Annotated in this window: 53 protein-coding genes, 1 tRNA gene and 5 pseudogenes; 38 read left to right on the top strand and 21 right to left on the bottom strand. The window is 39.6% G+C overall.

Annotated elements, in window-relative coordinates; genetic code table 11:
• Positions 1-97: 97 nt before the first annotated feature.
• From PWP39_RS01115 to PWP39_RS09720, 10 genes and pseudogenes are all read left to right on the top strand, one after another.
• Positions 98-325: pseudogene (locus PWP39_RS01115) on the top strand (BMP family ABC transporter substrate-binding protein); the annotation flags it as partial.
• 44 nt (positions 326-369) lie between these two features.
• Entirely contained in the window at positions 370-1,875 is a 1,506-nt protein-coding gene (locus tag PWP39_RS01110; RefSeq protein ID WP_011012842.1) for an ABC transporter ATP-binding protein, read from the top strand.
• Positions 1,859-2,848: an ABC transporter permease gene (locus PWP39_RS01105; protein WP_011012843.1), complete on the top strand. Its 990-nt coding sequence runs from the start codon at positions 1,859-1,861 to the stop codon at positions 2,846-2,848. Before PWP39_RS01110 ends, PWP39_RS01105 begins: the two co-directional genes overlap by 17 nt.
• Entirely contained in the window at positions 2,841-3,749 is a 909-nt protein-coding gene (locus tag PWP39_RS01100) for an ABC transporter permease (protein WP_011012844.1), read from the top strand. The genes PWP39_RS01105 and PWP39_RS01100 overlap by 8 nt, the downstream gene beginning before the upstream one ends.
• A gap of 76 nt (positions 3,750-3,825) precedes the next feature.
• Positions 3,826-5,046, top strand: a complete 1,221-nt coding sequence (aroA, locus tag PWP39_RS01095; protein WP_223208981.1) for a 3-phosphoshikimate 1-carboxyvinyltransferase — start codon at positions 3,826-3,828, stop codon at positions 5,044-5,046.
• The gene (gene aroC, locus PWP39_RS01090) at positions 5,043-6,128 is read left to right on the top strand and encodes a chorismate synthase (protein ID WP_014835580.1); all 1,086 of its coding nucleotides are present in this window, start codon (positions 5,043-5,045) and stop codon (positions 6,126-6,128) included. Before aroA ends, aroC begins: the two co-directional genes overlap by 4 nt.
• Before the next feature lie 66 nt (positions 6,129-6,194).
• Entirely contained in the window at positions 6,195-6,425 is a 231-nt protein-coding gene (locus PWP39_RS01085; RefSeq protein ID WP_011012847.1) for a chorismate mutase, read from the top strand.
• Positions 6,409-7,446, top strand: coding sequence for a pyridoxal phosphate-dependent aminotransferase (locus PWP39_RS01080; protein WP_288072014.1), 1,038 nt, complete (start codon positions 6,409-6,411; stop codon positions 7,444-7,446). The genes PWP39_RS01085 and PWP39_RS01080 overlap by 17 nt, the downstream gene beginning before the upstream one ends.
• Positions 7,431-7,820 carry a prephenate dehydrogenase/arogenate dehydrogenase family protein gene (locus PWP39_RS09725; protein ID WP_353851426.1) on the top strand — a complete coding sequence of 130 codons (390 nt, stop codon included), beginning with the start codon at positions 7,431-7,433 and terminating at the stop codon, positions 7,818-7,820. The genes PWP39_RS01080 and PWP39_RS09725 overlap by 16 nt, the downstream gene beginning before the upstream one ends.
• Before the next feature lie 61 nt (positions 7,821-7,881).
• A complete protein-coding gene (locus tag PWP39_RS09720) occupies positions 7,882-8,205 on the top strand; it encodes a hypothetical protein (RefSeq protein WP_353851425.1) in 324 nt (107 codons plus the stop codon).
• On the opposite strand, the gene trpA is transcribed toward PWP39_RS09720, so the two are convergent.
• The 8 genes from trpA to PWP39_RS01035 all read right to left on the bottom strand — a co-directional run bounded on the left by trpA (position 8,194) and on the right by PWP39_RS01035 (position 18,329).
• Positions 8,194-8,940, bottom strand: coding sequence for a tryptophan synthase subunit alpha (trpA, locus tag PWP39_RS01070; RefSeq protein ID WP_288072012.1), 747 nt, complete (start codon positions 8,938-8,940; stop codon positions 8,194-8,196). The two genes, PWP39_RS09720 and trpA, sit on opposite strands and share 12 nt — an antisense overlap.
• A complete protein-coding gene (gene trpB, locus PWP39_RS01065) occupies positions 8,933-10,099 on the bottom strand; it encodes a tryptophan synthase subunit beta (protein WP_288072010.1) in 1,167 nt (388 codons plus the stop codon). Before trpB ends, trpA begins: the two co-directional genes overlap by 8 nt.
• Complete coding sequence (locus PWP39_RS01060) at positions 10,086-10,712, bottom strand: phosphoribosylanthranilate isomerase (RefSeq protein WP_288072008.1); 627 nt, start codon at positions 10,710-10,712, stop codon at positions 10,086-10,088. Before PWP39_RS01060 ends, trpB begins: the two co-directional genes overlap by 14 nt.
• Positions 10,712-11,278, bottom strand: coding sequence for an aminodeoxychorismate/anthranilate synthase component II (locus PWP39_RS01055; protein WP_288072006.1), 567 nt, complete (start codon positions 11,276-11,278; stop codon positions 10,712-10,714). The genes PWP39_RS01060 and PWP39_RS01055 overlap by 1 nt, the downstream gene beginning before the upstream one ends.
• Positions 11,262-12,578, bottom strand: a complete 1,317-nt coding sequence (locus PWP39_RS01050) for an anthranilate synthase component I (RefSeq protein ID WP_288072004.1) — start codon at positions 12,576-12,578, stop codon at positions 11,262-11,264. Before PWP39_RS01050 ends, PWP39_RS01055 begins: the two co-directional genes overlap by 17 nt.
• A complete protein-coding gene (gene trpD / locus PWP39_RS01045; protein ID WP_288072029.1) occupies positions 12,560-13,534 on the bottom strand; it encodes an anthranilate phosphoribosyltransferase in 975 nt (324 codons plus the stop codon). The genes PWP39_RS01050 and trpD overlap by 19 nt, the downstream gene beginning before the upstream one ends.
• A complete protein-coding gene (gene trpC, locus PWP39_RS01040; protein ID WP_288072002.1) occupies positions 13,534-14,220 on the bottom strand; it encodes an indole-3-glycerol phosphate synthase TrpC in 687 nt (228 codons plus the stop codon). The genes trpD and trpC overlap by 1 nt, the downstream gene beginning before the upstream one ends.
• A gap of 113 nt (positions 14,221-14,333) precedes the next feature.
• On the bottom strand, positions 14,334-18,329 hold the full coding sequence (locus PWP39_RS01035) for a S8 family peptidase (RefSeq protein WP_288072000.1): 3,996 nt from the start codon (positions 18,327-18,329) through the stop codon (positions 14,334-14,336).
• A gap of 254 nt (positions 18,330-18,583) precedes the next feature.
• Here PWP39_RS01035 and PWP39_RS01030 point away from each other — a divergent pair, with 254 nt between their 5' ends.
• From PWP39_RS01030 to carB, 3 genes are all read left to right on the top strand, one after another.
• Complete coding sequence (locus PWP39_RS01030) at positions 18,584-19,264, top strand: ACT domain-containing protein (RefSeq protein ID WP_288071999.1); 681 nt, start codon at positions 18,584-18,586, stop codon at positions 19,262-19,264.
• A gap of 94 nt (positions 19,265-19,358) precedes the next feature.
• Positions 19,359-20,474: a glutamine-hydrolyzing carbamoyl-phosphate synthase small subunit gene (gene carA, locus PWP39_RS01025; protein WP_288071998.1), complete on the top strand. Its 1,116-nt coding sequence runs from the start codon at positions 19,359-19,361 to the stop codon at positions 20,472-20,474.
• Complete coding sequence (gene carB, locus PWP39_RS01020; protein ID WP_288071996.1) at positions 20,471-23,641, top strand: carbamoyl-phosphate synthase (glutamine-hydrolyzing) large subunit; 3,171 nt, start codon at positions 20,471-20,473, stop codon at positions 23,639-23,641. Before carA ends, carB begins: the two co-directional genes overlap by 4 nt.
• On the opposite strand, the gene proC is transcribed toward carB, so the two are convergent.
• From proC to twy1, 4 genes are all read right to left on the bottom strand, one after another.
• The gene (gene proC, locus PWP39_RS01015) at positions 23,630-24,415 is read right to left on the bottom strand and encodes a pyrroline-5-carboxylate reductase (protein ID WP_288071994.1); all 786 of its coding nucleotides are present in this window, start codon (positions 24,413-24,415) and stop codon (positions 23,630-23,632) included. The genes carB and proC overlap by 12 nt on opposite strands.
• Positions 24,416-24,481: 66 nt before the next feature.
• On the bottom strand, positions 24,482-24,898 hold the full coding sequence (locus PWP39_RS01010) for a type II toxin-antitoxin system VapC family toxin (protein WP_288071992.1): 417 nt from the start codon (positions 24,896-24,898) through the stop codon (positions 24,482-24,484).
• Between the two features lie 5 nt (positions 24,899-24,903).
• Positions 24,904-26,139, bottom strand: coding sequence for a translation initiation factor IF-2 subunit gamma (locus PWP39_RS01005; protein ID WP_288071990.1), 1,236 nt, complete (start codon positions 26,137-26,139; stop codon positions 24,904-24,906).
• A 58-nt stretch (positions 26,140-26,197) separates the two neighbouring features.
• Positions 26,198-27,214 (bottom strand): 4-demethylwyosine synthase TYW1, encoded by a 1,017-nt coding sequence (gene twy1, locus PWP39_RS01000; RefSeq protein WP_014835579.1) that lies wholly within the window; start codon positions 27,212-27,214, stop codon positions 26,198-26,200.
• A gap of 172 nt (positions 27,215-27,386) precedes the next feature.
• Between twy1 and pfpI the strand changes: the two genes are divergently transcribed.
• From pfpI to dnaG, 7 genes and pseudogenes are all read left to right on the top strand, one after another.
• Positions 27,387-27,887 carry a deglycase PfpI gene (pfpI, locus tag PWP39_RS00995; RefSeq protein ID WP_011012865.1) on the top strand — a complete coding sequence of 167 codons (501 nt, stop codon included), beginning with the start codon at positions 27,387-27,389 and terminating at the stop codon, positions 27,885-27,887.
• Positions 27,888-27,956: 69 nt separating this feature from the next.
• The gene (locus PWP39_RS00990; RefSeq protein ID WP_011012866.1) at positions 27,957-28,685 is read left to right on the top strand and encodes a hypothetical protein; all 729 of its coding nucleotides are present in this window, start codon (positions 27,957-27,959) and stop codon (positions 28,683-28,685) included.
• The gene (locus PWP39_RS00985) at positions 28,669-29,580 is read left to right on the top strand and encodes a triphosphoribosyl-dephospho-CoA synthase (protein ID WP_288071983.1); all 912 of its coding nucleotides are present in this window, start codon (positions 28,669-28,671) and stop codon (positions 29,578-29,580) included. The genes PWP39_RS00990 and PWP39_RS00985 overlap by 17 nt, the downstream gene beginning before the upstream one ends.
• Before the next feature lie 233 nt (positions 29,581-29,813).
• Positions 29,814-30,017, top strand: coding sequence for an archaeal histone HpkB (hpkB, locus tag PWP39_RS00980; protein ID WP_288071981.1), 204 nt, complete (start codon positions 29,814-29,816; stop codon positions 30,015-30,017).
• Positions 30,018-30,096: 79 nt separating this feature from the next.
• A pseudogene (locus PWP39_RS00975) lies at positions 30,097-31,374 on the top strand (TIGR04013 family B12-binding domain/radical SAM domain-containing protein).
• A 65-nt stretch (positions 31,375-31,439) separates the two neighbouring features.
• A complete protein-coding gene (locus tag PWP39_RS00970; RefSeq protein ID WP_011012870.1) occupies positions 31,440-31,835 on the top strand; it encodes a toprim domain-containing protein in 396 nt (131 codons plus the stop codon).
• Positions 31,835-33,193 carry a DNA primase DnaG gene (gene dnaG, locus PWP39_RS00965; protein ID WP_288071974.1) on the top strand — a complete coding sequence of 453 codons (1,359 nt, stop codon included), beginning with the start codon at positions 31,835-31,837 and terminating at the stop codon, positions 33,191-33,193. Before PWP39_RS00970 ends, dnaG begins: the two co-directional genes overlap by 1 nt.
• Before the next feature lie 54 nt (positions 33,194-33,247).
• Here dnaG and PWP39_RS00960 read toward each other — a convergent pair whose 3' ends face one another.
• Positions 33,248-34,531 (bottom strand): sodium-dependent transporter, encoded by a 1,284-nt coding sequence (locus PWP39_RS00960; RefSeq protein ID WP_288071972.1) that lies wholly within the window; start codon positions 34,529-34,531, stop codon positions 33,248-33,250.
• Positions 34,532-34,616: 85 nt separating this feature from the next.
• Here PWP39_RS00960 and PWP39_RS00955 point away from each other — a divergent pair.
• From PWP39_RS00955 to PWP39_RS00920, 7 genes and pseudogenes are all read left to right on the top strand, one after another.
• Positions 34,617-35,703: pseudogene (locus PWP39_RS00955) on the top strand (nucleotidyltransferase family protein).
• Between the two features lie 11 nt (positions 35,704-35,714).
• A complete protein-coding gene (locus PWP39_RS00945; protein WP_288071970.1) occupies positions 35,715-36,419 on the top strand; it encodes a phosphohexomutase domain-containing protein in 705 nt (234 codons plus the stop codon).
• A gap of 15 nt (positions 36,420-36,434) precedes the next feature.
• On the top strand, positions 36,435-37,067 hold the full coding sequence (tmk, locus tag PWP39_RS00940; protein ID WP_288072025.1) for a dTMP kinase: 633 nt from the start codon (positions 36,435-36,437) through the stop codon (positions 37,065-37,067).
• Entirely contained in the window at positions 37,054-38,385 is a 1,332-nt protein-coding gene (gene srp54 / locus PWP39_RS00935) for a signal recognition particle SRP54 (RefSeq protein ID WP_288071967.1), read from the top strand. The genes tmk and srp54 overlap by 14 nt, the downstream gene beginning before the upstream one ends.
• Positions 38,385-38,614, top strand: a pseudogene (locus PWP39_RS00930) (Lrp/AsnC ligand binding domain-containing protein). The gene srp54 and the pseudogene PWP39_RS00930 overlap by 1 nt, the downstream one beginning before the upstream one ends.
• Positions 38,615-38,624: 10 nt before the next feature.
• Positions 38,625-39,176, top strand: a complete 552-nt coding sequence (locus PWP39_RS00925) for a YkgJ family cysteine cluster protein (RefSeq protein WP_288071963.1) — start codon at positions 38,625-38,627, stop codon at positions 39,174-39,176.
• Positions 39,109-39,555: an Lrp/AsnC family transcriptional regulator gene (locus tag PWP39_RS00920; protein ID WP_288071961.1), complete on the top strand. Its 447-nt coding sequence runs from the start codon at positions 39,109-39,111 to the stop codon at positions 39,553-39,555. Before PWP39_RS00925 ends, PWP39_RS00920 begins: the two co-directional genes overlap by 68 nt.
• On the opposite strand, the gene PWP39_RS00915 is transcribed toward PWP39_RS00920, so the two are convergent.
• Positions 39,552-40,265: a phosphoribosyltransferase family protein gene (locus tag PWP39_RS00915; protein ID WP_288071960.1), complete on the bottom strand. Its 714-nt coding sequence runs from the start codon at positions 40,263-40,265 to the stop codon at positions 39,552-39,554. The genes PWP39_RS00920 and PWP39_RS00915 overlap by 4 nt on opposite strands.
• A 125-nt stretch (positions 40,266-40,390) precedes the next feature.
• Between PWP39_RS00915 and PWP39_RS00910 the strand changes: the two genes are divergently transcribed.
• Both PWP39_RS00910 and PWP39_RS00905 read left to right on the top strand, forming a co-directional pair.
• Positions 40,391-40,468: transfer RNA gene (locus PWP39_RS00910), tRNA-Val, on the top strand.
• Between the two features lie 436 nt (positions 40,469-40,904).
• Complete coding sequence (locus PWP39_RS00905; protein WP_288071959.1) at positions 40,905-42,623, top strand: glutamate--tRNA ligase; 1,719 nt, start codon at positions 40,905-40,907, stop codon at positions 42,621-42,623.
• Between the two features lie 9 nt (positions 42,624-42,632).
• On the opposite strand, the gene PWP39_RS00900 is transcribed toward PWP39_RS00905, so the two are convergent.
• Genes PWP39_RS00900 through PWP39_RS00890 form a run of 3 tightly spaced genes read right to left on the bottom strand, consistent with a single transcriptional unit; the run spans position 42,633 to position 44,157 of the window.
• Complete coding sequence (locus tag PWP39_RS00900; RefSeq protein WP_288071958.1) at positions 42,633-43,133, bottom strand: FumA C-terminus/TtdB family hydratase beta subunit; 501 nt, start codon at positions 43,131-43,133, stop codon at positions 42,633-42,635.
• Complete coding sequence (locus PWP39_RS00895) at positions 43,124-43,951, bottom strand: fumarate hydratase (RefSeq protein WP_288071955.1); 828 nt, start codon at positions 43,949-43,951, stop codon at positions 43,124-43,126. Before PWP39_RS00895 ends, PWP39_RS00900 begins: the two co-directional genes overlap by 10 nt.
• Before the next feature lie 20 nt (positions 43,952-43,971).
• On the bottom strand, positions 43,972-44,157 hold the full coding sequence (locus PWP39_RS00890) for a TIGR04140 family protein (RefSeq protein WP_288071954.1): 186 nt from the start codon (positions 44,155-44,157) through the stop codon (positions 43,972-43,974).
• A gap of 58 nt (positions 44,158-44,215) precedes the next feature.
• Here PWP39_RS00890 and PWP39_RS00885 point away from each other — a divergent pair, with 58 nt between their 5' ends.
• Together PWP39_RS00885 and PWP39_RS00880 are read left to right on the top strand one after the other, a co-directional pair.
• The gene (locus PWP39_RS00885) at positions 44,216-44,548 is read left to right on the top strand and encodes a YbjQ family protein (RefSeq protein WP_288071952.1); all 333 of its coding nucleotides are present in this window, start codon (positions 44,216-44,218) and stop codon (positions 44,546-44,548) included.
• Positions 44,548-45,249, top strand: coding sequence for a YhfC family intramembrane metalloprotease (locus tag PWP39_RS00880; protein ID WP_288071950.1), 702 nt, complete (start codon positions 44,548-44,550; stop codon positions 45,247-45,249). The genes PWP39_RS00885 and PWP39_RS00880 overlap by 1 nt, the downstream gene beginning before the upstream one ends.
• Here PWP39_RS00880 and PWP39_RS00875 read toward each other — a convergent pair.
• A complete protein-coding gene (locus tag PWP39_RS00875) occupies positions 45,239-46,198 on the bottom strand; it encodes a TIGR00269 family protein (protein WP_288071948.1) in 960 nt (319 codons plus the stop codon). The genes PWP39_RS00880 and PWP39_RS00875 overlap by 11 nt on opposite strands.
• Positions 46,199-46,382: 184 nt before the next feature.
• Between PWP39_RS00875 and PWP39_RS00870 the strand changes: the two genes are divergently transcribed.
• The 4 genes from PWP39_RS00870 to PWP39_RS00855 all read left to right on the top strand — a co-directional run bounded on the left by PWP39_RS00870 (position 46,383) and on the right by PWP39_RS00855 (position 51,300).
• Positions 46,383-47,828: a potassium channel family protein gene (locus tag PWP39_RS00870; protein WP_288072023.1), complete on the top strand. Its 1,446-nt coding sequence runs from the start codon at positions 46,383-46,385 to the stop codon at positions 47,826-47,828.
• Between the two features lie 5 nt (positions 47,829-47,833).
• On the top strand, positions 47,834-48,961 hold the full coding sequence (locus tag PWP39_RS00865) for an ATP-NAD kinase family protein (protein ID WP_288071947.1): 1,128 nt from the start codon (positions 47,834-47,836) through the stop codon (positions 48,959-48,961).
• A gap of 103 nt (positions 48,962-49,064) precedes the next feature.
• Positions 49,065-50,183, top strand: coding sequence for a cell wall-binding repeat-containing protein (locus PWP39_RS00860; RefSeq protein WP_288071945.1), 1,119 nt, complete (start codon positions 49,065-49,067; stop codon positions 50,181-50,183).
• A 37-nt stretch (positions 50,184-50,220) separates the two neighbouring features.
• Positions 50,221-51,300 carry a cell wall-binding repeat-containing protein gene (locus tag PWP39_RS00855; protein WP_288071943.1) on the top strand — a complete coding sequence of 360 codons (1,080 nt, stop codon included), beginning with the start codon at positions 50,221-50,223 and terminating at the stop codon, positions 51,298-51,300.
• On the opposite strand, the gene PWP39_RS00850 is transcribed toward PWP39_RS00855, so the two are convergent.
• On the bottom strand, positions 51,301-52,464 hold the full coding sequence (locus tag PWP39_RS00850) for an OBG GTPase family GTP-binding protein (protein WP_288071940.1): 1,164 nt from the start codon (positions 52,462-52,464) through the stop codon (positions 51,301-51,303). It abuts the gene before it with no gap.
• A 108-nt stretch (positions 52,465-52,572) separates the two neighbouring features.
• On the opposite strand from PWP39_RS00850, the gene PWP39_RS00845 reads away from it, so the two are divergent.
• Positions 52,573-53,250 (top strand): metal-dependent hydrolase, encoded by a 678-nt coding sequence (locus tag PWP39_RS00845; RefSeq protein ID WP_288072021.1) that lies wholly within the window; start codon positions 52,573-52,575, stop codon positions 53,248-53,250.
• Here PWP39_RS00845 and PWP39_RS00840 read toward each other — a convergent pair.
• Positions 53,239-53,517 carry an ACR/YggU family protein gene (locus PWP39_RS00840; protein ID WP_288071938.1) on the bottom strand — a complete coding sequence of 93 codons (279 nt, stop codon included), beginning with the start codon at positions 53,515-53,517 and terminating at the stop codon, positions 53,239-53,241. The two genes, PWP39_RS00845 and PWP39_RS00840, sit on opposite strands and share 12 nt — an antisense overlap.
• Complete coding sequence (gene ftsY, locus PWP39_RS00835; RefSeq protein ID WP_288071937.1) at positions 53,510-54,478, bottom strand: signal recognition particle-docking protein FtsY; 969 nt, start codon at positions 54,476-54,478, stop codon at positions 53,510-53,512. Before ftsY ends, PWP39_RS00840 begins: the two co-directional genes overlap by 8 nt.
• A gap of 169 nt (positions 54,479-54,647) precedes the next feature.
• Here ftsY and PWP39_RS00830 point away from each other — a divergent pair, with 169 nt between their 5' ends.
• Both PWP39_RS00830 and PWP39_RS00825 read left to right on the top strand, forming a co-directional pair.
• Entirely contained in the window at positions 54,648-54,908 is a 261-nt protein-coding gene (locus PWP39_RS00830; RefSeq protein ID WP_288071935.1) for a 2-oxoglutarate ferredoxin oxidoreductase subunit delta, read from the top strand.
• A 2-nt stretch (positions 54,909-54,910) separates the two neighbouring features.
• Positions 54,911-55,282, top strand: a pseudogene (locus tag PWP39_RS00825) (2-oxoacid:acceptor oxidoreductase subunit alpha); the annotation flags it as partial.

Here is a 55,282-nt window from a genome sequence, read left to right as displayed (position 1 = left end):
AAGTAAATAATGGTTTCAGTCCTCATTTCTCTCCCCTTTTCTGAAGAGGTATCAGAAACTTAAACCTAACGTCCCACTGCTTATCCTGACAGTGTCGGAGGGTGGAAAACTAAAAGACATGACCCCAGAAGATGTTGTTAGAATAGTAAAAGAGCAGAGAGAGAAGTACATAAAGCCAGAAGTTTGGGAGATCGTGCGTGAGCTTGAGGAGAAGATAAAGAATGGAGAGATAAAGTTCAAGACACCACAGAGCCACGACGAATATGAGCAGATAATTAAGGAGTTAGAGAAAGGTAACTTAGATGCCGCCCTCGAAAAAGAGTAACTTTTTATTACCCCTTTCTCTTCTTTTTTCAGGTGTGCCAAGTTATGAATGCAATTGAGATGGAGAATATAGTAAAGGTTTATCCAGATGGAGTTGTAGCCCTCAAGGGAGTCGACTTTAAAGTAGAAGCTGGGGAAATTCATGGTCTTCTTGGCGAGAACGGAGCTGGAAAAACAACGCTAATGAGGATCCTCTATGGGGAGATAAAGCCAACAAAGGGAAAAATAAGAGTTTTTGGAAAAGAAGTAAAATTTTCTGGGCCCTGGGACGCAATAAGATCAGGTATAGGAATGGTTTACCAGCACTTTACATTGGTCCCAACTTTTACTGTTCTTGAAAACCTTTACCTTGCCTTACTTCCATTAAATCCAAAAATTACCCTAAAAGAAGTCAAAAAACTTGCAAAAGAAAAGATGAAAGAAACTGGGCTCAAAATCCCCCTTGATGAAATAGTAGAGGATCTTCCTATTGGAATTCAGCAGAGAGTTGAGATAACTAAGGCACTCATGCAAAATGCTAAGATTTTGATACTAGATGAGCCAACATCAGTATTAACTCCAATTGAAGTTAGAGAACTCTTCAAGACACTTAGAAAGCTCAAAGAAAAGGGAATTACAATAGTGTTCATTACCCACAAACTGAAGGAGGTAAAGGAGATAACTGATAGAGTCACCGTAATGCGAAGGGGAGAGGTAATTGGAACAGTGAAGACGAGTGAAGTTTCGGAAAAGGAGCTAGCAAAAATGATGGTGCAAAGGGACGTTGTAATGAAAATTGAGAAAATGCCCAAGGAGCCAGGAAAAACAGTGCTTAAGGTAGAGAATCTTTGGGTAAAGGACGATAGAGGATTAGATGCAGTAAAGGGAATATCACTAGAGATAAGGGAAGGAGAAATACTCGGAATTGCAGGAGTTCAAGGAAATGGACAGAGAGAATTGGCTGAGACACTTGCAGGAGTTAGAAAACCAGAAAAAGGTAAAATTATCTTTGATAAAAAAGATATTACAAAAACAGGAGCACTTGAAAGATATAAGATGGGAATTGCATACGTTCCCGATTCCAGAAAAGTAGGATTAGTGGAAGAGATGAACATAGTAGAAAACACCATTCTCACAAATTTATTTGAAGTAGTTAAATCCGGAAGAATTTCTTGGGACAAGGGAAGAAAAATGGCAAAAGATATTGTAGAGAGGTTTGAAGTCATTACTCCATCCTTAGCTGCCAAAGTAAAACACTTGAGTGGAGGGAACCAACAAAAAATAATGGTTGGAAGAGAGATAATCAGAGAACCAAAGGTCTTCATAGTTGCAGAGCCAACTCAAGGGTTGGATATAGGAGCAACGGAATTCATAAGAAAAACATTACTGAATCTTAGAGATCAAGGAAAGGGAATTCTCCTAATTTCAACAGATCTAGATGAGATTCTTCAATTAAGTGATAGAATTGCCGTGATATATGAGGGTCAAATTATGGCAGTTGGAAAACCTGAAGAGTTCACCCTTGAGAAGCTAGGACTGCTAATGGGTGGTGTGCATGCTGAAAGTGAATGAGAAAACACTCGAAGTTATATCTTCGCTAATATTTGCATTCTTAATAGGGGCAATTGTCTTAACATTGTTGGGATATAACCCGGCTAAAGTTTACATCATACTATTTAAATACGGGTACGGAAATCTTGAGTATCTCCTTAATAAAAGCACACCACTTATATTGACAGGACTTGCATTCTCAATACCAGCTCTTGCAGGTGTTTTTAACATAGGGGGAGAAAGCCAACTTTATGTAGGTGCACTTACAGCCCTTCTAGTTGCTTATTATACAAGAAATCCTATTTTAGCCCTAATCCTCGGAGGAATAGCAGGAGGTGCCTTAGGACTTTTCATCGGAGCACTTAGAGTTTACAGAGGCATTAATGAAGTGATAACGGCAATAATGATAAACTGGACAATGTTCTACATTCTAGCGTACCTCATATCAGCCAAATACCACGATCCAAAAAATCCTCATGAATCCGTTCCAGTCCCATCTGAAGCAAGAATAGGGGGAATTTTCATAATTGCAGTTCTTATTGCTATTCTCTACTATTACCTCCTTAATTTTACGGAACTTGGGTACAAGTTGAGGGTGTCAGGATTGTCACCTAAATCTGCAAGGTATGCAGGGTTCAATCCCTCCAAGCTAATTCTCTCTTCAATGCTATTGGGTGGTCTAGCTGCGGGCCTTGGAGGGGCCCTCTTAGTCCTGGGAATAACATATGCTATTGATGACACTCTCTCCACAGTATATGGAGTTGGATTTACGGGAATAGGAATAGGGCTCTTGGGAAGGAACAATCCAATAGGAATAATATTCTCGGGAATATTTATGAGCGGACTGATAATTGGAGGGCAATGGGTTGAGTTAAAAACAGGAGCCCCACCAGAGCTTGCAGATACGCTAGTAGGTGTAATAGTGATAACCCTTGCAGTTCCCCAGCTGTATAGAGAAATTTTCAAGAGAATTAGGAGGGAGAAGCATGCTTGAAGATGTATTTGTGCTTCTCTCAAACACATTATTTTCAATGGTCCCATTGGTTCTTGCTGGGGTTGGAGAAGTAATAACAGAGCGCTCTGGAGTGGTTAACATCGGGCTAGAGGGGATATTCATTCTCTCTGCCTTCCTCACAACTGTAGTTACGTTTTACACAGAAAATCCCTATCTGGGCCTCATAATTGGAATATTAGTTGGAGCACTCTCCGGACTTCTCCACGGGATAATCAGCGTATACTTGAAAGGTGATCAAATAATTGCAGGAGTTGGTTTTAATTCTCTAGCCTATGGAATAAGCATACTTTCACTTGTAGCCCTATGGCACAGTCACGGCTCCTCTCCTTCTGTAGAAAAGATGCCCGTAATTATTATCGGCCACCTTACAATTCCCCCAATGGCAATAGTGGCAATATTAGTTGGAGTAATTACATGGTGGTGGCTATATAAAACTCCAAGCGGTTTAAAACTGAGAGCTTGTGGAGAGGATCCAAGAGCTGCTGAGGCTATGGGGGTTAACGTTCACAGAACTAGGCTATATGCAACGATGGTGGGGGGAGCTTTAACTGGGCTCGGAGGTGCGTATTTAGTTGTGGGATGGATAGGGCAGTTTACAAAGTTTATATCGGCAGGAAGAGGATTCATAGCCCTAGCAAATGTAGCTTTCAGCAATTGGAATCCACTGATGGCAGTGGTGGGGGGAATTATATTTGGATTCTTTGACGCACTGTCAATATACGTACCAATAAAGATCCAGAAAACCACTGGAAGAATAATAACCGCAGAATCAAATCTCTTTAGGATAATCCCATATATAGGAACATTATTAGTGGTCACAATAATCATGAAAAAAGTTAAAGCTCCCAGGGCTCTTGGGAAACCTTATATCAAGGAGTAACTTTCTTTCCCTTTTTAAATTCTGGCCAGCTCCACTAATCCAAAAAACAATAAATTCATTGGAAGTAGCATTCCACATGCTTAGAATTGTTCCACCAAAAGAAATTCAAGGTGAAGTAATAGCCCCGCCCTCAAAGAGCTACACCCATAGGGGTTATTTTTTGTCCCTCCTTGCAGATGAAAAAAGTATAGTAGAGAGACCCCTAATTAGTGATGATACCCTTGCAACCATAGATGCAATTAGAGCTTTTGGTGCTGATCTCATAGAAGAGGTGGTCTATCCTCCCGAAGAATTAAGGCCAAACTATATATTTGCCCGAGATTCTGGAACAACAGCAAGGATTTCAATAATAGTTTCTTCCCTAGCTAAGGGTGTTAGTGTAATAGATGGTAGGGAACAGCTCCGTAGGAGACCAATGGAAGATGGAGTATCTTCTTTGAGAATGATTGGTGTAGAAGCAATTGGAAAGAGACTTCCAGTGAAAGTCTTTGGGAGGGGAAGAATTAGTGCCAAAGAAGTCTCCATAGTGGCCGAAAAGTCCTCTCAATTTGCAACAGGCTTTCTAATACTAGCAGCGAAGATCGGATTGAAAGTCGAAATAGTGAAACCAGTCTCAAAGCCTTATATTGAGATGACACTAAAAACCATGGAAGAGTTTGGCGTTAAATACGATAAAGCTCAAGAAAATGAGAGACTAGTAATTTTTGTTGACCCAGGAGTTAAGGGGACAAAATTTAAGGTTCCAGGGGATTATTCCTCAGCGGCAAACTTCTTAGTTGCCGGTGCACTCTACGGCAAGATAAGGGTCAGAAACTTGATGAGGGATGACGTTCAAGCAGACAAAGAAATCCTCAACATATTGAGGGAATATGGAGCAAAAGTTAAGGTAAAAGATGAGTATGTAGAAGTTGAAAGCAACGAAAGAAATCCATTAAATGTAGATTGCTCAAACTTTCCTGATTTATTTCCCCTCCTAGCTGTTCTTGCGGCATATGCCGAAGGAAAAAGTGTGATACGAGGGAGACAGTTGAGGATTAAAGAAAGTGACAGAATCCATGCAATGGCGGTAAATCTTTCAAGAGCTGGAATTAGAGTTAGGGAGCTTAGTGATGGACTTGAAATCTGGGGTGGCCAACCTAAGGGATTTAGGGGGAAAACATTCAATGATCATAGGATTACAATGGCTTTAGCAATCCTCGCCCTGGGGGCTAAGGGCGAGAGTATAATTCCTGAAACTAAAAGTATTGCAAAGTCCTATCCAAACTTTTTCGAGGATTTAATGAGGGTGATAAAATGAATGGGAAAATGTTGTCATTTCACTTATTTGGAGAGAGTCATGGGAAAGCCGTAGGAGTTCTAATAGAAGGAGTGCCTCCTGGGATAAGAGTTAACCTGGAGGAGTTAAAAGCCGAACTTGAAAGAAGAAAGGGGATTTCCAAATTTTCAACTGCCAGAAAAGAGAGCGACGAACCTATAATAATTTCCGGAGTTTTTAGAGGATACACTACTGGAGCTCCAATAACAGTAATTGTGGAAAATAAAGACGTAGATTCTTCATATTATGAGGAGATCAAAGATACTCCTCGACCTGGGCATGCAGATTATCCAGCAAAGATCAAGTATTTTGGCTTCAATGACTATCGAGGAGGAGGAAGGTTTTCTGGAAGGCTAACTATAGGCTTTGTAATCGCCGGATATTTCGCCAAGAAGATTCTCGAACCAGTGGGAGTAAAAATTAAAGCCTATATAAAGAGAGTTGGAAAAGTGGAAGCTAGAAACATGAGCATCGAGGAAATATTCAATTCTCCGAACCCTTACTGCCCAGATGAAGATGCATTTAAAGAGATGCTTAAGGAGATGGAAAGTGCAAAAAAGTCTGGAGACAGCGTTGGTGGAGTGGTAGAGGTTGTTGCAATAAACGTTCCCCCAGGATTAGGTGGACCTTATGAGGATGATATAGAAGCTGATCTTGCCTCAACATTTTTCAGAATTCCAGCTGTAAAGGGTGTTGAGTTTGGACTTGGATTTAAGGTTAGTGAAAAGAGAGGTAGTGAAGTAAACGACCCTTATGTCATAAAGAACGGAGAAATACAGACGGTAACAAACAATCATGGAGGCATTATAGGAGGAATAACAACAGGAATGCCAATAGTAGCTAGAATAGCGTTCAAACCAACTCCCTCAATATACCTTCCCCAAAAAACCGTAAATTTAAGAGAAATGAAGGAAACAACTATAAAGCTAAAGGGGAGATTTGACTCCTGCATAGTTCCTAAAGCTCTTCCCGTGGTTGAAGGTGCAATGGCCTTTGTGCTTGCAGATCACTTTCTTAGGAGGTTAGCCTGGGAAAGATATGTCCACCTATCCAAAGAATTTTAAATAAAAGGACAACCAAAAAGTGGGGATGGTGATGCCACGCCAATATCAACGAATTTAGATGAACAAATGACAACATTAAAACTCCTTAGAAAGGAGATAGATAAAATAGACAACCAAATAATATCTCTTCTAAAAAAGAGACTTGAAATAGCCCAAGCAATTGGGAAAATAAAGAAAGAGCTCAATCTCCCCATAGAAGATAGAAAAAGAGAAGAAGAAGTTCTAAGAAGAGCTGGCGAGTTTAGGGAAATTTTTGAAAAGATTTTGGAGGTTAGCAAAGATGTTCAACGTTTATGAGCTATTTAATAAGATAAATGAGGTAAAACCAGAGATTCGACTTGATGCAGGACAACCAGATATCCCCGTAGCTAACGAAATAATAGAAGAAGCCATAAATTCTCTAAAAAGGGGAGAAACTGGCTATGTAAGTACAACTGGAATTAACGAGTTGAGAGAAAAGATAGCAGAAGTAGAAGGAGTGAGCAAAGAAGAGGTAATTGTTGGGCCTGGAGCCAAAATATTGATAGCTGCAGAGATAGCAATGGCCAACAAGATTGGAGTAATTGCCCCCTACTGGAATGCCTACCTATTGATAGCCAAGAACTTTGAAAAAGAAGTTAAAATAATTGAGACAACATTAGAAAACTCCTGGGAGCCTGAAATTAACGACAACTTAGATGTTGACCTCCTAATTCTCAACTACCCCAATAACCCTACTGGAAAAATACTCCCAAGAGAAAAACTCAAAGAACTCGTAGAAGTTGCAGAAGAGAAAGGAATCAAAATTCTTTCCGATGAAATCTATGCTGAAATTTCTTTTAAGTCATTTACTCCTGTTCGAGAGCTCTATGAAAACACGGTCACCGTAAAGGGGTTCTCCAAACTGTATTCAATGACTGGCTTTAGGCTTGGATACGCTATTGCCGATAAGGAAGAGATAAGGAAAATAAAAACATTCATTGAATCAACTGTCACCTGTGTTCCTCCTTTCGTTCAAAGGGCTGGGATCAAGGCTTTGGAGCTTAGAGATGAGTTAATGAAAAAAGTGAGTAGGGAGTATAAGAGAAGAGCAGAACTTGCCTCCAAAATCTTGAGGGGATTAGAGTTCTATGAACCCGATGGAGCATTCTACATATTCCTCAAAACACCCATTGATGGGTTGGAATTTGTCTATAAACTACTCGAGAGGGGAGTTTCAGCATTCCCAGGAATAGCGTTTGGAAATTATCAAAACTTCATAAGGATCTCACTAACGAGTGATAGGCTTGAAAAGGGACTAAAAATAATCAAGGAGGTAGCAGAATGCGAATCACAATAAGTGGGTACGGCAAAATGGGAAAACTTTTTGGAAGAGTCATTTCTAAGGAATTAAACGCAGAAGTGAAATTTTATTCCAGCCACACAACATTAGACTTTTCCTCCCTCAGCGAGGCCTACGAATGGAGTGATGTCATAATACTTGCCTCCACAATAGAGAACATAAAGGCCCAGATTAAGGAGTTGAGAGAAGTATCATCAAATAATCCAAAGGATATCATGATTTTTGACATAGCAACGTTCAAAAGAGATGTGGTTACCGAGTATCAAGGATTTCCCAAGGAGGTAAAAGTAGCGAGCGTCCATCCAATGTTCGGTCCAGGAGCTAAGAGCTTTAGGGGGCATTTATTTTATCATCACTCCTGTAAGAAATAGGAAAAAAGATGCCGAAGACGTCGGAAAGTTTATCGAGAAGCTGGGTGGAAGAATTGAATTCATGAGTGCGGAGGAGCATGATAGGATTATTGGATTCGTTATTGGAGTGCCCTATCTATTGGGCATTGCCTATCTTAAACTCTCACTTGAGAACAATCTAGAAAGGTTTGGGGGAACTTCTTTTAGATTTCTTACCATCTATGGAAAGGCAGTACTAAATGATGATCCAAGGTTTATAGAAGAAGTCATTAAAAGGTCCAGGGAAGAGATAGAAGAATTCTTTAAAATTGTGAACTCCACAGATGTGCACGAACTCTCTAAAAAAATTCCAAGAGAAGAGATAAAGAAAGCATACGAAAAGTTTTACAAAGTTTTAGATCCCTAAAAGTTCCTCTACTTTTTTCTTTAAGAGTTCTGTAGCTTCTCCTCCATACTTCCCTATTATCTTTACCAAAGCACTTCCCACAACAACTCCATTAGCACCTTCTTTAAGCAAACTTATAACATGCTCCCTTTTGGATACCCCAAAGCCTACAGCAACCTTGTTTTTGCATATCCTTTTAGCCCTTCTAAGCAGATCATAGGCAGTTTTAGGTATTTCCTCTCTAGCTCCTGTTGTCCCGTAGAGAGAGACTAGATATACAAACCCAGTAGTCATCTCATCAATAATTTTGAGTCTTTCATCTGGAGTGTTTGGAGCCGCCAAAAATACCGTCTTAATGCCTTCTTCTTTGGCAACCTCTGTGAACTCCTGGGCATGAAAAACTGGAAGATCCACAACTAGAATTCCATCCACACCGCTTGCCTTCGCCTCTGATAGAAAATTCCTAATCCCCGTTCTGTATATTGGGTTGTAGTAGGTCATCAAGACTATTGGAGTGCTGGAATGCTTTCTAAATTCTTTAACAATCCAGAAAGCATCCCTCAACTTGAATCCATTTTTTAGTGCCCTATAGTGTGACTCTTGAATTGTCTTACCATCAGCTATTGGATCGCTAAATGGAATTCCTAGTTCTATCGCCCCTGCATACTCATCAAGAGATAGGAGGAAGTTGAGAGTGGATTGCCTATCTGGATCTCCTGCTGTCAAATATGGAATTAGAGAACCGTCCCTAAACATTTCTACTCACCCTCAAGACTATATCAAGATCCTTGTCTCCCCTTCCAGAAAGGTTTACAATTATTATCTCATCTCTGCTCATTTCTTTTGCAAGCTTCATTGCATAAGCCACTGCATGAGCTGATTCAAGAGCAGGAATTATCCCCTCAGTTCTTGAAAGTTCATGAAATGCTCTCAGCGCTTCCTCATCAGTTACAGTAACGTATTCAGCTCTTTGGATTTCCTTAAGGTATGCATGTTCAGGTCCCACTCCTGGGTAGTCAAGGCCAGGAGCAATGCTGTGGGTAGGCTTTATCTGACCCTCCTCATCCTGTAAGAAGTAGCTAAGCATTCCATGGAATACCCCTACCTCACCAGCACTTAGAGATGCTGAGTGTTTTCCACTCTCCAAACCTTTGCCTCCAGCTTCGACTCCAACAAGTTTAACCTTCTTGTCACTTACAAACGGGTAAAATATCCCCATTGCATTGCTTCCTCCTCCGACACAAGCCACTATTACATCAGGCAACTGTCCCTCAGCTTCAAGAATCTGAGCTTTAGCTTCCCTCCCTATCACGGACTGAAAGTCCCTAACTATTATTGGATACGGATGGGGACCAACTACAGAACCTATTAAGTAGTGAGTGTATTCGAACGTGGCGACCCAATCCCTTAAGGCTTCATTTATTGCATCCTTTAATGTCCTAGAACCAGAATTTACTGGAATCACATTTGCACCCAATAGTTTCATTCTGAAAACATTCATTTTTTGCCTTTCAACGTCTTCAGCTCCCATATATATGTCAACTTTCATGCCAAGTAAAGCCCCAGCCATTGCCGTTGCGACACCATGCTGGCCAGCTCCAGTTTCAGCTATTAATCTCGTTTTACCCATGAACTTTGCTAACAAAGCCTGCCCTATTGCATTGTTCGTCTTGTGAGCTCCTCCGTGAACTAAATCTTCCCTCTTTAGGTATATCTTTGCCCCACCGATCTTTTCGCTCAATCTTTTGGCATAATATAAAGGCGTTGGTCTACCAGCCCAAGTTTTGAGGTAGTAATTCAACTGCTCATTAAACTCTTCATCGTCTTTAAACCTTTTATAAGCCTTTTCTAACTCTTTTAACGGCTCTATTAGAGTCTCAGGCACATATTGACCTCCAAACTTACCAAACCACATTTTTAGCCCTCCTTACAAATTCTTCAACTAACTTGGGATCCTTTCTTCCATTTTTCTCAACTCCAGAAGAAACATCAACGCCATAGGGCTTCACAACTTTAATGACCTCCTCAACGTTTTCAGAATTCAATCCTCCGGCCAATATAACTGGAATTTTTCTTGCGACTAAAGAAGAAACTCTTAGGTCATGAAGCTTTCCACTACCAGCCCCCGTATCAAGGAGAACCATGTCAACATTGTACCTAGCTATTTCTGAGAGAAGCCTGCTAGCATCTTCTTCAGGATTCTTGGAGATAGTTGGAACCTTAAATGCTTTCATAACAAAAACTCCAAACTCTCTTTTTAATGCGTCAATCGTCTGAGGCAAAGCATTGGAGTGAACTTGAATGTATTGAGCTCCAGTTCTCTCAATTGCCACGGCCCATTCAGAGAATCCAACCATAGTAGAAACTAGAAAAACTGGGATAGTGGAATTTTCTATTATTTCTCTAGCTTTTTCAAGCAATACTCTCCTCTTCGAGTTTGAATTGACGACAACCCCCGTAGCATCTGCATGCTTTTCTACGATTTCAAGCTCTTCAAGATTCTTTATTCCACATATCTTTACGAACATTATCTCGTCATCTCCACGAAGTTTTGAATAATTTTCAATCCATCTTCTCTTTTTGTCAAAACGCTCTCTGGGTGAAATTGGACTCCTTCTATTGGGAGATTTTTGTGCCTAATGCCCATGATTATCCCATCATCTAGAGAAACCGACGTGACCTTGAACCCCTTTGGTGGCTCTAAAACTGCTAAAGAGTGGTATCTTCCAGCCAAAAATGGATTCTTTACTCCTCTATAAACTCCCTCACCATCATGTTTAATTAGGCTAGCCTTCCCATGTCTTGGTGTTACTCTACCGATCTTCCCTCCAAAAACAGCTCCAATTATTTGGTGGCCCAGGCAAACCCCCAAGAGAGGAACTTCTGATTCTAAAACTATTTCAGGCGAATTGCCAACTTCTCTTCTATCCAATGGGTGACCTGGACCTGGTGAGATTATTATACCATCGGGATCCAGCTTTTTGACTTCACTGAGTGTTATTCTGTTAGAAACTACCACCGCTTCATCAAAAAATGATACATATTCAGCAAGGTTCCAGACAAAAGAATCTCTATTATCAATTATCAGAATCATGTTGCTCCACCCCAAAAGCTTTTAGAACGGCCCTCATCTTATTTTCAGTTTCATTGAATTCTTTTTCTGGAATTGAATCTGCAACTATTCCAGCTCCTGCTCTAATGTGAGCATGCTTATCTATTTCTGCCATCCTTATTGCTATGGCAAAGTCTGCATAACCAGTCACTGAAAAGTATCCGACAGCCCCTCCGTAAACCCTTCTCCTGCTTTTTTCCAGCTCATCTATAATTTCCATTGCTCTAATCTTTGGAGCTCCTGTCAACGTTCCAGCTGGAAAAGTTGCCTCAATTGCATCAAACATATCTTTATCATCAGCTAACTCCCCAATGACTTCACTTTCAATGTGCTGGACATGACTGTACTTGACCACATCAAAATACCTTACCACTTTCACGCTCCTGGGTTTTGAAACCCTCCTGACATCATTTCTTGCTAAATCCACTAGCATCACATGCTCTGCCCTTTCTTTCTCATCGGAGAGTAAAGCCCTTTCAAGTGCTTTGTCTTCCTCTTCGTTCCTTCCCCTTGGGGCAGTTCCTGCAATTGGATTTATCTTGACAATTTTTCCTTCGACAGAACCCATTGTTTCGGGAGATGCCCCTACCATTACCTTCTCGAATTCAAGGAGAAAAGTGTAAGGGGAGGGGTTAATATCTAGCAACCTAAGGTAAATCGTGAAAGGATCTAAGTCCGTTTCAACTACATACTCTCTCGATAGGACAACTTGAAATACGTCTCCTGAAAATATGTACTCTTTCCCCTTTTCTACAATTTCGATAAACTCTTCTTTATTTGCGTCAGTTTTTAAAATTGAACTTCCTCCGTCATCCCTGGGAACTTCTACCCTTTTTGCCTTTTCCACCATAACCTCTGGGTCAAATGGGGGTTCTTCTAGAGAAACGAAGTAGAGTTTATTTTCCAGATGATCATAAATGTATGTCCATGGATAATAGCCAAAAACTGAAGGCTCCTCGACATTTCCCTCTATGTAGTTGTGAACTGCATCATAAGCTATGTATCCAACTAAACCGCCCATGAATCTTTCTCCACTTACTGAGTGCTTCATAAAGCCCTTCAACCCTTTGAATGGATTCTTTTCTTTTGATACTTTTTTCCCATCTAGATAAGTTCCTCTCTCATGTATACTTACAATAAATTCGGGTACCGCTGAGAGGTAAGTGAACCTAGCCTTTTTGTTATGCTTCTCTGCCGACATTAGGATAAAAGGATGTTCAAGTTCTCTAAGAACAAAGTATAAGTTAAGAGGGGACACTCGTTCTAGCTTTTTGATAAACATGCAATCTCCTCCAATTTTTTGATCATTTTTTCTCCTAGAACATTCTCAGCTAGTTCCACCCCCTCTTTCAAATCAGAGGCAATTCCCGCTACATAAAGGGCCATCGCCGAATTTAATAGGATAAAATTCCTGTCTTCTTCTCTTCCATTTCCCCGCAAAACAGCTTTAACTCTCTCAGCACTTTCTTCCGGAGAGTAGCAAGGTATAACTTTAGTCCTGGCTAACCCAAAGTCCTCAGGAGTAACAGTGTAAATGTCTATCTCATCCCTATTGACTTCAGCAACTGTAGTTTCTTTCTTTGGGCTCACTTCATCCAACCCGCTACCATGAACAACTACAGCCCTTTTAACACCGAGATAACTTAGGGCTCTTGCCATCTTCTCTACCAGATCTCTAGAGTTAACACCCACAACTTGATAAGCTGGATTTGCTGGATTTGCTAGTGGACCTAAAATGTTGAAAATAGTTTTTATTCTAAGTTCTTTCCTTACAGGCATTATTCTCTTTAGGGCTGGATGATACATAGGAGCAAATATAAATGTGAAGTTAGCTTTTTCAATCATCTCTTTAGCCTTCTCTGGGGGAATCCTGATGTTTATTCCCAGGGCCTCCAGTAGATTTGCGGAGCCACTTTTTGATGTTATGGAAACATTGCCATGCTTAGCTACCTTTGTATATTGTGATAGAAGAAGGGCCGATGCGGTGCTTACATTTATTGTAAATGATTTATCCCCTCCAGTCCCAGCGGTGTCTAGAATCTCCCCAAGATCCAACTTAATTGCATTGTCTCTCATGGCCCTTGCAAATCCCGCTATTTCCTCTGATGTGTACCCTTTAGTTTGGAGAGCCGCAAGATATGCTGCAATCCTGACTTCACTTTCTTCCTTGAGGATGTTAAATAACTCGTAAGCTTCTTCGAAGGATAAATGCTTATTTTCTACTATCTTCTCAAGCATCATATCTTAGCCTCCACGAATTTTTTAAGAAGCTCTCCCGGGTTTTCGGCTTTCATTAAGGCCGTTCCAATAAGAGCAGCATCAGCCACCCTTAAGGCTCTTCTCAAATCTTCCAATGTTGCTATTCCGCTTTCACTGACTTTAACGAATTTTTCTGGTATTTTTGGAGCTAAAATTTCAGTTAAAGAGACATTTCCATCGTCCATCTCTAGCTTGCCAATGTCCCTATTGTTAATCCCTATCATTGTAGAATTCGTTTTAATGGCAAGTTTCAGATCCTCTTCAGTATGAACTTCTACTAGAGTATCTAACCCATGTTCTTTCGCATAATCTACGAACTCTGGCAGCTCGTCCTTTAATAGCCTAGTTATCAATAGAACAGCAGAGGCTCCAACTTCTGCTGTTTTTTCAATTTCTTCTTTGCTTGTTATGAAATCCTTTCTCAGCACTGGGAGAGTAGTCTCCTTGCATAGAACTTTTAGAAAGTCAAAGCTCCCTTTAAAATACTTTTGATCTGTTATGTAAGAAATACCTACAGCTCCACCCTCTTCATATGCCCTTAGAATCTTTAGAGGATCCCTGCCCCTTAAAAGATCTCCATATTTTGGAGAATAGACTTTAATTTCCGCTATGATTGGATTTTTCTTGGTTTTTCTAATAGCCTTGGTCAGCCCAAAAACCATCACCCATTATACCCACCACTTTGTCAAAAATAGTAGAATAGATTTAAATATTTGGACAGGCGTATTTGTCCAAAGATTGAGAATTAAAAAATAGTAAGAAAAGAAAAGCCTAAATTTCATTCGCTTAGTTTTTCATGACTTTTGATGGCATCTTCAAGTATCTCAACTGCCATCTTTAAGTGTAGGTAGGCTTGTCTAAGTGGAGACAATAGTCGTATGTCACCTAAGCTCGATATGATAGAACCTTCTGCCAATTCAATGGCCTTATTATAGTAGGAGATAGCCAAATTGTAATGCTCTTCTGCTTTCTTTATTGTCTCTTCGTCAACTCCTAACTCCTTGGCTTTCTCCATGTACTCCTCATACTTCTTGAGATATAGCTTGTAGTATGTGTAACTGAGGAAGTTCCACATAGTGATTGAAGGAGCTACTGGAAGTGTGTAGCTAACCCTTACAGTAACTGAAGAGGCAAATTGTACTTCCACGAATACATATTGAGCGTTTTCACCTTTTTCTGTCCACCACTTGACAAGAGCACTTGCAGGCTCAACTTCAACTTTAGTTATCTTAGCCTTTAATGGGAGTGTTACCATTACAACAGCTTGCTCCCCTGTTTCTCCATTCACTGTAACTTCAACAGTTCTGCCAGCAGTTTCTACACTCTCAACTACCACATTCTCTCCTGCTACTGTAACTTGTGGCAGCTCTCCCGCTTTTACTTCTTCTTCTGTCACAGGTTCCACTACATTTAGCTTAAACATTCCGTGATAGTCTGCATATACTGGAGATATTACCTCAACTGAGATTTCTTCATCAAGGCTTGTTGGAATATACTTGAACTCGACCTTTCCAGAGGCAGTGTAGTATACCTTACCGTTTATCACAACTTTTACTAGTGTATCTACTGGTTGCATTGTTGCCTTGTCAAGCACCCAAAGTGTTAATGTTACTTCCTCTCCAAGCTTAATTTCTTGTGGCTGTACAAGTTGTACTTCAAGTTCAGGTTCTCCAACTTGAACAACTATTGGCACAATTCCAATGACATTGCCGAATTGATCTTCTATTCCAACTGCTCCAAAGTACGTTCCAGTTTCATTGGCCCTGACTTTTAGCTTAACTGTTCTGGTATCTCCAGGTAGGAAGTATTGAAGGTTCTTTGGATATGCCGAGAACATTGTAGTGTTATCATCTCCTCTTAGAATCTGGAATAGATAGAACAACCAGTCTCCACCTTCACCTTCTGCATAAACATACATTGGAGCCTCTGGTAACATTGCATCTACAACTCCTCCCCTTGCAACTCTGTACATTGGGTAGTTAGATTCTAGAGCAAGGCCCATCTCAATCCAAAGCTCCTCTAAAGGTTCTAATGGTAAGGCACCCGCCTCAACGTATAAGAGGTCTGAAGTATCTAAGCTCTCGGCGTATACATATTCTCCATCTCCAACAACTAGTGGCAACATTTCGATATCATCAGTTACAAAGACGTTTCCTATTACAGTAGCATACCTGTTGGTAAACTTTACTTCTACTTCTTTCTCTTCTCCTGGCTTTAAGTCTACAAATACAACACTTGGCTCTCCTTCAACTCCGTACATCTTGATTTCAAAGGTGTACGTTAGAACATCTTTTGTTGTCCATGTGGGATAGGCATAAACTACTAACTCCCAGGTTCCAGGAGTTGGATTGGTAAATGTTATTGTTCTGTTTCTGAGTCCGAATCCAGAGTAGTCTAACCATCTTAGCATCTGGGTTCCATAAGGTGGAACTAGCTGGAATATTGCCTCGTTTGCAGAATTCGTAGTTACCGTTATTTCTACTTTCTTAACGCCTTCAGGAACTTCGAAGAAGTACCTTGAAGGCCTCATTGATTTAGGCTCGTGTTCACCACTAATTACCACCGTACCATCAACTGGCTTTTCTGGGACAAGCACTGTTACTGGAACGAATCCTTCCAAGTACGTTGTTTCTGGGTTGTCAATGTAAATTATTCCCTCGTACAATCCAGGCTCACTTATCTTGTCATAGTCAATCTTTACATCAAAGACAGCTGGTTCTCCTGGAGCTACTGAAATTTCAGTTGAGTTAACCTTAACCCAGTCAACAGAGCTGTAGACCTTGAGTGTTCCGTTATAGTTAAGGCTGTACACATATACTGGAACTGATACGGGGTATTCGTTTCTAAGGTATATTCCTCCGTATAAATATGGAAGACCATACTCCACTACAAAGTATGAGTTAAGTCCGTTTGCAGGTATCCATGGAGTATCTAGCAATGTCCTAAATGTCGTGACTGGAACACCTGCATAAAGCATTACACTCTCCTCTGAGCTTAGGTTGGTAAGAACTTCTATTGCCTTATCCACTTGGATTAGACCAAATCCTTGATCAACCATGTTTAGGTCATCGTACTTATATGCTGAGAGCATTAGTGCCTGCTTTATCTTAAGTGGATCATATGTTAGGTTGTGGGCTTTTGCATAGCTTATTAGCAGAGCTGCTGCTCCCGATACATGTGGTGCAGCCATTGATGTACCACTCCAGAAGTCCCAATAGTAGGTCGGGTCATTATATGCCACTTTGTACCAGATTGGGACTGAAGAGAACACTAGTCCTCCAGGAGCCATTACATCTGGATCTAGCATTCCATCCATCCTTGGTCCTCTTGAGGAGAAGTGCATCAATCCATCCTTGACACCAGGCACTCCATAGAGGTATTCCCACCTAACTCCTTCAACGTAAGCACCTACTGTTATTGCGAAGTCTGAGGTTCCAGGGGCACCTCCGGTATTTAGTGCCGGCCCGTTATTTCCGGCTGAAATTGAGAATACAACTCCATATCTATCGCTGAGGTAGTTGACGTAGAAGTTTTCTGGATTATCTGTATTATCATTGTAGTCGAGCCATCCTCCAAGACTCATATTTATGACATCTGCTTCATCTCCACTGTCCACAATTCCATCTGGTCCAATAGCTGCAGCGTATATCATTCCATAGATGATCCAGCTTGTATATCCATATCCTGCAGAAATAAGAACTCTTACACCCATTATCTGAGCATTTGGAGCCATTCCATAGACACCACGGAAGTATGGATCGTCTGGAAGTCCAACTCCTGCTATAGTTCCAGAGACGTGGGTACCGTGGCCATGCCCATCCCAGAAGAAGTAAGCTTCTGCAGCTGTTTCGTTGATGACGTCAAATGATGCCAAAGCAATTGATAGGTTACCCTGCGATAGAATGTAATCTAAGGTATCGTGGTATATACCATTAATAGTGTATTCAGGCTCTGTGAAGTCATTATCAAGATCTAAGTCTAAAGCTGCAATCACTTGAGAATCACAGACCACTACTAAGGCTGGTATCTCTGTTAGATTTCCATCAAAGTTTATGTCAAAGTATCTTTCGGGTAGCATGCCAAAATAGTATGTCACATTTGTACAGCTATAGGACGGAGCAGTGTATGTTACATTATCAATGATGAATCCATTTAGTGCAGAGTTGTACTCGACCTTAGTTAGAGAGGTTAGACCTTCATCTGTGGCATCAAAGACATCAATGATTTTTGGTTTCCCATCTAAAGTAACCTGTAAGAACGGATGAGCCATGTCAACTCCTGTATCAAGTACTGCTACTCTAACGTTATCTCCTAAGACATCATAGTTAGTCCAGGCATCGTATGCCCTCGTTGTAAAGATACTCAGGAACATATCCGGCTTCTCTGCTGGAGGGGTTACGTGATTAATTTCAGGTTTGGGTAGTTCAATTTTTCTATCTAACCATACTCCAGATATTCCTTCAATTTTCTTCAGTTCCTCTAACTTAGATCTTGGAATAGTGGCGACTATAAACCTGAATTGTGGCTTGCTTATTGGATCGATTTCTCCAATTTCTGCTATTTTTTTGTAGACTTCGAAATCCCCTTCTTTTTCGGGAGCTATAATGACTCTAACTTCCTCGTCTGTAGTTTTCTCTAGTATCCTGTTAATTTGAGATGAAATTTCTGGACTTGGTGATGGCTTTATTGTGAGTGGTGCTGCTAGAGAGAAAGCTGGCACTAGAGATAGGGCTATCAACAAACTTAGCAATATTCCATACCCTTTTCTGTTCATTTATGTATCCCCCCAGATCTTATCATCCTAGTTAAGTCTATTTCAGTATTGTTCTCTATTTTCAGTGTTTAAAAAAGTTCCTACTTCAACATTGTCACTCTTAGTGATTACTAAAGGGAGAACACAGGAGAGAATACCCCACTGAGTATTTTTTCTCTCAACATTTTGCCTTCCTAGGCTCATCAAGGAAAATGGAGAAAAGGAGAAAACAACATAATTATCAACCACTAAAGTATTAGTTGAGGGTGTGCACAATGAGGAAAGAGGAAGAGAAACCAAGCATAGCAAAGCTTGTAAAAGAGTACATAGGAACGAGGCCCTGTATAAGGGAACTTATGATTCTTGGAATAGTAAACTACAGTGCTCTAGCAAGATTTATAGAGGAAGAATTCAAGAAAAAAGGCATAAAAGCGTCTACTGGCGCTATAAAAATGGCTCTTATAAGACTGGGGGAAGAGCTTAGCGAAGAAAGAAGTGAGTTCGAGAAAGCTATAAAGGAAGTCATCTCAAAAACGGTTATCCAACTACAGTCAGATTTGGTTGTAATTACTGCAAGAAGGGACATTGTCCTATCAAAAATAAGAGAATTAGTTGAAATAGCAAAAGATTCGAGGTTCTTCCAGCTGAGCCAGGGGATTGAAACTTTCACTATAGCCATAGCAAATGAAGAAAAGGAAAAAGTACTAGAGCTACTAAAGGGCGGAATAATTGACATCCAAGAAGGACAAACAGCTATTCTCCTAATAAGTCCACTAGCAATAATAAAAACCCCAGGAATCGTGGCATTCATTACCACAGCTCTTGCCGTAAATGGGATAAATATTACCCAGGTTATTTCATGTTACAAGGACACTATACTTTTAGTTGATAGGAAAGATGCTCCTTCAGCTTACACTGTTCTTGAAGACCTCATCATCAAGATGAGAGAGCTATAATCATTGTTCTATTTGCAACTTTTTATTATGTTTTTGCAGTTGATGTTACAAAAGAAATAAAAATCATGAAAAGCTGAGCGTGAGAGGGCATTTAATGGGTCGGTACAAAAAAGGATATTTAGTTCTGGAAGATGGCTCCGTAATAGAAGGACGGGCCTTTGGTGCAGAAACAGTCAGGTATGGGGAAGTAGTCTTCACGACAGCAATGGTAGGATACCCAGAGTCCCTGACTGATCCTTCATACAAGGGACAAATCCTAATCGCCACAAATCCCCTAATGGGGACTTACGGAGTACCATCTAAAAGCCTAAAGGAGTATGGGCTTCCCCTACATTACGAATCAGACTCAATTAAAGTAGAGGGCTTCGTAATATCCTTTCTCATGAGACCTAACCACTGGAGCAGTGAAATGAGTCTAGATGAATGGCTAAGGAGGGAGGGCGTTCCAGGACTTCACGGGGTTGACACTAGGGCTCTGGTCAAGAAAATTAGAGAGCAAGGCGTAATGAGGGGAGCAATAGTCACAACAGAGGCAGATTTAGAAGAAGTTTTGGAGAACGTGAGGAAGATAAGCTATGAAAATACTAATTTTGTTGAACTTGTATCACCAAAAACCCCAATTGTACACACACCAGAAAATGCCAAAGCTACAGTGGTGATGCTTGATTTGGGAGTGAAGTTTGGGATTCTTCGAGAGTTACTTAGGAGGGGAATTAAAGTTGTTAGGATTCCATGGAACTGGGACATAGTTGAGGCCTACTACTCTTACAACGCAAATGGTATATTCATAAGCAATGGACCCGGAAATCCCGTTCTCCTAAAAGAAGTAGCTAAGAGTATTAGGAAAGCATTCAACGAAGAAATTCCAATGATGGGAATATGCCTTGGTCAACAACTTCTAGCTTTAGCAGATGGAGCAGAAATATACAAGCTTAAGTATGGCCACAGAGGGATTAACAAGCCGGTTAAAGACTTAGAGAGCGGGAAGGCGTTCGTTACTACTCAAAATCATGGCTATGCAATTATTCCTGAAAGCCTAAATGAGTTTAAGGTATGGATGATAAACCTTGATGATAATTCTGTAGAGGGGATAAAACACGAAAGTTTACCTATTATAGCAACCCAATATCACCCCGAAGCTTCTCCTGGTCCCTGGGATTCATTGTGGGTTTTTGATGAATTTGCAAAGATGATGGAGGGAGGAAAATGAAAGTTGATGTATCAAAAGTCATTGTTATTGGTTCTGGTGCAATAAAAATCGGTGAGGCAGCTGAATTTGATTACAGTGGAAGTCAAGCACTAAAAGCATTAAGGGAAGAAGGAATAGAATCAGTCCTAATAAATCCAAATGTTGCCACAATTCAAACTAGTTATGAGCTCGCGGATAAAGTTTATCTCCTTCCATTAAAAACCGAGTTTATAGAAAAAGTTATTGAAAAAGAAAAACCCGATGGAATACTAGTCGGATTTGGAGGACAGACCGCACTCTCTCTAGGAGTTTCCCTGTACAAAAAGGGAATATTAGACAAATACAACGTAAAGGTCTTGGGAACTCCAATTGAAGGGATTGAAAGAGCGCTCGACAGGGAGAAGTTCCAAAAGACCATGAAAAAAGTTGGCCTACCAGTTCCCCCCAGCGACGCTGCAAAAACTCCAGAGGAAGCCATTGAAATTGCTGAAAACATTGGATTTCCAGTAATAGTAAGGGTAAGCTTCAACTTGGGAGGCAGGGGTTCTTTCATAGCTAAGTCCAGGGAAGAGTTTGAAAAATACATTATAAGGGCCTTTGCTCAAAGTGAAATAAGAAAAGTTCTCGTGGAGAAGTACCTCAACGGATGGAAAGAGATAGAGTTCGAAGTTGTTAGGGATAAAGCTGGAAACTCGGTTGCAGTTGTATGTTTAGAGAACGTTGATCCTATGGGAGTTCACACAGGAGAATCAATAGTCGTAGGTCCTTCTCAGACCCTAACCAACAGGGAATATCAAATGCTGAGGGATGCTGCAATTGGTGTTGCGGACGCAATAGAGTTGATTGGGGAGGGAAATGTTCAGCTCGCACTAAGTCCCAATTCTGAGGAATATTACGTCATCGAGACAAACCCCAGGATGAGTAGGTCATCAGCACTTGCAAGTAAAGTTACTGGATATCCTCTCGCATACATAGCTGCAAAGTTGGCAATAGGATATACCCTAGACGAATTGAGGAACACCGTTACAGGAGTCACAACAGCAGCCTTTGAGCCAAGTCTTGACTATGTAGCCGTTAAGATTCCCAGGTGGGATCTTAAGAAGTTTGAGGAGGTAAACAAAAGTATAGGAAGTGAGATGAAAAGCATAGGAGAAGTTATGGCAATCGGAAGGAATCTACATGAAGCGTTTCAAAAGGCAATAAGAATGCTTGACATTGGTGATGAGCTCATTGGTAAATACTACTTGGAAGATGAGCCTCTCGAAAATGTTTTAGAGAGGTTAAAGAGAAAAGAACCATACCTATTGATGCACATAGCCAAGGCCCTTAGGCTGGGAGCTACGGTTGAAGATATCCACAAGATAACAAAAGTTGACAAGTTCTTTATCTATGTAATAGAAGATATCGTTAAGATAGCAGAGGAATTAAGGAAGAATCCAACAGATGAACTTATTAGGGAAGCCAAAAGGCTTGGATTCAGCGATTGGGAGATTGAACTTTTAACAAAAAGGAAAATGAAAAAGAAATGGAGACCAGTAATTAAGAACATTGACACGCTAGCTGGAGAATTTCCAGCAAAAACAAACTACTTATACGTTACGTATGATGGTATTGAAAATGACATTCCAAAACCAAAGAAGCCCAGTATTCTAGTCCTGGGAGCGGGAGTGTTTAGGATAGGAGTAAGTGTTGAGTTCGATTGGGCAGTTGTTAACTTCGTAAATGCCATAAGAAAGAGGGGAATAGAAGCGGCAATTCTAAACTATAATCCAGAAACAGTGTCAACTGATTGGGACATGAGCGATAGGCTGTACTTTGATGAGATAACGCTTGAGAGAGTTCTTGATATATATGAATTCGAAAGGCCTATTGGTGTAGTGGCATTTGCAGGAGGCCAATTGGCAAATTCTTTAGCAAAGAAATTAGAAAACGCTGGGGTAAAGCTACTCGGAACTTCAGGAAAGAGCGTGGATAAGGCGGAGAACAGGGCCAAATTCTCAAAGCTATTAGAGAGGCTTGGAATTCCTCAGCCAGAATGGATCTCAGCAGAGAGCATTGAAGAAGCTACAAAACTCGCAAAGAAAATTGAGTATCCAGTAATAGTGAGGCCAAGCTACGTCTTAAGTGGAACAGCAATGAAAGTCGCTTGGAATGAGAAGGAGCTAGTTAACTTCCTAAAGGAAGCTACTTCAGTCTCACCTGAGCACCCAGTATTAATATCCAAATTTATCCCAGGAACAGAAGCTGAGATTGACGCTGTTAGCGATGGGAAGAAAGTTGTTGGAGTAACACTCGAGCATATCGAAGGTGCAGGGGTCCATAGTGGGGATTCAACGATGGTAACTCCATGGAGAACTGTAAGTGAACGCAACATCAAAAGTATGTGGGAAATAATTTACGAGCTTGCTAAAGAGCTAGAAATTAAGGGACCATTCAACGTCCAATTTGTGATAGACAAAAAGCCCTACGTTCTAGAACTCAACCTAAGGACTAGCAGATCAATGCCATTCTCCAGTAAGTCCAGAGGAGTAAATCTAATGGAATTATCTGCCCAGGCAGTTTTAGATGGAGAACTAAAAATTGGAGTTGAAGAAAAATACTATGAGATCCCTCCTATAGCTTATGGAGTAAAGAGTCCACAGTTCTCCTGGGCCCAACTTCAAGGAGCATACCCATTCCTTGGCCCAGAGATGAGATCAACAGGAGAGGTTGCAGCCCTCGGAACATATTACGAAGATGCCCTGCTAAAAAGCTGGCTCTCAGTAAAGCCAAATGAGCTTCCAAAAAGTTCCGCCTTAGTCTATGGTTGGGAGAAAGAAAATATCCTAAAAGAAACGGCAAAGATTTTAGCGAATCTCGGAATTAAAACGTATTCAATTGATGGAAGCATTGGAGAAATTGAGATTTCAAAACAAGAAGCAGTTAATATGATTAAAGAAGGAAAAATAGACATTGTAATAACCACAGGATATGCAAAAGATAAAGACTACGAAATCAGAAGACTTGCAGCAGATTTAAATGTTCCATTGGTCTTAGACGCAAACTTAGCTTTGGAGCTAGCAAAGGCCATAGAGTGGAAGACAAAAACTCAAGAAGAGTTTGAAATCAAAGAGCTGAGGGAATACTGGACTAGAAAAATTGAAGAAAATGTTGAAGAATATGCAACTTCGATAGTTTTAAGGAGATAGCCTTGTTGATAAGATTTTTGATTTTTTAGTTGCCGCATCAATGGCCTTCATTATTGTTGTTCTAATTTTTCCCTCCTCTAACTCAAATATTCCATCTATCGTTGTTCCTCCAGGAGTTATTACCATATCCCTAATTTCAGCAGGGTGTCCTTCAAACTCGAGTAAGAGCTTCGCAGTCCCTAGGAGGGTTTGAGCAGCTGCAAGCCTTGCAATGTCTCTTGGAAGTCCAACTCGCAGACCACCATATATCATGGCCTCTAAAAACACAGAGACATAAGCTGGCCCAGATCCACTTAATCCAGTAATAGCATCCATATATTCCTCATCGATCCTTATGTACTTCCCAAAGGACTCAAAGATTTCTTCAACGGTTCTAATTTCTTCTTCGCTTAAATCTTCTGTTGTATAGGCCGTAAAAGACTCTTTTACGAGAACAGCTATATTCGGCATAGCCCTCACAAATTTTGCATTTGCGAACCGCTTAAGAAGCTTTATTGGAATACCAGCAGCTAGAGAAATTACAATTTTACCCTCAACTTCTTCCTTTATCTCCTCCAAAATTTTTCCAACTTTGCTTGGTTTTACTGCAATAATTACAATATCTGCTTCCTTACTTGCTTTTTTGTTATCTTTTTCAAGTTTTACTCCATACTTTTCCAGCCATTTAACCTTCTCAATGTTTCTTCTTGTAGCAATAACTTCATAGTTACTTTCGGCCAAAGCTCTTGCCACAGCACTTCCAATTGTTCCCGCTCCAATTACAGCAACCTTCATTTATTTCACCTGAATTTTGGAAATACCTTGGAATGTTTATAATTCTTCTTGGGAATATTTCGTCACTTATCCCAACATGCCCTCAAGTTCCAGCCTCTTTTTTTGTCTTAGAAACACAACTGGGACCCCTGCTTCTCTCAACCTTTTTCTCAATTGCTTATCATTAGTGCAAACTATCACATTATCGTTCGAAATTGCAAACTCATAAATTAGCTCATCCGTGGTTTTGGACATGAACTCCCCTATGTAAACTGTGGGAAACCTTTCAGCTAACTTAAGTGCCATTCGAGCAGCAATTAGATCTTTTCCTCTAAGCTTACCTTCTTTGAGAATAGTCTTTAATTCTTCCAAAACTACGTTCGGTATCACAATTTTGTAGTTCACGTCAAGTATTCTTTCGAGCTCAGATATTATGTCAACGCCAAATTGCCCAGGAATAAAAAGGAAATTTGTATCAGGAATAACCAGCCAAACTCTCTTCATTGCCTTTACTCCTTAATTATGCCGTATCCTATCAATCTCCATCTTGACCCTATTTGCCTGCTAATTGCAACTCTTTCTCCAGGTTCAGCACAAACTGGTATCTGGAGCTTAAGCTCTATCTCATCCTTACCTAGAGCTGTAACCAGGCCCATTGTTCTAGCTGTTCCAACGTTTAAGAGAAGAATTTCCTTCCTTTTAATTGGCTCAACTTTCAGCTCTTGCTCAGTACCAACAACTCTCTCCAGTAGGTGAACTTCAAGTCTTAGATCTGTCCAGACTGGTGGCAGTTTTCCAGGTTTTCCAACCACGTTTCCTGCCATTAGATCACCCTTAGTTAAGTAGGGATCGAGCTTTGTACCAACACCCACAAGCCCTCCTGGGTATGCCTCCTCTACGAATTGTCCTCCTGCCTGTAATGATACAATTTCGGTAGTTATTGGCTCATATTTTATCCTTCCGTGCTCTTCATAGGGAACTCCCGGCCTAATTTCTATCTCATCCCCAACTTTTAGCTTTCCTTGAACTATCGAACCTCCCAAAACTCCTCCCACGAGCTTTTCTGGAGGAGTTCCCGGCTTATTTACGTCAAAGCTCCTAAGCACGAGCATCTTTGGAGGCTTATTTGAATCTCTCTTTGGGGTCGGTATAAACTCCTCTATTGCCTTGACAAGCACATCAATATTGGCCCCATGAAGGGCAGATATTGGAATTATTGGAGCGTTTTCAGCTACAGTCCCCTTGATGAACTCTTTTATCTGTCTGTAATTTTCCAAGGCTTTCTCTTTATCAACCAATTCAATTTTGTTTTGAGCAATTATTATGTTCTTTTGCCCAATAATTTGGAGAGCCATCAAGTGCTCTCTCGTCTGAGGCCTTGGACAGGGCTCATTTGCAGCTATAACTAAAATTGCTCCATCCATTAATGATGCCCCAGCAAGCATTGTGGTCATTAACGCCTCGTGACCGGGAGAGTCTATGAAAGAAACTCTCCTTATGAATTCTGTCTCGTGACCACAGTAAGGACATATCGGTGAAGTTGAATACCTGCCACAGTTAGAACATCTCCTTATCTCTGCATCTGCAAATCCTATCTTAATTGTGATACCCCTTCTAAGCTCTTCACTGTGAGTATCTGTCCAAACCCCCGTAAGAGCTTTTGTAAGGGTTGTTTTACCGTGGTCAACGTGACCAACCATCCCTATATTTACCTCCGCCTGCCTAGTTTTTCTTTTCTCACCCATTGTCCTCTCCCCCAAAATGGTAGATAGCTATTCCATTTATAGCTTTATTCCTGGGAATTCAATGTTTAATAAACCTCCCCTCCAGTCCTGTTCCAGAAGGATCTACATCGTCTCTCATAATCAAAACTACCCTACTTGGTTCATATTCATCTTCAATGTGATAACCCGGAAGATACTTGACCAGTGCTTCAGCGAATTCTCTTATGTCTTCATGGCTTGGCATGTTGTTTATTGTGAGCCTATTCCTTGAAAATCCTACAAACATGTAAGCCTTTGCCTCAACGAACATTGGCCTCGCTTTCATTATTAGCCTAGCGTATCCTTCTGGATTGTGCATGTTCTCTCCCTTAACTAGTGTTAGTCTAACAACAGTTCTCGTTGGGATATCTCTCATCAATTCTAGGAACTCCAGTATCTTCTCCCACCCATCTGGGATCATAGGAATATTTACTTTGTTATAGGTTTCTATATCCGGAGCTGTCAGAGATACATAGAGCTGAGTTGGTAGCTTATCATCCTTTATCATCTCCCTGAGGCTTTCTGGGACTGTTCCGTTGGTAACTATAAATGTCGTGAACCCTCTCTTGTGGAACTCCTCTACCAGATCTCCCATATATGGATAAAGCATTGGCTCCCCTGAAAGACTTATTGCAGCATGCTTTGGTTCCCAAGCTTCCTCAAATTTTTTCTTGTCAACTTTTGGATTACCCTTGTACCCCACCAACAGCTTTCTTTGGGCCTTTATACTCTCCTCAACTATGAAAGCTGGGTCATCCCAGGGCTCTGGAACTTCAGTACCTAAGAAAGTCTCCATTGGACGCCAGCAGAAGATACAGTTGTGGGTGCACCACGCTAGCACTGGAGTCATTTGAAGGCAACGGTGAGAGTGAATGCCATAGAACTTCTGCTTATAACAGAATCTCCCTTCCGTTAGACTCTTCTTCAACCAGTGGCAAAGTTTAACCCCGCTGTGCCTACCTACGAGTTCATAGTGTTGTTTTCTAAACAAATTAGCTATCTCTTCAGGCATGTTTGGATTAGCTTGAACAGTAATTTTTCCAGGCTTTATATCCATTCTCACTCACCTCCAGATTAGGCTCGCCTAACTTAAATACCAGAATAATCATTTAAAAAGTTATTTACCTTCATTTAACCAACAACATTTTTTGAAAACTAATTCATTAAACAGTATTGTTAACCCAAAATGCCTTAAAGAAAAGCCACGAATAAAGTCTTTGGTGATAGGAATGAAGATACTGTTCTTGAGTGCAAACGAATTTGAAGATGTAGAGCTAATCTACCCCTACCACAGGCTCAAGGAAGAAGGTCACGAAGTTTACATAGCGAGCTTCGAGAAGGGTGTAATTACAGGAAAGCACGGATATTCAGTCAAGGTGGACTTAACCTTTGACGAGGTTAACCCCGACGAATTCGACGCTTTAGTTCTCCCAGGAGGAAGGGCCCCAGAGAGAGTAAGGCTTAACGAGAAAGCAGTTGAGATAGCAAGAAAAATGTTCACCGAAGGAAAGCCAGTGGCAACTATCTGTCATGGTCCTCAGATATTGATTTCCGCTGGAGTGCTAAAGGGAAGAAAGGGAACAAGCTACATAGGAATAAGAGACGACATGATTAATGCCGGAGTAGAGTGGATAGACAGAGAGGTTGTTGTTGACGGAAACTGGGTTAGTTCTAGACACCCAGGAGACCTTTACGCTTGGATGAGAGAATTTGTTAAATTACTTAAGTGATCATTGTAAGTATTCATAATTCATAAATTTTTTATATTTTTGTTAGTCCTTTTTCATTGGTGAATACTAGTGAGAAGGGGGCTATCATTACTTGGTTTTATTATTGGTGCAGTTATTGGGATAATAATAGGAGCACTAATTTTAGCAGGAATATTCCTCCTAGCTTTAGGGAGCACCATAAGTTTTCTAGACTTCCCCAACTGCCACTGCACATGTGAAACTATTAATAATGCAGGTCCTATAAAAGAAATAGGAGCGTATAATGCAACATCCCTTATCATAGAGGACGTAATTGGAACGGTAAAAATAAAGCCAAGTAACGAACCACAGATAAAGGTTCTCTCCAACCTTCCGATAAATGTGTCCGTTTCTGAAGACTCGCTGGTTATAACGTGCTCAGAATGTCGCGAAAAGAGCTTTAAAAACGGAGAAATAATACTCATGGGAAACTTATCGAGCATAAAAACATCAGACATCCTGGGAAGACTTATAGTTGAAGTACCAACTAAGAGAATAGAGGTTGGAGACGTATTAGGGGAAGTTAATATTCAAGCATACACAGAAGTGTTTGAGAGCGAGGACATTCTTGGAAGAGCCGAGATCAAGGCAACAAGAGAAGTTCAGATTGAGGATGTCATAGGAGAGGTAAAAATCACGATACCAAAGAATTCTACCGCCAAGATATCATATTCTAAAATTATCGGAAAGATTGCTGATCTTTCAGAAGATAGCAATAAGATTGTTAAAGTAGATATTGAAGACATTCTGGGTGAGCTAACCGTTGAAAACGAAAAGTGAAATAGTAAGGGCATTCATCCTAGGAAGTCTGTTAGAAGTAGCTATTCCAAAGCCTGGAAACGTTTCAAGATATAAGGACTTTGAAGACCTAACATTCTATCATTTTTTATTTGGAAATACTGCCCTAATCGGACCTTATTTTGAGGCTACTGAAAGAGGAATTCTGCTTAAAGAAGGAAAAATTAACGAGAGCGAGGTCGGAATTGGAAAGCTCATAAGGATTGCCGTTGCAGAGGCAAAGAAGTACCAAGATGCAAATCCAAACTTTGGGATAATAGTGTTGAGTATTCCCTTAATAGTTTCACTGTCTTCAGGAGCTTCTATAGAGGATGCCGGTAAAATGGCTACCAGATTGATTTCCAAATCAACGCCCTTAGATACAGTAGAGCTCTACAAAGCGATAAGAATTGCCAATCCAAAAGGTATTCCAAGAGGGGTTAAATATGACGTATACAGCGACACTTCGTTTGAGGATCTCGTTAGAGATGGAATTAATCTCTATAAGTTGGCAGAAATTAGCTGCGAAAGGGAATTAGTGTTTTGTGAATGGTTAAATAACTATGACCTAACATATGAAACGCTAAAGCTTCTTGAAAATAATTTAGAGAGTGAAGACCTTGAAGGTAAGGTAAGAAAAACATTTGTTGTTCTCTTATCCAAATATGAAGACACTCTCATAATAAGGAAGGCTGGAATTCAAGAAGCTAAGAAAGTTAAAGAAATGGCCACCCAGTTGCTTAAAAATAAGATAACTGAAGAGGAATTTGAGAGGTTTATGTATGAAAAAAGAGACTTAAGAAACCCAGGAAGTTTAGCCGACATTATGGCAACGGCACTGTCTCTGCTCATGCTAAAGGGATATCGCCTAGAATCAAAATTTTTGCGGAAAATATAACCATTATTTTACACCAAACATGAAAAGAACCTCCTACCCGGGACTCACCCTCTATCCTATAACTGACCCACTATAAGGCACATCAGAGATGTAAGTGCCAAAATATCAAATAATTATTAATTAGATCTCCTTCTAATAGCCCATAGGAGGATTAGGCGGCAAAAATTTGCGAAAAGTTTATATACTTTTACAGCCCTATTTTAAACGAAAGAACCTTGTAGGAGGTGTGGATGATGGGAGAATTACCAATTGCCCCAGTTGACAGACTTATAAGAAAGGCTGGTGCTCAGAGAGTTAGCGAGCAAGCAGCTAAGGTACTTGCAGAGCACCTTGAGGAAAAAGCTCTTGAGATCGCAAAAAAGGCAGTAGATCTTGCAAAGCACGCAGGTAGAAAGACCGTTAAGGTCGAAGACATTAAGCTCGCAATTAAGAGCTGATTTCTCCGTTTTTACTTTTCCTTTTGTCCCCCTTGTAAGACCTTTAGTGTTTTTAAAGGGTTTCTTTTAATGTTTTCCCATGGATTATGAAGTTGCAGTAAGAATTACTAGAAGAAATCATAACGCCTTTGTTCACCTTCTTGCAGCGTTAGAGAGCCAAGGCTATGATTTGTCCAACGTGTTAGTTTCTAACAATTTAGATGAAATAATTGAGAAGAGGCCAAAAGTGATTCTATACTCCTTCTATAGCCAAGAAGTTGATACTGTTAAAAAGGAAGTTGAAAAAATTAGGAAGAATATCAACGCAATTTTGGTAGCAGGAGGATATCATGCAATAGCGATGCCCAAGCATACCCTCAAAGTCCTGGGATTTGACATTGCTGTTATAGGAGAAGGAGAAGAGGTCCTCTATAACCTCCTCACAAAACTTAGGAAAACAAACTACACAGTTACAAAAGACCTCGCTGAAGTGAAAGGACTTGCCTTTTATCTTGGAAATGAATTTGTATTCACAGGGTTTGCAAAGGTCGAAGACTTCTGGAAATTCCCTCCATATCCAGAGGGGTTAAAGTTAATTTCACCAATGGAGATAAGTAGAGGATGCCCCTTTGGATGCTACTATTGTCAAACTCCCTACGCAAAAGGTTTTAGAATGAGACATAGGCCAATTGACCAAATAGTAAAGTACTCAAAGAGAATGAAAGACATGCGATATATAACCCCAAATGCATTCGCATATGGGAGCCCCGGGGGATTTTAAAAATTGAAAAAGTCGAGGCACTTCTTCGGGGCATTGCAACCTCTCAGAAGGGAAGGGAGAAGACTATTCTATGGAACATTTCCAAGCGAAGTGAGGCCAGAATTCGTTACTAGGGAAACTTTAGAGTTACTAGTTAAGTATACAGATACAAGAAGGCTAGCAATAGGAGCTCAAAGCGGAGATGATAGAATGTTGAAAGCAATGCATAGAGTCCATAAAGTGGAACATGTAATTAATGCTGTTGAACTCTCGCTTGAGTATGGGATAACTCCTGTAGTAGACTTTATAGTAGGCTTACCAGGAGAAACCGAAGAGATGCAGAGAAAAAGCATTGAACTAATGAAATGGATAATTAAGAAGGGCGGAAAAGTTAGAGCTCATTACTTTATGCCTCTACCTGGAACCCCCTGGGCAAAATGCAAGCCATCTCCCCTTAGCGAAGAAATGAAAAAATTCTTGGGGAGAATGGCAGCGGAAGGAAAAATTGAAGGAGCATGGGGAATACAGATAGAAACCTCCAGGAAACTCCAGAAACTTATAGAAGAGTTCTATGAAGAGCCGTTTAGCTATGTGGGAAAAGTGAAAGAAATTTGCTAAATAGTTAAAGGCCCAGGCCCAAAAATTTATAACTCTAAACTTCGCTCAAAATATCCGATAGTTATATGTATCCCGAAAACTATGAAAAGTTTGAAAAAATAATTGAAAGGTTGCGAGAATTCAAGGGGGTTATAATAGTAGAGGGAAAGCGAGATGAAGATTCCCTACGCAAATTGGGGGTCCAAACGGAGATCCTCAGGCTCTCCCGATCATCCCTTGCAGATGTAGCGTTACTAGCCTCTGAACATGAAGAAGTAATGATCCTAACAGATTTCGACGAAACTGGAGAGAAACTCGCAAAAAGGCTCTACGACCTCTTAGTAGGTCTAACAAAAGTCGATATGGAAACTAGAAGGGAACTCCAATTTATTGCCTCAAAGGACGCTAAGGGGATTGAAGATCTCTATGATTTGTGGGAGAGCCTGAGGCTCCGTTTCTGGGCCCCTAAGGAGGGTGATTAATGAAAAGAAAGAAGACTGTGATCCACCAGTTGATTTCCGAAAAACAAAGATTTGAAAAAGCTAAAGAAGGTGGGAATATGGCAGCAAAAGATGATTTCGGAACGACAAAGTATATTATTCATGCTGAATTTGAGGCTAATGGGGTTGTCGAAAGACCAGATGTAGTGGGGGCAATTTTTGGTCAGACGGAAGGACTTCTTGGGGACGATTTAGATCTAAGAGAACTTCAAAAAACTGGAAGAATAGGAAGAATCAAAGTTGAGGTACACACAAAGGCAGGCAAAACTTATGGAACAATTTTAGTACCCTCAAGCCTAGATAGAGTAGAAACTGCAATTATAGCAGCAGCCCTTGAAACCATAGATAGAGTAGGTCCTTGCGAAGCAAAAATAAGAGTGATAAAAATAGAGGATGTTAGAGCCACAAAAAGGAAGTATATAATCGAAAGGGCAAAAGAAATACTCGAAACACTCATGGAGGAGGAGATCCCAGAAACACAAGAGCTAGTTGAGGAAGTTAGAAAGGCAGTAAGAGAAATGAAGCTTATCGAATATGGTCCTGAGAAGTTACCCGCAGGACCCCATGTCCCATTTTCTGACTCAATAATAGTTGTTGAGGGCAGAGCAGATGTCCTTAATCTCTTAAGGCACGGGATAAAGAACGCAATTGCTGTAGAAGGAACATCAATTCCTGAAACAATAATAAAACTAAGTAAGGAGAGAATAGTAACAGCGTTTACCGATGGAGACAGAGGAGGAGAGCTAATTCTAAAAGAGCTCCTCCAAGTTGCTGATATAGACTACGTAGCCAGAGCTCCAGAAGGAAAAGAAGTTGAAGAGCTAACTAAAAAAGAAATTATAAAGGCGCTAAGAAGTAAGGTCCCAGCGGAACAAGTTATTAACGAATTGTTCAACAAAGGAAAGAGCTTTTATGAAATAGTTAAGGAAAGAGAAAAGGAAGAAGAGGACGAGAGAGCTAGAAAACAAGAATATACAGAAGAAAAGGAAAGTTTAAAACCCCAACCGCAAGTTCAACCAAATGAAAAAATTGTAAAGCCCCTAAAAGTACTAAAGCCAGACTACAAAGAATTTGAGGAATTCATCGAGAAGGTAAAGAACGACTCAATAGCTCTCCTAATAGATGAAAATAAGAACATAATAAAAGAAGTGCCAATAAGAGACATGTTAAGTGCAATAGAAAGCTCAGAAAGTATATATGCTGTTGTGTTTAACGGAGTCATAACCCAAAGGTTAATTGATATAGTGAGCGAGAAAGGAGCAAAATACTTGATTGGTGCAAGAAAAGCTAATGTAGTTAGAAGACCCATAACCCTTAAGATCATAACTTTTGCAGAATAAACTCCTTTCCTCTTCTTATTATTTTTGTTTAAAAATCAAATAAAAGAGAAAGGTTTAAATTTCTTCCTCACCTTGTGGAACTATTTTCTCCCACAACAGAACTTCAGCCAATATTATCACTACTAGAATCAGCGAAACATAGTACCTAATTTCAATTATGTGCTTAATTTGGAGTCCAAATCCTACAAGGAATATTAAGGCAGATACCCCTGCCACTACTTTTGCTATTGAAAGCTTTTTCTCTGTTGTAACAATTGGCAGCAACTCAAAAATTGCCACGATGAACACCATGGCTGATACACACTTAAGAAACATGTCAGATATTGCTGGAGCAGAATTCACTAAACCTATCAGGAGAACTATCATCAACAGCCAAAGAGCAGCCTTTGTTCTGGGTTTACGTGTCAAGTGCTGGATTATCTGAAGGGCAACCTCTGAAGTTGGCAAGATACTAGTCAACCCTGCCAGGAATACAGCGATACCTATCAATGCCAAAATTAGGGTGCTTGAGATTATAGTGGGTAAATAACCTAAGATTGCAAGTGCTTCCTCTTCTTCTCCCTGAGCATATTCCTTTAGTATCATTTCTCCACTCTCAGACGCTCCTAAGAAATTTATTATAGCGAATGTTCCAAGAATCCCAAGAACTAGCTGGATAAGAACTCCTATGGTTATAATTTTCCCAGGTGAAAATCTTTTTCCAATAAAGCTTCCAAGCATTATATAAAATCCAAGCCCCAACCCAACTCCATATATTGCCCTATCTGCAGCTACTCTCACCATATCAAACGTTATTGGCTTAAAGCTTGTGAGCATCTGCTTACCTAAGTTAGTAATCTCTGGAATTCTAGAAATTTGATACGAAGAAACTCCAAGTAGGAATGTTAAGAATATAAACGCCATCGAGCCTATTGCCATAATCGTGAAAGTCTTTTCTCTTGCCCTAGCTAAGATAACACCCATTATTGCCAGAACTATAATCTTTGATATAAATCTTCCAAATGTTCCAGTTCCCAGGTAAGGAGCAAGTAGTGATAGACCCACATTCGCTGTGTAATAGGACAAGAAGAAAACAATGACTGATAAAATTAGCAAAATTGCTCCTGGTTTCTTAATGACTTTCTCGTAAAATTCTGCAAAAAAGTACCCTAACTCTGCAATCTTCTTAGCTTCCATAATAGCAAGATACGTGAACATGACTAGGAATGCTAAGTGTAATATAAGACCAGACATTCCATATTTCAGCCACATCTGTGGAAAAAGGCCTAGCGTTCCAATTCCAGTTGCATATCCAGCAACGAGGGTTATAAGATATATTTCCCATTTCTTACTTCCCATTATTTTCACCTCCTCACTCGTTATTTTTAACCATAACATATAAAACTTTATTTTTACAAACTAAACAGGTGGAGAGTGAGGTAAAATGCAGGCAGTAATTCTAGCTGGAGGTAAAGGGACTCGCTTATTGCCACTGACAGTGTATCGACCAAAACCACTGATACCCTTTTTCAACAGGCCAATAATGGAGTACATTGTAGAAAGCTTAACTAAGTTTGGAGTGGATGAAATAATTGTCTTGGTAGGGTATCTGAAAGAGAGAATTTTTGAATACTTCGGCAATGGAGAAGAATTTGGAGTAGAAATAAAGTACTCAAACGGAGAAAATTTAAAGCTCGGTACTGCAGGAGCTCTAAAAAAAAGCGGAGAAATTCATCAAAGATACTTTCTTGGTAGTTTCAGGTGACATTTTAACAAATTTAGACTTCAGGAGTTTAGTTGAGTATCACAAAAAGAAGAAAGGCCCCGCAACAATAGCCCTAACAAAAGTGGAAGATCCCAGTGCTTATGGAGTAGCAGTATTAGATAATGAGGGAAGAATATCATACTTTAAAGAGAAACCAAAAAAGGAAGACGCTCCAAGCAATTTGGTAAATGCTGGAATATATGTGTTTGAACCAGAAATTTTCGATTTAATTCCTAAGGGAAAAAACTTTGATTTTTCCTTAGATCTATTTCCAAAAATGCTAAATGAGAACATTCCTATCTACGGATATCCTTTTGATGAGTATTGGAACGATATTGGGAGACCATCTACATATCTCCAAGCTACTGAAGATGTATTTTTAGGCAAACTAAGATTACCTCAAATAAACGTTGGCCTATTAAAAGGAAACATTGAAAAAGGGGGAAGTCTATTCACAGGAAGTAAATGCATACTAAGAAGACCAAAGATCATTGGCTTTGCAGTCTTGGGGAACAATGTTGAAATCAGCAAGGATGTAACCATAGAAAGGTCAGTAATATTCTCCAACGTTACCATAGAAGAGGGAGCAGAAATTAGGGAAGCAATAATTGGAGAAAATGTCTATATAGGGAAAGGAGTTATTATTGAGCCAGGAAGTGTTATTGGGGATAACTCAATAATTGAAGACTTTAGTAAAGTTGGAGCAAATGTTAAGATTTGGGCAGATTCAAGAATTGGTAAAGAAAGTATAATACTCCCTGATTGAGGTGATGAGGTATGGAGTTGTACTATTCAGAAAAGTTCAATCCAGAGGAACTTGCCCTCTTGGGGAGAGCCATAGGAACTGCTGCTCAGGGAACAATTGTAGTAGGAAGGGATGGAAGGGCGATATCTAGATATGGAAAAAGGGCTTTAGTTATAGGGATAGTGAGCACAGGGTCAACAGTAATGGATGTTAGGTTAATTCCACTGATAGCTCTAAGGGACTTTGCAAAGAGGAAAGGATATCCCTTTGTATATGTCTATTATTACGGTGGAGTTAGAGTTGAAATAAGTGGAGTTGAAGTTGAAGAAGTAAGAGCAATTGCCGAAAGTAAGGCCTTTGTAGAGGCCCCTCCAAATGATATTGGAGCCACCGTGTACTATCCAAATGCTCTGGATGATCTTCTATACGAACTATTTAGACACTATAATTTCACCATAAGTGGGAAAGCCCTCGTGGATTGCATGAACACTCCAGCAGCTCTTCTATTCCCAAGACTTAACGAGAGGTTTGGATTCGAGGTCGAGCTTATCAATGATATGATGACCAGCTATCTCCCACCAAAACCAAAGGAAGTATTTCTTCAAAAGTTATCAAAAGGTGAGTACGATTTTGGTATAAGATTTAGACCAGATGGAATAGCAGAAGTCTATAAAGACAATGAAGTGAAGGAGTTCGATACCCTATGGAAGCTGCTTGACCACTTGGCTAAATTTTAACACTCGGTGAAAGTAATGAAGAGAGGGCTCTTCATAGTCCTCGAAGGGATAGATGGCTCTGGTAAAACAACACAGGCAAGGTTATTAGCAAAATGGTTTGAGGAGAATGGATCCAAAGTTGTGCTCACAAAGGAACCTACTGATACAGATTTTGGGAAGATCATCAGGAAGCTGGTATTAGAAGGAAGTGTAATTGATGGAGGTAGAATAAGCCTAGAAGCCGAAGCTCTACTTTTTGCAGCAGATAGGGCTGAACACGTAAAGAAAATAATAGAACCAGCACTTAAAGAGGGGTGCGTTGTAATTTCAGATAGATACTTTTATTCTTCTTTGGCATACCAATGGGCGAGGGGATTAGATCTGGAGTGGCTAATAGAGATAAACAAATTTGCTCCGCGTCCAGATGTAGTATTTCTCCTTGATATTCCTCCAAGAGAAGGCATAAAAAGAATCAAAAGAAGAAATTCACAAACGGAATTCGACAGATTATTTAAGTTGCAAGAGAAAGTAAGAGAAAATTATATAAAACTTGCCAAGATGTTTAATGAAATTAAAATAATTGAAGCAACAAAAAGTGTGGAAGAAGTTCATAGGGAAATAATAAATTTGATAAAGGAAATTTGGGGGAAGGACAATGGTTCTAGATAACCTAGGGAAAGCACTAGCTAACACTCTAAAGAAGATAGCCAGAGCCAGCAGTGTAGATGAAGCTTTAATTAAAGAGTTAGTTAGGGACATTCAGAGGGCCCTAATTCAAGCTGACGTAAACGTTAGACTAGTTCTTCAACTTACAAAAGAAATACAGAGAAGAGCACTAGAAGAGAAGCCCCCCGCGGGAATCTCTAAGAAAGAACATATTATAAAAATAGTTTACGAAGAGCTAACAAAATTCCTGGGAACAGAAGCAAAGCCAATAAATATTAAGGAGAAGCCAACGATCTTGTTAATGGTCGGAATTCAAGGAAGTGGGAAAACTACAACAGTTGCTAAACTTGCTAGATACTTCCAAAAAAGAGGATATAAGGTTGGGGTTGTGTGTTCAGACACCTGGAGACCTGGAGCTTACCACCAACTTAGACAACTTCTTGATCCTTATCACATAGAAGTGTTTGGAGATCCTCAAGAAAAAGATGCCATAAAGTTGGCAAAAGAAGGAGTTGATTACTTCAAATCTAAAGGAGTAGACATAATAATAGTAGACACTGCAGGAAGGCATAAAGAAGACAAAGCATTAATTGAAGAGATGAAGCAAATAAGCAATGTAATACACCCTCATGAGGTTATACTTGTCATTGATGGAACAATAGGACAGCAAGCATACAACCAGGCTTTAGCCTTTAAGGAAGCAACCCCAATTGGCTCTATAATAGTTACAAAGCTTGATGGCTCTGCCAAGGGAGGAGGTGCTCTTTCTGCTGTTGCCGCAACGGGAGCTCCCATCAAATTCATAGGGACGGGAGAAAAGATAGATGATATAGAGCCCTTTGACCCACCAAGATTTGTTTCAAGACTTTTAGGACTAGGGGATATCCAAGGATTGTTAGAAAAGTTTAAGGAACTAGAAAAAGAAGTCGAAATAAAAGAAGATGATATTGAAAGATTCCTAAGGGGTAAATTCACACTCAAGGACATGTACGCCCAGCTTGAAGCGATGAGAAAAATGGGCCCCTTAAAGCAAATACTAAGAATGATCCCTGGGCTAGGATACTCCCTTCCCGATGAAGTAATATCAATAGGAGAAGAGAGGCTAAAGAAATTCAAAGTAATAATGGACTCAATGACGGAGGAAGAATTGCTAAATCCAGAAATAATAAACTACTCTAGAATAAAGAGAATTGCAAGGGGATCAGGAACCTCTACAAAGGATGTAAAAGAGCTTTTGGATCAATATAGACAGATGAAAAAATTATTTAAGAGTATGAACAAGAGACAATTAAGTAGACTTGCTAGGAGGTTTGGTATGTAATGGAAGCATTTATTCTAATAATAGCATATCCTGGAAAGGAAAAAGAGGTATATGAAGCGCTAAAGGACAGACCAGAAATAAAGGAGATATAGTTTATGGAGATTATGATATAGTAGCTAGAGTAGAAGTAGAAGACCTAAAAGACCTCGATAAATTCCATGATGAAGTTTTAAGAAAAATCCCAGGTGTTGAGGTGAGTGAAACTCTCATTGCGAGTTCTTATCGATAGGTGAAAGATCGTGGAGAAAAAACTTATAGCCATTTATGATCTAGAAACTGATCAAATTTACATCATTGACGACAAGTTTAGATTTAAGTGCATAGAAGATTGCGGAAAGTGTTGCATATATAATGAAATTCCTCTTAGAGAGAAAGATATACAGAAGATATCATCTCTTGGATATGAGGAGGAGTACTTTGTCGACTATACAAAGATGTTTTATAGGGGAGTAAAGTTCCTAGGATATGGAATGAAAAAAAGACCTTTCGACGATGCTTGCGTATTCCTAGATCCGGAAACGAAGAAATGCAATATATACCAGCATAGACCTGCTGCTTGCAGGATGTATCCTTTTGTATTAGTTAAACATAAGACAGAACTAGAGATTCACGCAAAAGAAGATTCTCAATGCCCCGGAATAAATGCTCCAGATGGAGAAGATGTAAGAGAAATAATAAAAAAGTATTTCATGCCAATTATTGAAGAACTAAAGGGTGAAATTGATGAAAATCGACGACCTGGACAAGAAAATTTTATCTCTTCTAATAGAAGACTCGAGACTGTCGTATAGAGAGATAGCAAAAAAGCTCAACGTTGCAGTCGGTACAATCTACAATAGACTCAAAAAACTTGAAGAGATGAACATAATCGAGGGATTCACAGTAAAGTTGAATCATGAGAAGCTGGGGTATGAATTAACTGCAATTATTGGAATTAAAGCCCAGGGGAAGAAGATTAGAGAAATAGAGAGAATAATTGCGAGAGATAAGCATGTAACCTGTGTGTATGATGTCACAGGGGAATATGATATAATTGTAATCGCAAAGTTTAGATCGAGAGAAGACATGAACAGGTTCGTAAAGAGTGTGCTCAGCATAGATGGAGTTGAAAAAACAAACACGCATGTTGCATTAGAAATAGTAAAAGAGGACTTTAGACTAGAACCCTAGAGGTTAACCAGTGCCTCCACTGGAATATTGTACTCTTCTTTGAGCTTTTCCACGATATCGCCAACACTTATTAAGAAGAACATTCCGACTGGAATTGCTCCTGCCTGCTTGCAAAGCTCTACTAGAGCTCTTTGAGTTTCCCCACTTCTGACAACGTCATCGACTATCAGGACTCTTTCTCCTTTTTTGAGTGCCCAGACGGGAAGATAAAGGGTTGTTATACTTCCTGAAGCACTTGGAATATAGTTGATCTCGTAGAATTTTTCAACCCCAACCTCTTTCTTCTTCTTTGCATAAACAACATCAACTCCTAGTTCATTCGCAATTTGAACAGCTAAAGGAATACCATCGGTCGCCGCTGTTAATATTTTTTCAACCCCCAGCTTCATATACTTCAAGGCAACATCTTCGGAAATTAGAGCCAATAAGTTTGTATCACTTAATACGCTCATAGAATCAAAGAATCCATGTGAATCAAATTTCAACCTCTTTTTTACTTCTTCCTCCAAGTTTAAATAAGGAGATAGCCTTTCAAACAACTCTCGTGCTCTTTCAACACTGGGAAGAACCTTCCCCTTCACGTATCTATTTAGAACTGTTACTGGCAGACCAGTAATTTCGGATAACTCTTCATACGTATATGTTTTCTTTAAAACCCTTAACATTCTGATGATCCTAAGCTTTTCCCTAACAGCTTCAAGTTGGTTCATTCCCTATCACCCCACCCTAAAATTAACAAAAATTTGTATAAATGAGTTTCGGAAATATTAGGAAAGAGAGCAAAGAAGTCTTCGAAATTCTTAAAAACCTATTGAGAATCATCCTAAGTGGGAAGGGGCCCGTGGTCTAGACTGGTTATGACGCCGCCCTCACAAGGCGGAGGTCCGGGGTTCGAATCCCCGCGGGCCCACCATTGAAGTTCCTAGTTAGTTCTTTCATAAATTAACTCAAACTATACGTCGGCTTTGTTCCTTGGAACTTAAGATATTATAAGTTTCTTAGAGACCTTATTGAAGAATACACCAGAAGAGAAATTTCCTTAAAGAAGAAAGTTAAAAAATTAGCACAAAGAATAAGATTTGAAGATGATGAACGGTTTCGGAACTGAGGGGTGATGATACCAGCTATCGCTGATCCCCACTTCTTATTTTTCTTCCCTAGACGACAACTTTGGAACCTGATTCAAGTTGAGGAGAGTGTAGAATGTTTGATAAAGTCTTATGGAAAACAGAGAGGACAATAACATGAGCCTCTCCATTTAGATTTTTCTAAAATTTTTTGGAAATTAAATATGCAAAACCTGAAAACGTTTATATCTACTTGGAATGTCATTTTTCTAGGGGAGAAAAATGGAAGTAGAAAAACTTGCACTCAAGTACGCTCTAATAAATGCAATAGAGCATGGCGGTAAAGCCAATCCAAAGGCAGTTATAGGAAAAATCCTCGGAGAAAACCCTGAGCTCAGAAAGAGAGCTAGAGAAATTGTTCCAATTGTTAATAAAATTGTAGATGAAGTTAATACTCTTTCAGTGGAAGAGCAGAAAAAGAAACTTGAAGAAATTTACCCAGAATACTTCATGGAGAGCACTAGAAAAGAAAAGGAAGAGAAAAAGCGACTCCCCCCACTACCTAAAGCAGAAAAAGGCAAAGTTGTAACAAGATTTGCTCCAAATCCAGATGGTGCTTTTCACCTGGGAAATGCTAGAGCAGCAATATTAAGCTATGAATATGCCAAAATGTATAGTGGAAAATTTATTCTGAGATTCGATGACACAGATCCAAAGGTAAAGAGACCAGAGCCAATATTCTACGACATGATAATAGAAGACTTAGAATGGTTGGGTATAAAGCCGGATGAAATCGTTTATGCAAGTGATAGGCTTGAAATTTATTATAAATATGCAGAAGAGCTCATTAAAATGGGAAAAGCGTATGTATGTACTTGTCCACCAGATGAATTTAGAAAGCTAAGAGATCAAGGAATTGCCTGTCCCCATAGAAATGAACCTGTAGAGGTGCAGTTGGAAAGATGGAAGAAAATGCTAAGTGGAGAGTATAGAGAAGGAGAAGCTGTAGTTAGAATCAAAACAGATTTAAATCACCCAAATCCTGCTGTTAGAGATTGGCCCGCTCTTAGAATTGTCGACGAGCCAAATCACCCAAGGACTGGAAATAAGTATAGAGTATGGCCCCTCTATAACTTTGCTTCAGCTATAGATGATCACGAATTAGGAGTTACCCACATCTTTAGAGGACAAGAACACTCAGAAAATGAGACAAGGCAGAGGTATATCTATGAGTATTTTGGATGGGAGTACCCTGTAACAGTTCATCACGGAAGACTATCAATTGAAGGAGTAATTCTCAGCAAGTCTAAGACTAGAAAAGGAATAGAAGAAGGAAAATATTTGGGATGGGACGATCCTAGGTTGGGAACCATAAGAGCCTTAAGAAGGAGGGGGATATTGCCAGAAGCAATAAGAGAACTAATCTTAGAAGTCGGCCTTAAAAAGAGTGACGCAACTGTAAGCTGGGATAACTTAGCTGCGATAAATAGAAAACTCGTTGATCCAATAGCAAATAGATACTTCTTTGTTGCAGACCCGATTCCCCTGTACATAGAGGAAGCTAAAGAGTTTGAAGCAAAAATACCTCTCCACCCAGATCATCCAGAAAGAGGATACAGAGTGCTAAAATTCGAACCAGGAAAGCCAATTTTTGTTTCAAAAGACGATCTTAACTTATTAAAGCCAGGAGGCTTTATTAGACTAAAGGATTTATTTAACGTAGAAATTTTAGAAGTTGGGGATAACATAAGGGCAAGATTCCACAGCTATGAGTATGAAATTGCAAGGAAAAACAAGTGGAAAATGATTCACTGGGTCCCAGAAGGCAAAGAGTGTGAAGTAATAATCCCAGAGGGAGAGGAGCTAGTAATCAGAAAGGGCTTATTAGAGAAGGGTGCTAATGTAAAAGTAGGAGAGATAGTGCAGTTTGAAAGATTTGGATTTGTAAGGATTGACAAAATAGAAAACAACAGAGTTATCGCAATATATGCCCACAAATGACCTACCTCTTTAATTTTTTCTGTATAGGGATCTCCCCTTAACATCTATAGATACTAACAGAGGCATGTCTTTCACTTCTAACTCCCAAACTGCATCTGTCATTCCCAAATCTTCCCAATAAACGCTTCTCACCTTAACTATAAATTCTCTAGCTAAACTACCAGCCCCTCCTGGGTAAGAAAAGTAAACCGCTCTACCTTTAAATTTTTCATGATTCATACCTCCCTTACCGATTATGCCTCTAACTCCATGCGTAAAGAGAAAGTCTAAGTACTTTTCCATTCTAGCACTTGTAGTTGGGCCTGCTGAAACTACCATCCCATTTTTAACTAAAGGGCCACAATGATATATCACAGCACCCTCAGGATTGAAAGGAAACCCCTCTTCAAGAAATCTCCTATGAGCTAAATCCCTAGCAGTATAAACGATTCCAGAAAGAAGAACTTTGTCTCCAATTTTCAAATTTTTAACATCTTCCCAGGTTAAGGGGGTTTTTAGTCTTACTGCCATATCATAACCTCCCCATCTTCTTTCTCTTCAATAAAAGCTCTTCTATGAGCCCAGCATTGGATAGCGATCCCAACTATAAAGCTTGCAGGATGGCGTTCTCCTACTTCAATCTTTACATCTAATGCTGTTGTTTTTCCTCCCAATCCCATAGGACCTATACTCAAAGAGTTTACTTTCTCAAGAATTTCTTCTTCCAACCATCCTAACTTTTCATGTCTCTCTCCGATTTTTCTGAGGAGTGATTTCTTGGCCAATATCATAGCTTTTTCAGCAGGGCTTGCAATTCCAATGCCAATAATTATGGGAGGACAGGGTTTCCCACCGCAAGAGCTAATGTGACTAATAATTTTCTCCTTCACCCCTTCAAACCAGTCCCCTGGAGTTAAAGGATATAGTGCAGAGCAGTTTTCACTCCCTCCTCCTTTAATAAGTATGCTAATCCTGTTTCTTTCCCCAAGCTCAACGTGAATTTCTGGAATATTCCCGATAGCTTTTCCAGTAAGAAGAGAAATTGCATTTGGCCTTAGAGGTATTTCATCTGTTGCCCTTTTCACAGCCTCAAATATGGTTTTATAAATCTCCCTGACATTCCAAGTTCCATCTGTTTCAACAAAGAAAATTGGAGTTCCAGTGTCTTGACAGAGGGGAACTTTCTTCTTCTTTGATGTTTCTACAGCCCTAAGCATTATTTCAAGGTTATATTTTGCTATTTCATGCTCTTCCCTTTCATAAGCATTCTTCAGGGCCAAAACAACGTCTTCAGGAAGGTTTGTAACTGCGAGCTTAAGTGCTTCCACTATATCCTCAACTTTAATCAATTTGCTTACCCCCTGCCTATTTATCCTCCAGCTCTCGCTTTGCTCAGCTCTTCCAAGAATTTCTTAATCTCTCCTTCAATTTCTATAACGTACAGAACTAAAATTTTTCTTCGCTCTACGTCAATCACCTTTATTCTAACACTTATGTTTTTGCTTTTGGCAATTTCCAAGAGTTCCTGAGGAGGAACAGCGGTTTTAATTATCATTGTGAGAACTTTAGAAACATTATTATAAAATGATTGCCCATATTGTATGGTGAACACCATGGAGGAGATTATTGTTGTAACAACTCCCACAATCCCAGGATACAAGATCATCGAAGTAAAAGGAATAGCTAGAGGCGGCGTTGTTATGGCAACTCACCTGGGAAGGGACATATTGGCATTCCTTAGAAATATAAAGGGAGGAGAAGTAAAAGAGTACACACAAATGATGGCAGAAGCTAGAGAGAAAGCCCTAAAAAGAATGATGGAGCATGCAAAAAGTCTGGGAGCAAATGCTGTAGTTAACTTTAGATTTGCAACTTCAAATGTCGGTGGAGGAATGGCTGAAGTTTATGCATATGGCACAGCAGTCGTAGTTGAGAGGGAGAGATAATGCATCCAGCACCTTTCCTTCTCCTTGGGGGAGCGTTAGCTTGGCTAACCTTATACCTCCTGGGAGGAAGGAAAGTCAGAGCAGGAGAATTCATTTTAGGGGCAATAGCCTTTCCATTATCTATAACTCTCCAAAACATAGTTCAGCAACTTCCCCTACTGTGGGCAGGTATAGGGCCAAATATAACAAGTCTAGGGACTTTAGAGATAATCATCATAAGCATATGGATGGGACTTATAGCGGGGATCTTTCAAGAACTTTTTAAATACATATTTGTTAAAGGAAAGAGCGCTGGCTATGCATTTTCCGTAGGTCTAGGGTTTGCGATAAGTGAGGTAGTCTTCATAATTATCCTTGTTACTCTCTCTGCCAAAGGAGGGGCACCTTCCCAACCTTTTGTAATGAATCTCCTTTCCCTGGCAGAGAGATATCTTGTTGTTCTTTTCCATGTAGGTACGGCTATTATTTTAACACAGGGCACGAGAAAGGTCTTGATTGAAGTCATTGGACTGCACACACTAATTGATTCAATGGCCACATATTACCAATTAATCTTGATTAAAACACAAAAAAGCTACATGATTCCGAGAATTCTTCTTCTGACGGAAATAGTTCTAGCTGTAATAACAGTTATTGTCCTAATAGCCTCAGCTCCAAAAATATCTCAAGTGAAAGAGGAAAAAGAAGAGGTCATTTGGTGATGTTGAATTTTAGTTCTCCTGCTTTTTCTTTTACTTGAAGCCTGAACTGACAAGCCTTGCATATTTCTCCACTTGTAGGTTGACCACAAATCTTACAGCGATTCAGTTTTGCCTCCTTAGCATATGTTTTTGCTAAGAGAGGGAATATCTTATCGTAGCTCCTCAGCAACTGATATTTAGTCCCAGGATGCTTTTCCTCCATTTCATTGAGCCAATCTCTAATTTCAGCCCTAAAAGCTTCAGTTGCGTAAGGACATTCGCTTAAATCGACTTCAATGTTGTTTAAAACTGCATAGAGAACAATCTCTTTCTCAGGAACCTCCCTAAGAGGTTTTATCCTTGGCACTAGCCCTTCATGAATTACCTCATAATAAGGGCCAGTTCTTCCTAATCTCGCCACATCCCCTCTCATCAGATTCATCAAGAATACTTGAACTTCATCATCCAAGTTAAGTCCCAAAGCGAGCTTATCAACTCCCAATTCCTCAGCTGCCTTATTTAGTAACCACCTTCTCCACACCCCACAATAAGAACAGGCACCCACTCTCTCTTCTCTAGGCCCCATAATCTCTACAGTTTCATCTAATGTAAAGCCAATGTAGTCCTTAAACCTATAAATATGATGCTCTATTCCTAAAAGTTCTGCATTTTTTCGAGCAACTTCAACACTTTTATCTCTATACCCTTTAATTCCCTCATCAATCGTTATTGCAACCAACTCAAAGGGAAACTTTTTCCTTAGCTTTGCCAATATGTGCATAAGAACTACGCTGTCCTTCCCTCCGCTCACTGCAACCCCAACTTTTTCCCCTCTTCTTATCATCCTATACTTCCTTATAGTTTTCTTTACCTTTCCCTCCACTAGCTCGTTGAAGTGCTTGTGGCAGTAGTATCTACCCTCGTATCTGGCAAAATATACAGCCTCTTTTCCACACTTTGAACACTTCATTTCAGCTCGGAAGTAAAGGAGAACAAAAATTTTTAAATGTGGTGGTCAGCCCATGCGAGTCTCTTCACAGCTCCGCCGAAATCTCCCTCATCATCCCTTATGCCCTAACTTCAAAGTTAAGATTAAAAACCTTTCTAATGAAGTTAAAATGAGTTGTCTCCTCTTACAATGGGAGGATGAGAAATTGTGTGAGTACACCTACTCAAACGGACAAAAATGCAAAAGAAAACCTCTAAAGGGTTCAAAATATTGTTCTCTCCACATACCTTTCGAGGAAGGAGAACTTCTCTATGGAAATAAAATTAGAGAGATAAAAAAGAGGGCCTTTGAAAGGGCCCTTGAAAGAGGATTTAAAACATTTGAAGGTGTAAAGTTGTATGACGTCATAATCTTAAACAAGAGCATTAAAAATCCCATAATTTTCAAAAATTCAGAAATAAAACGGCTCATAATTGGGAATTCAGAACTTTCAAGTCTAACAATAATAAGCTCTATAGTGGACTCGATAATTTTGGTAAACTCCAAAATTAACTCCCTATACATAAACAAAGTTGACAGCTATGGTGCAAGCGTCTGCTCAGTAGAATTTACATCAACAATACTAATTAGAAATTCTAAAATTAAATACATTCTCATAAACTCAACAAGATATAAAAGGGAGGAAGTAACAGCAGAAGAGACTTTTGGAGAAGCTGGAAAAATCGCCGGAAGGGTCGAAATTTCAAATATAAAAGAAGTGAGGAGAATAGCCGTTAATTCGAGATATCCCCTGCTAGAAATCATCGAAAAAGAACTGGGGGTTACATTTAATACAAAAAAGATAGAATATGTGAGAGCGAATATCTTGAATATAAGAAACATAGAGTTTGATGAAGATCCCAGGTTCAAAAGGCAAATTAGGGTTTATATTAACAGGTTCTCTGGACAACTACTTATAGAAAACTCAACGGTTCCTGGGCATATGTCAATAATTAATAGTAGAGTTAAATATCCAGAATTTGTCCATACGACAGTTTTAAATAACCTAATCATGAGAAACTCAAAGTTTTACAGCGATGAGAATTGGAATTTAAGTTACCTTCCTAATTTATTAGCTGAACTTCAAGTTTTGGGGTTTATAGTAATTGAAAACTCTGAATTCAACAATCCTTATCTAGCAGAGGTGTTTTATAGAATAGCGAGAACTACCTGGGAGGCCAGTGGTGATAAAGAGAAGGCTGATGAATATTATTATCTAGAAATGCTTGCAAGGAGAAAAAGAGTTCTTTCTCACTACAAAAGGGGACCAAAAACACTAAAAAAGATTTTTAGGCTCATTGAAGTTTTCTTTGAATGGATATTTGCAGATTTAACCTGCAAATATGGAACAGACTGGAAAAGACCCGTGTTTTTGTGGTTGGGATTAGTCATCTTTGCCTTTCCCATACTTTATGCGCTAACACAAAGCATAGAACCATTGAGATCTCCTTTTGATTATGTGTATTTCAGCATAGTTACTGCAACAACACTTGGTTATGGAGATATTCATCCCATAGGAATTGGAAAGGTCATTGCATCTGTTGAGGCAATATTTGGTATGTTCATGTGGGCAGTATTCCTTACAGTATTTGCAAGGAAATACATGAGGTGAAAGCAATGATAGGGCTAATAGTCAATCCCATTGCAGGAATGGGGGGAAGAGTTGCTTTAAAAGGAACTGATGGAGTTGTTGAAGAAGCTATCAAAAGAGGGGCTACACCTGTCACTCCTAATCTTGTCAAGCTATTCCTCCAAGAGCTTGCCAACTATGATATAAAAGTGAAATTCTTAACTGGCCCAGGTCCCCTGGGGGAAGATTTCCTAAAAGAATTCAATTTCCCCTATGAAGTAATTAAGCATAGAAATATTTCATGGAAGGAAATAGAAGGAGTCAAAATTCCAGATACTACGAGAGAAGACTCAAAATACCTAGCGAAACAGATGATTGGCAAAGTTAAAATTATTGTTTTTGCTGGGGGGGATGGAACCGCTAGAGATATTGTTGAGGTCGTAGGAAAATCGGTTCCAATTTTAGGAATACCAAGCGGAGTAAAGATGTACTCAAGCGTGTTCGCTACATCTCCCGAAGATGCGGCAAAGGTATTGGTAAACTTCCTAAACAATAACGCAAAATTGGAGGAGAGAGAAGTACTTGACCTTGATGAGGAAGCATATAGGAGAGATGAACTAAAAGTAAAGATCTACGGATATTCAGTAGTTCCAATTGTAGAAACACTCATACAGGGAAGCAAAGAAGCAATGAAAGTTGACGAAAAAGAAGAATTGGAAGCATTAACTGAGGCTGTAGCAGAGGAGATACTCTCAGAAAATGGTGTATATTTCCTTGGCGCGGGCTCAACTATAATGAGGATAAAAGAAAAGTTGAAAATTGATGGGACATTGTTAGGCGTTGATATAGTTGAAGTTAAAGATGGAAAAGCCAAGTTATTAGTTAAAGACGCAAGTGAGAAAGATTTGCTAAAATTTATAGACAGAGACCCCAAAGTTGTTATAACAGTTGTAGGAGGCCTAAACTTTTTATTTGGGAGAGGCAATCAGCAGTTTTCTCCAAACGTATTGAAGAAGATACCTAAAGAAAACATCATAGTTGTAGCAACACCTTCAAAAATAAGTGGAGGGTTCGTAAGAGTATATACTGGGGATAAAGATGTTGACAGAAAATTCAAAGGTTTCATAAAAATTAGAGTATCTCCATGGATGGAAAAGCTAGTCAGAGCAATATGAAACGGCAGAAGAAGAAACGGAATGCTAAGAAACACTTTGAAACTTTTTAGGAACATGAAATTCCTTTTTTAGTTTTGATTCCTACACTAAAATGGTGATGACCATGAGGGGTGTGCTAAGTCTGCTGGTAATAGGAATGTTGATTTTAAGTATGAGTGCAGTGCCAGGAGTTACAGCAACGACATCAACAACTACAGAATTTAGTTCAGTAGTAATACTTGTAAGCGACAACGAGGCAGATGTAACATTAGCCGAGAAGATAGCTGAGGTGATTAATGCATCTATAGTTATTACCAAGTGGGGAGTCTATGAAGAAAACGTTACAGCAGAGATAGTCTCACTAGATCCAGATCTAGTGATAATAATTGGAGGTCCAAGAGCTGTAGTGAAGGCTTACGAGGAAGACCTCGAAGCTTTGGGAGTAACATACATAAGAGCGTGGGGCAGCACTAGAGTAGAGACTGCAATTGATACAATAAACAAGATTTCACAAATGTTCCCAGGGTTTGAAAAGAAGGCAAGAGTGGCGATAGTTCACGGATGGGACTTAGCAGGGATAATACACCTTAGAGGAAAGAAGTTTGTGATCCCAATATTCATAAAAGACTCCTCAAACGTCAGCATAACAATAATTAACAGATTCAACGGTGTTGAGATAGTAAAAAACAAACAACATGAGAAAATAATGGAAAAAGTCAAGGAAAGAATCCGCGAAAGAGTGAAGAATGTAACAGAAGAGACTATTGAAAACATAACTCAGGAGATTGCTGAAAGAGCAATAAACCTTGCAGAAGAAAGAGTAAGCCTAGCTGAAGAATTGGTAAACAACATGACACAACAAAATGTAACAATTCCCGGAGTTATTCCATTACTAGAGAATGCCAAGAGGCATTTAGAAGAGGCCAAGAAGGCATATGAAGAAGGATACTATGGAAGGGCTTATGGCCTTGCAGTTGCATCAAAGAACATAGCTGAAGCAGTGATAAGGAGAGTTAGTGAAAAAGTCGATGAAAAGTTTGCAAGGGATCTGGCATTCAAACTCAGAGTTAGAGTAAGGGTGCTTGAGAAGGTAGCTCTAAGACTACAGGCCAAAGGAGCCAACGTTACAGAGATCTTAGACAAGATTGAACAGGCAAAAGAAGCCCTAAAGAACAATGACATCAATACAGCTAGACAACTTATAGCGGAGATAGAAAAAGAGTTAAGAATGAAAGGGAAATAATTATAAACAAAAAAGCCAAAAAGAACGGTGAAGAGGAATGACGCTTAAGCCTTTATCTCTCCTCTTTTTATCTCTGGTTATTCTCACGTCAACAATTCCAGAGGAAGCTGTTTCTCAAGTTCATGGAATAGTTATCTTAGTTAGTGACAATGAAGCAGACCTAACTCTTGCAGAAAAAGTTGCAGAGATTTTAAATGCAGAACTAGTTGTAACTCCTTGGGGATTATACAGTGAAAGTGTTGTGGACGATATTTTAGAAAAAGATCCTTCCTTCGTTATGATAATTGGAGGGCCAAAGGCTGTTGTTCCAGAATATGAAAAATTCCTTGAGAATTTAGGGATTCCAAAGACCAGAATTTGGGGTGAAACCAGGGTTGAAACTTCGAGGGCAGTAGTTCAATATCTTTTAAAGGATTATCCAAGTATATTCAAGAGAGCTAATATAGTTATAATCCATGGATGGGACTTGCCCGCAATAGTTAAGGCCAAACAAATGAAATACTCTATTCCAATATTTGTATCACAAAATGTAACCGATATACCCACAATTCCCTCTAACAAAACTATAATAATTGAAAGCCCATATTCAATGGCAATTATGGTAAGATTTAGGAAATATTTGCAGAATGTTACGTATATCAAAGCAGAGATAACCCCAGCCATTGCAAATGAAGCAATAGAGAGGGCAGAAATCATTATAAAAAGAGCAGAAAAGATGTTAGAAGAACCCAGCCCAAAACTTCCATCTTCCATAAGTCTTCTTGATCAAGCAAAAAGACTGCTGGAAATGGCAAAACTAAAGTTTGAAAGTGATAATTATCAAGAAGCGTATATCCTCTCTCTTCGAGCCAAGTTGTTAGCAGAAAAGGCGATTGTGTTATCTCAGATGTCTCCAAAAGCTCCCGGAATTGAGATTCAGATAGAGCTAAGAATGTTGCAAATTGTAGCCTCTAGACTAGAAAAGCTCGGATATGACGTTAGTGAGGTAAAAGCTCTCCTTAACAAAGCACAGGAAGCCTTAAAAGCGGGTAAAATATCTGAGACAATACAATACATGAACAAAGCTAAGGAAAAACTAAGAGAAATTAGAACACACCAATGGAGAAGAAGGAGATAATCATCTGGCGTGAATTTCCACTATATCCCCATCTTCCAAAACATGGTCCAATCCAACTCTCTGCCCTGGGAACTTTACGCTTCTTCCCCACACTCTTGCGTATTTGAAGTTCTTCACTAAATCTTTGTGAATTCTCTCGGCAACATCCTGAACTGTTGCACCTCTTCTCAAGGCGATTGGTGGATAGGCTGGCTCTTCTCCTGGGCTTTTTGTAAACACTCTAATTATGTCTGCAATTTCATATATAGCCTCCTTCACCGCCTCCAAGTTTATTCTTTTCTTGGCGGAAACTGGAACTATCTTGAATCTTTCTCCAAATGTTTTCACTAATTTCTCATAATTTTCCTTACTTCCAGGAGCATCCCCCTTGTTTGCTATTATAATTGCATTTTTCCATACAAGACTATCATCCAAGGCATCAGCAAACTCCTCAAGAGTGACTGGTTCCATGACTGTTATTTCTGCTGAATGTATCTTTTCCTCTCTCAGCATTTTCATAACTTCCTCAATATCCCCTATAATGTTCTCAATTCCATTGATCACGATTCCACCACTTGGGGTTTTTCTTATTTGAACTTTTGGCTTCTTTTTGTTAACTTTAATTCCCGCCCTCTCAAATTCTTGAAGGAGAATATTCATCTGACGAATTGGATCTTCACTCAAATCCACAACAATGGCTATTGCGTCAGCATTTCTGACAACTGCAAGAAGCTGAGGCCCCATTCCTTTACCAAGGGCGGCCCCCTCAATTAGCCCAGGTACCTCTACTAACTGAATCTGAACATCTTTATAATTTAACATTGCTGGAACAGGCTCAGTTGTTGTGAATGGATAATCGGCACTCTCAACATCAACTCCCGTTAAGGCCTTTAAAAGCTCAGACTTGCCTACATTTGGCAACCCAACCAACACTATTTGGGCTGCTCCCTCTTTTTTTACAGCTAAAGAGTAACCTCCACCTTTTTTCTGTTGTCTCTGCCTTTCTAGTTCCTTCCTAAGCTCTGCAAGTTTTCTTTTAATCTGCAATCTAAGCTTTTCTGTTCCTTTATGCTTTGGAACTAAAGCATACATTTTCTCAAGTGCCCTAATCTTCTCTGGAATAGTCTTAGCATTCCTATACTCCTCTTCAGCCGCTAGATATTCGGCAGTAACGTTCGTTGGCATTGCTGAACACCATCAGAACTTCTAAAAGATAAAAAATTAGACCTTTTATAAAGCTAACCACGAAAAGTTTATAGTAATTTTTTGTTATTATACTTCCTGGTGATAATGATGGTGAAGATAACATTTCTTGGCCACGCCTCTTTCTACATAGAAGGGAGCAAAAAAATCCTGATAGATCCATTCCTAAGCGGAAATCCAGTCGCAAGTGCTAAGCCAGATGACTTTAAAACTGTAGACATAATTTTAGTTACTCACGCCCACGGAGATCACCTCGGAGATGCCGGAGCTATAGCTAAGAGAACCGGAGCAAAGATTGTTGCAATGTATGATTTGGCAAACTACATAGCAGAAAAGTATAGGGGAGTAAATACAGTAGGAATGAACTATGGGCCCACTAAGGTTGATGAAGTGGAAATAGTTCAAGTGCCTGCTTGGCACTCCAGTAGTGATGGAAAGTATAGTATAGGAAACGCTTGTGGATATATAGTAAAGCTTGACGGAGTAACAATATACCACGCCGGAGACACTTACGTATTCAAAGACATGGAACTATTTGCAGAGCTATACGGTCCAATTGACGTTGCTCTACTTCCAATAGGAGGTCACTTCACAATGGGGATTAGAGAAGCAGCAAAAGCCGTTGAACTCCTAAAGCCAAGATATGTCATCCCAATGCACTATAACACTTGGCCACCCATTGCAGCCGATCCAGAAGAATTCAAGAAGTTAGTAGGGGAAAAAGCAAAGGTTGTTATTCTAAAACCTGGAGAGTATTTAGAACTTTAATTTCTTTATCACTTCTTCCTTATTAATTCCTTTTATGAGGAGGTCTTTCTCTTTAGAGGTTTCACCTCTTACTATAACAACTTCTGCTCCAAAAAGTTTTTTGAAAAACTTCATTAACTCCTTGTTTGCTTTTCCTTTTACTGGCGGCGCTGCTACATTCACTTTCACTCTTCCTCTAGCTTCATCCACGCCAACAATTTTTGTTTCCCTAGCATTGGGAGTTACTATAACTGACAAAATTATTCCATCTGAAACTTCTTTAAGCATTTTCTTCACCAAATATTCTCTCTAGGAACCATTCCTTTTCAAATGGCCTCAGATCATCGTACCCTTGCCCTACTCCTACGAAGAGGATTGGAGCATCTATTACATGGCTAATACTTAAAGCTGCTCCTCCCCTAGCATCTGCATCAAGCTTTGTTAGTATGATACCATCGATTTTAACTGCTTCGTTAAACTGACGTGCCTGTTCAACAATTGCATTTCCAGCTAATGCATCTCCAACAAATATAACAAGATTTGGCTTTGTAACTCTTGCTATTTTCTTCATTTCATCCATTAAGTTCCTATTTGTTTCGCTTCTCCCCGCTGTATCTATAAGGACAACATCTATTCCTCTAGCCTTAGCATGATGTATTGCATCATATGCAACAGCTGCAGGATCAGCTCCATAGGAGTGCTTTATTACTTTTATACCAATTTTTTTAGCATGCTCCTCTAACTGCTCTATTGCCCCTGCCCTAAAAGTGTCACTTGCAGCTATAACAACACTAAATCCATGCTTTTTAAGCCAATTAGCCAGCTTCACTACCGTAGTTGTCTTCCCCGAGCCGTTAAATCCTACAAACATAATAACGTAGGGCTTTTCCGCTTTTCTGATTTCCTCAATTAAGTCTATACTTCTTGAAGTTTCCAAGATTTCAGAAACTGCCTCTTTGACGGCCTCCTCTATTATTTTTCCTTTGTCAGTTCCAATTCTAACTTTTTTACCTACAAGTTTTTGTTTTATTTTTTCCCTTAATGCGTCAACAACCTCAAGAGCAACGTCAGCCTCAAGAAGATCAATTTCTAGGTCATCTAAGGCTTTGTCAATGTCTTTCTCTTTAATTTCAACAGCTAATATCTTATCTAATAACCCCTTTTTCTCAACCTCTCCCTCTTCCTTTTCAACTTCTTCTTCAACTCTTTTCACAAATGACTTTAGTTTCTCTCTAAGCTTTCCAAACATTGTACTTCCCCCGTCTTTGGTAGTATGAAAGTCGCTTTAACTTTTACTTTTTCCATACTACAGCTTTCCATATATTAATATTCATGATCATTGTCTCTTTTTTGAACATCACTGCTCATTTACAAAAGCTTTAAATGTTTACAAATGTAAACTATAAAGGGGATCACACGTGGGGGAAAATGTCCAAATTAATAAGGATGGCTATCTCGTTATTGGAAAAACAAACGCTGTTGAGATCAGCGTTGATACTTTTCTCTGCAAAGGGTGCGGAATATGTGTAGAAATGTGCCCCAGGAAGGTTTTTGAATGGAGCACAGAGCTCAGTGAAAAGGGTGTCCACTACCCAATTCCAGTTCATGCAGATAAATGCGTAAGATGTAAGCTCTGTGAATTATTATGCCCAGACTTCTCCATTGCAGTTAGGTGGTAGAAATGATAATAAGGGGAGATGAACCTGAACAAAAAACCCTTTTTAGGAAATTATATAGACCGGGCAATTACTTCATGATGGGAGATGAGGCCATAGCTTATGGAGCAATTTTCGCTGGATGCAGGTTTTATGCTGGTTACCCAATAACTCCCTCAAGCGAAATTGCCGAAACAATGGCTAGGGAACTTCCAAAGGTAGGAGGATATTATCTGCAGATGGAGGATGAAATTGCAAGTATAGCATCAATTATCGGAGCTTCATGGACTGGATTAAAGGCTATGACTGCTACTTCTGGTCCTGGGTTTAGCTTAATGCAGGAGAACATTGGTTATGCAATAATGACCGAGACGCCAGTAGTAATAGTAGACGTGCAA

Origin of the sequence: Pyrococcus sp. (assembly GCF_030153625.1) — an archaeon.
In the GTDB taxonomy this organism is placed as follows: domain Archaea; phylum Methanobacteriota_B; class Thermococci; order Thermococcales; family Thermococcaceae; genus Pyrococcus; species Pyrococcus furiosus.
The sequence above is the reverse complement of the archived record's forward strand: the minus strand, read 5'-3'. Positions and strand labels throughout refer to the sequence as shown.

Coding starts and splice junctions, on each gene's coding strand:
- PWP39_RS01110 (WP_011012842.1), top strand. CDS start 370: ATGAATGCAATTGAGATGGAGAATATAGTAAAGGTTTATCCAGATGGA.
- PWP39_RS01105 (WP_011012843.1), top strand. CDS start 1,859: ATGCTGAAAGTGAATGAGAAAACACTCGAAGTTATATCTTCGCTAATA.
- PWP39_RS01100 (WP_011012844.1), top strand. CDS start 2,841: ATGCTTGAAGATGTATTTGTGCTTCTCTCAAACACATTATTTTCAATG.
- aroA (WP_223208981.1), top strand. CDS start 3,826: ATGCTTAGAATTGTTCCACCAAAAGAAATTCAAGGTGAAGTAATAGCC.
- aroC (WP_014835580.1), top strand. CDS start 5,043: ATGAATGGGAAAATGTTGTCATTTCACTTATTTGGAGAGAGTCATGGG.
- PWP39_RS01085 (WP_011012847.1), top strand. CDS start 6,195: ATGACAACATTAAAACTCCTTAGAAAGGAGATAGATAAAATAGACAAC.
- PWP39_RS01080 (WP_288072014.1), top strand. CDS start 6,409: ATGTTCAACGTTTATGAGCTATTTAATAAGATAAATGAGGTAAAACCA.
- PWP39_RS09725 (WP_353851426.1), top strand. CDS start 7,431: ATGCGAATCACAATAAGTGGGTACGGCAAAATGGGAAAACTTTTTGGA.
- PWP39_RS09720 (WP_353851425.1), top strand. CDS start 7,882: ATGAGTGCGGAGGAGCATGATAGGATTATTGGATTCGTTATTGGAGTG.
- trpA (WP_288072012.1), bottom strand. CDS start 8,940: ATGTTTAGGGACGGTTCTCTAATTCCATATTTGACAGCAGGAGATCCA.
- trpB (WP_288072010.1), bottom strand. CDS start 10,099: ATGTGGTTTGGTAAGTTTGGAGGTCAATATGTGCCTGAGACTCTAATA.
- PWP39_RS01060 (WP_288072008.1), bottom strand. CDS start 10,712: ATGTTCGTAAAGATATGTGGAATAAAGAATCTTGAAGAGCTTGAAATC.
- PWP39_RS01055 (WP_288072006.1), bottom strand. CDS start 11,278: ATGATTCTGATAATTGATAATAGAGATTCTTTTGTCTGGAACCTTGCT.
- PWP39_RS01050 (WP_288072004.1), bottom strand. CDS start 12,578: ATGTTTATCAAAAAGCTAGAACGAGTGTCCCCTCTTAACTTATACTTT.
- trpD (WP_288072029.1), bottom strand. CDS start 13,534: ATGCTTGAGAAGATAGTAGAAAATAAGCATTTATCCTTCGAAGAAGCT.
- PWP39_RS01035 (WP_288072000.1), bottom strand. CDS start 18,329: ATGAACAGAAAAGGGTATGGAATATTGCTAAGTTTGTTGATAGCCCTA.
- PWP39_RS01030 (WP_288071999.1), top strand. CDS start 18,584: ATGAGGAAAGAGGAAGAGAAACCAAGCATAGCAAAGCTTGTAAAAGAG.
- carA (WP_288071998.1), top strand. CDS start 19,359: ATGGGTCGGTACAAAAAAGGATATTTAGTTCTGGAAGATGGCTCCGTA.
- carB (WP_288071996.1), top strand. CDS start 20,471: ATGAAAGTTGATGTATCAAAAGTCATTGTTATTGGTTCTGGTGCAATA.
- proC (WP_288071994.1), bottom strand. CDS start 24,415: ATGAAGGTTGCTGTAATTGGAGCGGGAACAATTGGAAGTGCTGTGGCA.
- PWP39_RS01010 (WP_288071992.1), bottom strand. CDS start 24,898: ATGAAGAGAGTTTGGCTGGTTATTCCTGATACAAATTTCCTTTTTATT.
- PWP39_RS01005 (WP_288071990.1), bottom strand. CDS start 26,139: ATGGGTGAGAAAAGAAAAACTAGGCAGGCGGAGGTAAATATAGGGATG.
- twy1 (WP_014835579.1), bottom strand. CDS start 27,214: ATGGATATAAAGCCTGGAAAAATTACTGTTCAAGCTAATCCAAACATG.
- pfpI (WP_011012865.1), top strand. CDS start 27,387: ATGAAGATACTGTTCTTGAGTGCAAACGAATTTGAAGATGTAGAGCTA.
- hpkB (WP_288071981.1), top strand. CDS start 29,814: ATGGGAGAATTACCAATTGCCCCAGTTGACAGACTTATAAGAAAGGCT.
- PWP39_RS00970 (WP_011012870.1), top strand. CDS start 31,440: ATGTATCCCGAAAACTATGAAAAGTTTGAAAAAATAATTGAAAGGTTG.
- dnaG (WP_288071974.1), top strand. CDS start 31,835: ATGAAAAGAAAGAAGACTGTGATCCACCAGTTGATTTCCGAAAAACAA.
- PWP39_RS00960 (WP_288071972.1), bottom strand. CDS start 34,531: ATGGGAAGTAAGAAATGGGAAATATATCTTATAACCCTCGTTGCTGGA.
- PWP39_RS00945 (WP_288071970.1), top strand. CDS start 35,715: ATGGAGTTGTACTATTCAGAAAAGTTCAATCCAGAGGAACTTGCCCTC.
- tmk (WP_288072025.1), top strand. CDS start 36,435: ATGAAGAGAGGGCTCTTCATAGTCCTCGAAGGGATAGATGGCTCTGGT.
- srp54 (WP_288071967.1), top strand. CDS start 37,054: ATGGTTCTAGATAACCTAGGGAAAGCACTAGCTAACACTCTAAAGAAG.
- PWP39_RS00920 (WP_288071961.1), top strand. CDS start 39,109: ATGAAAATCGACGACCTGGACAAGAAAATTTTATCTCTTCTAATAGAA.
- PWP39_RS00915 (WP_288071960.1), bottom strand. CDS start 40,265: ATGAACCAACTTGAAGCTGTTAGGGAAAAGCTTAGGATCATCAGAATG.
- PWP39_RS00905 (WP_288071959.1), top strand. CDS start 40,905: ATGGAAGTAGAAAAACTTGCACTCAAGTACGCTCTAATAAATGCAATA.
- PWP39_RS00900 (WP_288071958.1), bottom strand. CDS start 43,133: ATGGCAGTAAGACTAAAAACCCCCTTAACCTGGGAAGATGTTAAAAAT.
- PWP39_RS00890 (WP_288071954.1), bottom strand. CDS start 44,157: ATGATAATTAAAACCGCTGTTCCTCCTCAGGAACTCTTGGAAATTGCC.
- PWP39_RS00885 (WP_288071952.1), top strand. CDS start 44,216: ATGGAGGAGATTATTGTTGTAACAACTCCCACAATCCCAGGATACAAG.
- PWP39_RS00880 (WP_288071950.1), top strand. CDS start 44,548: ATGCATCCAGCACCTTTCCTTCTCCTTGGGGGAGCGTTAGCTTGGCTA.
- PWP39_RS00875 (WP_288071948.1), bottom strand. CDS start 46,198: ATGAAGTGTTCAAAGTGTGGAAAAGAGGCTGTATATTTTGCCAGATAC.
- PWP39_RS00865 (WP_288071947.1), top strand. CDS start 47,834: ATGATAGGGCTAATAGTCAATCCCATTGCAGGAATGGGGGGAAGAGTT.
- PWP39_RS00860 (WP_288071945.1), top strand. CDS start 49,065: ATGAGGGGTGTGCTAAGTCTGCTGGTAATAGGAATGTTGATTTTAAGT.
- PWP39_RS00855 (WP_288071943.1), top strand. CDS start 50,221: ATGACGCTTAAGCCTTTATCTCTCCTCTTTTTATCTCTGGTTATTCTC.
- PWP39_RS00850 (WP_288071940.1), bottom strand. CDS start 52,464: ATGCCAACGAACGTTACTGCCGAATATCTAGCGGCTGAAGAGGAGTAT.
- PWP39_RS00845 (WP_288072021.1), top strand. CDS start 52,573: ATGGTGAAGATAACATTTCTTGGCCACGCCTCTTTCTACATAGAAGGG.
- PWP39_RS00840 (WP_288071938.1), bottom strand. CDS start 53,517: ATGCTTAAAGAAGTTTCAGATGGAATAATTTTGTCAGTTATAGTAACT.
- ftsY (WP_288071937.1), bottom strand. CDS start 54,478: ATGTTTGGAAAGCTTAGAGAGAAACTAAAGTCATTTGTGAAAAGAGTT.